Source organism: Microbacterium azadirachtae, assembly GCF_000956505.1.
Lineage (GTDB): Bacteria > Actinomycetota > Actinomycetes > Actinomycetales > Microbacteriaceae > Microbacterium > Microbacterium azadirachtae_A.
Window position 1 is genome coordinate 1 of sequence record NZ_JYIX01000030.1, and the last position, 56211, is coordinate 56211.

Genomic DNA, 56211 nt, shown 5'->3' on the forward strand with positions numbered 1-56211 from the left:
GATCGCGCCCGCGCCGCCGATGCCGCCCGCGCCGAGCATTCACCGCGAGCAGCCCATCGCGCCGCCGCCTGCGGCGAGCGCTCCGCCCGTAGCGCCGGCGGTCCCGGAAGCATCCGCGCCGGCCGACGCCAAGCCCGCGCCGACCGAGGCGGAGATGGCGCGCGCCCGCCAGATCCTCGACACCGTGTCGACGGCGTACTCCGCCCGCATGGTCGGGCAGGAGCGCCTGCGCACCAGCCTGCTGCTCGCGCTCATGGCCGGCGGGCACATCCTGCTGGAGTCGGTGCCGGGTCTCGCGAAGACCACGGCTGCGAGCACCCTCGCCGACACGGTCAAGGCCGACTTCAAGCGCATCCAGTGCACGCCCGACCTGCTGCCGAGCGACATCACCGGCACGCAGATCTACGACGCGGCGAGCGGCACGTTCCGCACCGTGCTGGGCCCCGTGCACGCCAACTTCGTGCTGCTCGACGAGATCAACCGCTCGAGCGCCAAGACCCAGTCCGCGATGCTCGAGGCGATGCAGGAGCGGCAGACGACGATCGGCGGCGAGATCCACCGGGTGCCGCGCCCCTTCCTCGTGATCGCGACGCAGAACCCGATCGAGCAGGAGGGTACGTACGAGCTGCCCGAGGCGCAGATGGACCGCTTCCTGCTCAAGGAGATCGTCGAGTATCCGAGCCCGGCCGACGAACTCGAGGTGCTCGCGCGCATCGACTCCGGCGCACTGGATCCCGATCGGCACGCCACCACGACGATCTCGCTCGCCGACGTCGAACAGCTGCAGGACATCTCCTCGCGCGTCTACGTCGACCCCGCGATCCGCAATTACATCGTCTCCCTCGTCTACGTCACGCGAAACCCGGTGCCGTACATCGGCGAGACGCTCGGCGGCTACATCAAGTACGGATCCAGCCCGCGCGGATCCATCGCTTTTCTGGCGGCCTCGCGCGCGCTTGCGCTGCTCGCCGGGCGCTCGTACGTGATCCCCGAGGACGTGCGGAACCTCCGCCACCTGGTGCTCCGCCACCGCGTGCTGCTGACGTTCGAGGCCGAGGCCGAGAACGTCCGCAGCGAAGACGTCATCGACGCCGTGTTCGGCGCCGTGCCGACCCCCTGACCCCTCGACAGGTTCAGGGACCGGAGGACACCATGGCCAGCCTGCTGACGCCGGTGAAGGGCAAGCTCTTCATCGACTCGACGCGCAAGTCGACGCACGCGCTCGACGGCGCGTACGCGTCGCTGCTGCGCGGGCACAGCCTCGACTTCGACGACCTGCGCGCCTACGAGTACGGCGACCAGATCCGCGACATCGACTGGAAGGCGACGGCCCGGCTCGGCTCCCCCGTGGTGCGACGCTCGCTCGCGACCCGCATGCACACGGTGCTGTTCGCGGTCGACACCGGTCTCGCGATGACCGCGCTCGCGCACGACGAGAAGCCGAAGAAGGATCTCGCGATTCTCTCCGTCGGCGTGCTGGGACTGCTGGCGCTGCGGCACGGCGACGACTTCTGCCTGGTCAGCGGTGATTCCGCCGGCGTCCGCAGGCGTGAGATCGGCCGCAGCGAGGCAGCCCTGGAGCACACCCTGCGCACGATCGACCGCGCGGTCGACGCCGCCTCCGCCCCGAGCGACCGCGACGCGCTGCTGTCGTACATCGCGCGCACGATCGCTCGGCGGATGATCGTCATCGTGATCACCGACGACGCCCCCGTCACCGACGAGACCGAGCGGCTGCTGCGGCGGCTGCGCGTGCAGCACGACGTGCTGTGGATCACGCTGCGCGACGCCGAACCCGTGCTGGAATCCCGGCCCTCCGGCGCCGGGGCGAAAGCCCGCCGCGACGTCGCCACGCGCTGGGCGGTCCCCGAATTCCTGCAGGGCGACCCGGAGCTCGCCGCCGAGCTGCACGCGGCGGACGCGGCGGACGTCGCGCACACCGAGGCGCTGCTGCGGCGGTTGGAGATCACCCACGTCCCCCTCGCCGAGCAGGACGAGGCGGTCGGCGCGCTCCTGCGGATGCTGGATGCGAGGTCGCATGTCCGGCACGGATGAGCTGTACCCGCCTGCGCAGTACGGCTGGGGCTGGATCCTGCTCGCGATCGGGGTGCTGGCCCTGATCGCCGGACTCGCCTGGCTCGTCGTCATGCTGACCCGGCCCCGCCGTGCGATCGCCTTCGCCGCACCGGCCTTTGTACCGGGTCCCCCCACCGACGTCGCGACGGTGCTTCGCGAGGAGTACCTCGGCACGATCGCGCAGATCGAGGCGGACTACCGCGCCGGCCTTACCGACGCCCGCCGCGCCAACCTCGACCTCAGCCGCGTGGTGCGCGGCTTCGTGAACGAGTACAGCGGCATCGAGGCGCCCGTGCTCGCGCTCGACGACCTCGTGCGCATGGGCGTGCACCCCTCCCTCATCGACGCGATCGGCCGCAACTACTACCCGAGCATCTTCCGGCGTGCCGCCCCGGTCGACCCGCTCGTCGGCGCCGACGCCGCGCGGACGGTGGTGACCACGTGGTACTAGCCAGCATCTGGATCCTCCTCGCCGTCGTCGGCGCCGTGCTTCTCGCGATCGCGCTCGGAGTGCTGCTCGGCCTGCGCCGCCGGGGCTCCGGATCCGCGACGAGCGGCGCGCCGATCGCGCGCGCCGAGCGGATCCGATCGCTGCCGGCGTTCCAGCGCGCGGTGCGCCGGCGCCAGGCGGCACTCGCGGGCGTCGTCGCCCTCGGCGTGCTCGCGGCCGTGCTGGGCGGCGTGGTGGCGGCGCGTCCGATCGCGCAGAAGACGATCCAGCCGGTGTCCACGAATCGCGACATCATGCTGTGCCTGGACGTCTCCGGATCCATGACCGACGTCGACAAGGAGATCGTCTCGATCTTCGACAAGCTCGCCGACGGCTTCAAGGGCGAGCGCGTCGGGCTCACGATCTTCAACAGCTCCGCGGTGCAGGTCTTCCCCCTCACCGACGACTACGCCTTCATCCAGGAGCACCTGAGCAGCCTCATGAAGGGCCTCGACTACTCGACCGACATCCCGGAGCAGTGGGTCGGCACGATGAACGGGGTCGGCGCCTCGCTCATCGGCGACGGCCTCGCCTCGTGCGCCCTGCGCTTCGATCATGCCGACGAGCAGCGCGCCCGCTCGATCATCCTCGCAACGGACAACGAGCTGAACGGATCCCCGATCGTCACGCTGCAGGAGGCCGCAGACTACGCGGCGTCGAAGAAGATCCGGCTCTACACGATCAACCCGGTCGACGGCATCGACCAGCCCGACAGCAAGACCCTCGCCGATGCGGCCGCGGCGACGGGCGGCAAGGCCTACGCGCTGCGGGAGACGACGACGGTCGGCGACATCATCGCCCAGGTGCAGAAGCAGGAGGCGACCCAGCTCAAGGGGCAGGCCACCGTCATCTGGGCCGATGTGCCGCAGCTCTGGATCGCGGCGCTCATCGTCGTCGCACTCGGCTTCGTCGTCCTGCTGTGGAGGGTGCGCCTGTGATCCTCCAGCCCGTCCTCGCACCGCTCCTGGTGATCCTGATCGTGCTGCCCGTGCTGGGCGCCGCGGTCTGGATGCTCGTGGGCGCTGCGCGCCGCGGCCCATCCGCAGGATCCTCCGGCGCCGGACCCGTGATCTGGGCGCTGCGCGTCGTGCTCGTGCTCGCGTGCGGTGTGCTGCTGCTGCGCCCCGGCGTGCCGGGAGGGCACGTGCGCACCCTCGCCTCCGCGACCGACGTGGTGATCGCGATCGACACCACCGCGAGCATGGTCGCCGAGGATTGGAACGCAGGCGCCTCGACGAAGGGCGGAACCGCCGATCAGCGCATGGCCGGTGTCCGCGAGGACGTGCGCCGCATCGCCGAGACCTACCCCGGGGCCCGGTTCGCGCTCATCACGTTCGACGCGAACGCAGTGCTGCGGCTCCCGCTGACCACCGATACGGGCGCGCTCGTCTCGGCCGTCGAGGTGCTGCAGCCCGAGGTGACCCGGCAGTCCAAGGGCAGCTCGATCGGCATCGCGAACGCGCTGCTCACGCAGACCCTGCAGAACGCGCAGAAGGCTTCGCCGGACCGGGCGCGGATGGTGTTCTACCTGGGCGACGGCGAGCAGACGGTCTCCACCGAGCCGGAGCCGTTCGACAGCGCGAAGAAGCTGATCTCCGGGGGCGGGGTGCTCGGCTACGGCACCGATGAGGGCGGCCCGATGCGCGAGACGACCGGTGCGGTCGGCCCTTCGACAGGCTCGGGGACCGGTTCCGCAGGCGCCGGGCAGTACATCCAGTACCAGGGCTCCGACGCCCTCAGCCGCATCGACGAGAAGAACCTGCAGCGGATCGCGGCAGAGCTCGGCGTGACCTATGAGCACCGCACGACCGACGCGAAGATCACGCTGCCGCCCGCCCCGAAATCGACCACGGCGTATCGCGAGGACGATCCGCTCACCCAGCCCACGGATCTGAGCTGGATCGTGGCGCTCGTGATCGTCGCGCTGCTGTGCGCAGAGATCGCCCGCGCGACGATGCTGATCGTGCGGATGCGCGGGCTCTCGGTGCGGCCGACCTCTTCGGGAGGTGACGTATGACGGTCATCGACAACCCCCGCCTCGGGCCGTTGAGCGAGGACGCCGCCGCCGCGCACGCGCTGCTCGCCGCGAACCGGCGCCGCCGCGTCGTGCGCCGGTGGATCGCGTGGGGCTCGCTGCCGCTGCTGCTCGTCGCCGCGCTCTTCGTCGGCAAGGTCGTGAGCCTGTACGCCTTCGCCTACCAGTCGATCGTCTCGTACGTCGCGGGCGACTACACCGGATCCGTGAGCGCTGCCGAGGGCCTGAATCCGGCGAACTGGTTCGAGCCGTACAAGGCTCCGTTCGACCAGGGCGTGGGCCTCGCCGAGTCCGGAAAGCTCGCGGCCGGGCAGAAGAAGTTCGAGGAGTCGCTGAAGCTCGCGCACGGGCTCGAGGTCTGCGCCGTGCGATTCAACCTGGCCCTGGTGCTCGAGCGCGAGGGCGATGCGGCCGCCGACGCGCAGCAGCACGCCACCGCGCTCGAGTTCTACGCGCAGGCGCTGCAGGTGAATGCGGACCGGCCGAAGGAGTGCGACAGCGCCCAGGCGCAGGAGCAGTCTCCGGATCCGCAGCGCGACATGAGCCAGTCGAACAAGGACCAGCAGGACCGGCTGCAGCAGAAGCAGCAGGACCAGCAACAGCAGCAGCAGAACCCCGATCCGCAGCAGCAGGATCCGCAGAACCCGCAGCCGAAGCCCGATCAGGGCAAGCTGGACGAGCTGCAGCAGAAGTTGCAGCAGGGGGAGCGGGACCGCCAGCAGAACCAGCAGAGCGACCAGGGAGACGGCGGCAGCAGCGGGACGGACAAGCCATGGTAGAGCGCAACGATCCGCCCCGGTACGTGTCGGATTCCGCCGGCGCCCCTCCCGTCCCGCCGCCCGGCGGCTACCGCGGTGCGCGCCGCGCCCTGCTAGGAACGGCGGTCCCGCTCGCGCCCTCGGTCGCCCCGGCGGGGCCGTCGAGCGCCCTTCGACAGGCTCAGGGACCGGCCGCGGACGACCGAGACGAAACGCGGCGACCTGGCGAACCCACCCCGCTCCCGACCAGGAAGAGCCCGCTCGGCTGGATCGCCCTGTGCGCCGCGATCGGGTTCGCGGTGCTCATGGTGATCCTGCTCGCGATCGGCGCCGCCGACGCGTTCTTCGGGGCGACCATGCTCGTGCTGCAGCTCGTGGTGCTGGGCCTCGCGATCGCCGCGCTGGCGACGAAGGCCGGGCGCGTGCTGGGCGCCGTCGCGCTCACGATCGCGCTCGTCCTGAACGTCGGGACGATGGGAGCCCTGAGCGCGATCCGCGTCGCCGCGACCGGATCCTACGACGGGCACAAGACCGACAAGCAGAAGCTCTGGGAGGCCTACCCGGGGATCAAGGACCAGGATCCGAGCCGGTATCTGCACCAGCAGTCCCTCGAGCAGCTGCAGCTGCTGGCCGACGAGACCATGGCGGATGTGCGAGCTCGACTGACCGCCGCCTACGGCCTGCAGTGGGTGAAGTCCGCCGACGCGCAGGAGCGTCCGGAGCGCAACGGCTACGGCGGCGAGTCGATGCTGGTGCGGTTCACCTCCGGCACCTGGGCGACGACGACGCCGGTGACGGGGTACGCGCACAAGCTCGAGGTCATGCAGACCATCGAGTCGGTCATCACGCAGCACGGCTGGCGGGGCATGGTCGCGTTCAACGACCCTGGCAGCGGCGTGGATCCCGCGATGATCTCGAAGATGTACGGAGGCGCCACCCCGGAATCCCAGGTGGACTGGGAGTGGTTCAGCGACGCCCAGCCGGATCCCGGCTGGTTCTACGCCGACATCACCGACCTCGCGAACGACACGACCGGCGAGTACCGCACCTCGCGGGAGCAGACCGCGCAGCGCACGGGCGAACCGCTCGAGGGCCTGCGGCTCACGGTCGTCGGGCGCTACCTGCTGAGCGAGAAGAAGGTCGACGACTTCACCAAGGCGCTGACCCGCTACCCCTGAACCTGAGACGACGTCTCAGCGAGGGGCTTCGGATCCCTCGGCGCCGCCGCCGGGATCCGCGGGCGTGACGTGCAGCCGGCCGATCGCCCGCAGCACCACCTGGAGCCGGTCGCGCACGCTCCACTTGACCATGACCCGGCCGAGGTGGGTCTTCACCGTCCCCTCGGAGACGTGCAGCGCCGCCGCGATCTCACGGTTGGTCATCCCCGTGCTCAGCAGCCGGACGATGTCGCGCTCGCGAGGTGCGAGCGATTCCGCGTCCTGCAGGTGCGCGGCTGCCCGGTCGACCGGGCAGCGGGCGACGTGTGCCACGAGCAGATCCATCATTCCCCGGGAGACGAAGATGCGTCCGCCCGCGACCTCGGTGACGGCGGTGACGAATTCGTCGGCATCGGCGTCGCGCCCGACGATCCCACGGACGCCGGCATCGAGCAGGGCGGGAACGACGTCGAAGCTCTCACTCGTCGTGAGGACGATGACCGGGGCCTTCCGCCCTCCCGACGTGAACGCGGCGATCGGGCCGGGATCGAGCGGCCCCGCGCCGGAGAGGTCGTAGACGACTGCGGAGGGTCGATCCGGGTTCCCTGCGGTGACGTCCTCGAACGACTTCGCCGCCGAGACGTCGAACACGCCCTTCTCGCACAGGAGCGTCGAGAGCGCTGCGGCGAGCAGGGTGTCCGCCGACACGATCGTCACGCACGGCGCCGCCATCGGCCCCTCCGAGAGCGCGCCCGCAACGGTCCCCCCTTGTTTCTGGACACCGGTCACTAATACCCCCTCGACTACTGTAGCGTGTGCCGTCTGATATATTGCGGGTCTCCTGTCCCCTCTTCGGGGGACAACCGGATCCGTGGCCGAACGGCCCGCTCTCACGTCGCGTTCAGGACGTCGCGGCGCGCGAGTTCCCGCAGGGCCGCACCGTCTCCGACCGGGATGACGAGTCCGACGACGTGCCCGAGCGCGACGAGGGTCGTGAGGATCACCAGCGCCGGGGCCTGGGCGAAGAGGAACCACAGGGGCAGCGCGGCGACGACCGGGGCCAAGGATCCCGCGACGATGACGGCGGCGTCGCGCGCCCTCGCGCCGGCCAGGCGGACGAGCCGGCAGGATGCCCCTCGCACCACCAGGACCGCGGGCGCCCGCCGGCCGATCAGGATCCGGTACGCGAGGACGTGCCCGAGCTCGTGCACGAGCACCGAACCGAGCAGCACGAGCCCCATGATCGACACGGCGGCCAGCCCCAGATACCCGGTCGCGATGCCGATCACGAGAGCGCCGCCGAGGGCTCCGAGGAGCAGGCCCATCCCCGCCCCGAAGTGCCGCAGACTCGCGAGAGCCGCCGCGACGATGCCCGCAGGAAGACCTTTCGCCCCCGTCGTGAACCATGGCGGCATCCGCCACGACCGCGTGCCGACGGAGACGAGCAGCTCGTCGCTGCACAGCCCGGAGGACGCAGCCTCGGGTGAGGACGCCTCCACGCGCAGCCCGAGCTCCGGGCACTCCAGACGCCCGTCCACGAGGAGGACTCCCGGACGGCGGACCCGGCGGATCCTATGCACGACCGGGCTCGCGGGAGGCATGGCGTGCGGCGACCACGGCGAACAGCCCGGCGAAGACGATCGCGACCGCCACGAACAGCAGTCGGTCGGTCCCCGGCGCCGCACTCCTGGTGGCCCAGCCGATCGCCAGCGTCGAGGACATGTAGAGCAGTGCCAGCAGGAACCCGCCCACCGTGGCCGAGAGCGGCTGATCCTCACTGTAGGGAACGACAGCGCCGCAGAGCAGCGCCGTCACGAGCCCGAGCAGGCAGCGCAGCAGCACATCGGGCAGCTGTGCGACAGGGATCAGCCCGATCGCCAGGACCGCGATCAGCACCGGCAGGGCGAGGAAGGATCCCGCGATCGCCGCGGCGAGCGCCTTCGGCCACCGCCACGGCGCGCCGGACCCCGCGGCGAGGGTCGGCACCCAGTGCACCGCCATGGTCCGGCCCACGGATTGCACGGCCAGCACGAAGGGCAGCACCGGAAGGGCACCGGCCAGCGCGGGCACGATCAGCATGGCCGCCGGCACCTGCCGGAGGGCGGCGACCGCGGCCACGCCCAGCGGAAGCAGCAGAGCCGTGACGAGGAACTGCGGATTCCGGACGGCGACGAGGAGTTCGACCCACAGCCGACCGAACCACGGGTTTCTCGCGAGCGGGCGGGATCCGCGCAGCAGGGGCGCACCCGCGCGCGTTCCCTCGGGGCTGCGCTGACGGGAGCCGACCCAGAGCACGAGTGCGGCGAGCAGCATCCAGCCGGAAGCCACGGCCGCGGATCCGGCATCGAACGAGACCGCCGCTCGGGCGAAGATCCGTGAGGGCAGGAGCTCGCCCGGGGACCATCCCGCGGCGCCGGTGGACGGCGGCGCGAGGATGTCCGGCGCGGTCGCGCCGAGCACCGCGGCGATCGAGAGCACGCCCGCGAACGTCGAGGCGTAGGTTGCGGGCAGCCGAACCCCCGCGCGACCCGCGGTCTGCAGCAGCGAGAACAGCCCGACCGTCAGCAGGAGCACGGCCATCAGGAGAAGTGCGTAGGCGAAGAGCCCGAGCACGATCCCGCCCGCGCCGGGACTCGTGCGCACGATCACCACGACCGAGGTGCTGGTGAGGGCCGCGCTGTACAGCAGGCCGGCGCCGAGCACCGGCGCGAGCTGGCCGATCCTGGCCTCTGCACGGCTGACGGGGAGCAGATCCAGGAGGTTCTGCAGCGCCGTGCGCGCGGGCGCCGACACGCACAGCACCACGGCCACCAGCCCCGCGGTCAGCGCGGCCGCGGCGAAGGATGTGCGCACCAGGGAGGACCGGAGTTCCTCAGGCACCTCCGCCGTCAACTGCTGCCCGGCGACCACGGCGAGCGCGAGCCCGAACAGGGCGGCGACGACACCGCCGAGCGCCGCCCCGATCCGCACCGCGCGCGTGGTGGTCCCGAGGAGTCTCGCGACCTCCCTCGTCCACAGCACGAGCGAGGCTGCGCCGACCGCGGCGATGCGGCGGAGGCCGTTCATCCGGCCGCCGTCACTCGGCGACGCGGGCTCGACGCGGGCGATGCCCGACGAGCATTCGCACGATGACGTACACGACCGCGATGGCGGCGCCCGCGACGATCATCCCGACGGCATCCGGCACGAAGTTCAGAGCCACGGCGCCGTTCTCGGTCGACCTCCAGATGCGGATGATCCCGGGGATCACGACGTCCCTGTTGGTGAAGAACGCCATCACCAGGGCGCCGACGAGGGCGAAGAAGACGGTGCACACGCCGATGGTGCCGCCGGCGAGACAGTGCAGGAGGAATCGGATACCCATGGTCATGGGGGCCTCTCGTTCGAAATGGATGTCAGGTGAAGATCGTGGCGATCCGCTCGGCCCGTCGTTCGGCGTCGTCCCGGCGGCCGGTGACGTGCAGGAAGAGGTCCTCGAGCGAGTGGCAGGCTGGCGCGTCCGCGATCAGGCGGGCGGGCGATCCGCTCGCGACGATCCGACCGCGATCGATGATGGTGACCTCGTCGCAGTCCCGTTCCGCGCGGATCATGTCGTGTGTGGCGACGAGCACGGCGCGTCCCCCTCGCGCGTAGGCGAGGAGGAGGCGCCGCACCGCCGCGGCCGCGTCGGGATCGAGACCGCGGAACGGCTCGTCGAGCAGGAGCAGGGAGGGCTCGTGCATGACGGCCGCGATGAGCTGCAGCTTGCGCTGCATCCCATGGGAGTACTCCGCGACCGCGGACGGGAGATCGGCGTCGATCCCCAGCGCCTCGGCGAGCGCGAGGGCACGTCCCTCGTCGTCCCTGCCGCGCATCGCATCGTGGAAGCGGAGGTACTCGCGCCCGGTCAGCACGCCGGGGAGCGGAAGATCGTCCGGCGCGAACCCCAGTTCGCGCCGGCTCCTCTTGTCGCCGACATCGACCCCGGCGATGCGGACGCTTCCCCGGCTGGGCGACACGAGGCCGGCGACGATGTGGAGGGCGGTGGTCTTGCCGGAGCCGTTCGGGCCGAGCACACCGTGGATGCGCCCCGACGGCAGCGTGAACGACACGTCGTGGAGCACGGTCTTCGCCCCATAGCTCTTCGTGAGCGCCTGCGCGCTCAGCACCACCATCCCCATCGTCTGCACCGTCGCCCTAGGAGTGGCAGTACATCTTCCAGGTGCCGCCCCTCTCCCAGGCGGGCATGTCCACGGCCGGCCAGCCGCCCTGGCTCCGGCAGTAGATGAACCACGCGGTGAAGAGCCCGAGGGCGATCACCACGGCGATGGCAATCGCGATGATCCACCAGAAGCCGTCCTGACGGACCGTCAGCGAATCGCTGATCCGCTCCCGGCCCCTCTCGATCGCGCTGGCCAGGTTGTTCTGCATCGACACGGTCGCAGCTGTCAAAGACATGCGGCCTCCTTCTCTCGTACGTGCTCGGATCCCTGACCGGTCGGATCCGATCCGGGAGTGCTCCGATGCTAGGAAGGGGCGCGATGCGGGCGCGTCTGCCTTTCGTCTCGACCTGGCGCACCGTTCGCCCACGTCCTGCGCGACCACCATCCAGGCCCCACCGGCCCTCTGGGGCCGGGCGGACGCGCCGACCGTCTCCGCACGCTCTTCTGCTGGGGCGGGCGCGCCGATATCTTCGAGGAATGCACACGTCTCTGCCGGAGCAGACCCTGACCCGCCCCGCCCGTTTCGCGATCGGCACGAGGACGTGGTCGATCGTGCGCCTCGTCGGAGCGCTCGCGATCCTCGCCGCGGTCGCGCATCAGCTCATCGTGACCCTGGGCATCGCACTGCAGGCGACCACCCCGTACGGCTCGCACGTACCCACGGTCGTCGCGAACTTCCTCAGCTTCTTCACGGTCGAGTCGAACGTGCTGTCGGCCGTTGCCCTGATCCTCGCCGCGATCTGGGGGCTGCGCATCGCCCCCTCCGCGACGGGATCTGGGGACGACGCGGTCGAGCCGCGCGGGCTGGCGATCCTGCTCGCCTGCACCTCGACCTACATGATCGTCACGGGCATCGTCTACAACACGCTGCTGCGCGGCATCGAGCTGCCGCAGGGCTCCACGGTGGCGTGGGCGAACGAGATGATGCACGTCGTCGGTCCGCTCATCCTGCTCGCGGACGTGCTGCTCGCGCCTCGCCGGCGCTGCCTCGGCTGGGGAGTGATGGGCGCCATCGCCGCATTCCCGATCGTCTGGGCCGTGTACACGCTGATCCGCGCGAACCTCGTGATCAGCCCTCGCACGGGCGAGACCGGCTGGTACCCCTACCCGTTCCTGGATCCCCGACTCGTCCCCGGCGAGTACCTCGGCGTCGCCGGCTACATCGTCGGGATCGCCGTTGCGATCCTCGTCGTGGGCGCGGGTGTGATCTGGGTCTCCCGCAAGCGCGGGAGCTGAGTGCAGCCGCACGGACCGGATCAGGATTCCCCCGCCATTCCAATGGTATTCTGATGGCATGAAGGCGACCATGGACAAGGCGGGACGGATCGTGATCCCTGCCGCGCTGCGCGAGCGGCTCGGCATGGTTCCCGGCCCCGTGGACTTGATCATCGACGGAGGGGGCATCCGGATCGAGATCGAGACTCATGACAACGTCATCGAGAAGGACGGCCGACTCGTCATCACGGGCGGACCCGCTCTGACGGCCGACGACATCAGAGAACTCCGCCTTGCCGACCAGCGCTGACCTCCTCCTCGACACCAGCGCCGCACTCGCCGTGCTTCGCGACGCGAGCCCCACACATGACACGGTCTTCGCACTCACTCAGGGGATGAGACTGGGCCTGTCGGGCCATGCCCTGTTCGAGACCTTTTCGGTACTGACCCGCCTTCCCGGAGACAATCGACTCAGCGCCCCATACGCCTCGCAAGTGATCGCTCGAGAGTTTCCCGCCTCCGTGGCGCTTCCTGCGGGCGAAGCCTTGGACGCGCTCGCGCTGTTCAGCGACGGCGGCATCGCCGGCGGGGCCGTTTATGACGGCCTGGTCGGTCTCGCCGCCAAGGCCGCAGGAATCACTCTCCTCTCCTGCGACCGCCGGGCAGTGCCGACCTACGCCGCCCTTGGCGTGGACGTGCGCCTGATCTGAGCGGATCCAGGCTGTCAAAGCCGACCTCCACCCCGTCGAAACCCGCGAAACGCCGCCGATAGACTGGATCCCATGTCCAAGGTCCTCCAGTCCCTGCCCGTCGGCGAGCGCGTCGGCATCGCCTTCTCGGGAGGTCTCGACACCTCCGTGGCCGTCGCGTGGATGCGCGACAAGGGTGCTGTGCCCTACACCTATACCGGCGACCTCGGTCAGCCCGACGAGGACGACATCGCGTCGATCCCCGGGCGCGCGCTCGAGTACGGTGCCGAGGACTCGCGCCTCATCGACTGCAAGACCGCGCTCGTCGAGGAGGGCTTCGTCGCCCTGTCCTGCGGCGCGTTCCACATCCGCTCTGGCGGCAAGACCTACTTCAACACGACGCCGATCGGCCGCGCCGTCACGGGCACGCTGCTGGTGCGCGCCATGAAGGAGGACGGCGTCGACATCTGGGGCGACGGCTCCACCTACAAGGGCAACGACATCGAGCGGTTCTACCGCTACGGCCTGCTGGCCAACCCGCGCCTGCGGATCTACAAGCCCTGGCTCGACGCCGACTTCGTCACCGAGCTCGGCGGCCGCCAGGAGATGAGCGAGTGGCTCGTCGCCCACGGCTTCCCCTACCGCGACTCCGCCGAGAAGGCGTACTCGACCGACGCCAACATCTGGGGCGCCACGCACGAGGCGAAGACCCTCGAGCACCTGGACGTGTCGCTCGAGACGGTCGATCCGATCATGGGCGTGAAGTACTGGGATCCCTCCGTCGCGATCGAGTCCGAGGACGTCACGGTGACCTTCGCCGGCGGTCGCCCCGTCGCGCTCAATGGCGTGGAGTTCACGGATCCGGTGGAGCTCGTCTTCGAGGCGAACCGCATCGGCGGCCGGCACGGCCTGGGCATGAGCGACCAGATCGAGAACCGGATCATCGAGGCGAAGTCGCGCGGCATCTACGAGGCCCCCGGCATGGCGCTGCTCTTCATCGCCTACGAGCGCCTCGTCAACGGCATCCTCAACGAGGACACTCTCGCGACCTACCACGAGCAGGGCCGGCGCCTGGGGCGCCTCATGTACGAGGGCCGCTGGCTCGAGCCGCAGTCGCTCATGCTGCGCGAGTCCATCCAGCGCTGGGTCGGATCCACGATCTCGGGCACCGTCACGATCCGCCTGCGCCGCGGCGACGACTGGACGATCCTCGACACCGTCTCCCCCAACCTCTCGTACGGCCCGGAGAAGCTGTCCATGGAGCGCGTCGGCGACGCCGCATTCGGTCCGGTCGACCGGATCGGCCAGCTCACGATGCGCAACCTCGACATCGCCGACTCCCGTGCGCGCCTCGAGCAGTACGCGGGCTTGGGCCTCGTCGGCGGTGCGACGGGCGAGCTCGTCGGCCGCGTGACGGCGGGCGAGTCCGGCGAGATCGCGGCCGCGGTCGAGGGTACGACCCTCGCCGACACCGAGGAGGCCCTGGCCGACGCGGTGGACGCGGCGAGCGAGGGCGCCGCGTTCGACTCCGGTACGGACTGAGCGCGGAGGGCGCATCAGCCCTCGCCGAATGGATCCGAAAGAGAAGCAAAAAGCTTATCTTTACCAAAAATCAGTGATAAGCTTTTGCCCATGATCGCCGTGATCCTCGATATCGTCGGCTCCCGCAGCCTCGACGACCGCTCGGACGCCCAGCACGCACTCGATGACGCGATCGCGCGCGTCGAGGCCGACAGGCCTCTCGCCGCAAGCCCGCTCCGACCCACCGTGGGAGACGAGCAGCAGGGCCTCTACCCCACGCTCGACAGTGCGCTCGCAGCGCTGACCCTGCTACGGCTCGCGCTGCCGGAGGGGATCGACTGCCGCTTCGGCGTGGGCATCGGCCCCGTCGAGGAGATACCCACTGCCACGGGAGGCCTGCCGGAGGGGCCGGGCTGGTGGGCGGCGCGGGCTGCGATCGAGCACACGCACGCCCTCCAGCGCCGCACCGTGCCCGGCGCGCGCACCTGGGTGATCGCACACGAGGCCGAGCCCGAGGCGACGCACCTCCTCGCCCGCCAGGCCAACATCGCGCTGCTGACCCGCGACCAGCTCATCACCGACATGAGCCCCCGCACCCGGCGGCTCACCTACGGCCGCCACCTGGGTGTCATGCAGCGCGAGCTCGCCGCCGCGGAGGGCGTCACCCAGCCCGCGGTCTCGCAGGCACTCGCCTCATCCGGGGCGGGCGCCGTGCTCGAGGGCCTCCGGCTGCTCCTGACCTGAGCCGCCCGCCTCAGGAACCGCGTGTCTCTTCGCGTTCGCCATCCCGGAACGCTCCTGGCGTGGTTCCGGTGCGGTGGCGGAAGTACTTCGAGAAGTTCGCGGCATCGTCGAAGCCGAGCCGTGCGGCGATCGCGGCGACCGCAATCTGTTCATGAGCCAGGAGGCGTTTCGCCTCGAGGATCACGCGACGGTCGATGAGACCCTTCGCGCTGGTTCCCGCGTGCGCCCGCGCGAGCCGGTTGAGCGTGCGCTCCGAATAGCCGAGGCGCCGCGCATACCAGGCCGTCGTGCGATGCTCCGCGAAGCCGCGCTCGACCTCGTCGAAGAACCAGTGGAACGCCTCGGGCGGCTCCGCCTCCGGCACGGCGCGAGTCGTGGTCGTACCGGCGAGGGCGAGCAACGCCGCTGCGAGCGTGTGCCTCGCGGCGTGGGTCAGCGCCTGCGGGGCGATCGCCGGGGTGCCAGGAGGTTCCGTCGCGAGGGCGGTGAGACCTGCGAGCAGGACGGCGAACGCCCCGCCCCCGGTCGTCGCGCCCGGCCAGTGGTTCTGGGAGAACCCGCCGAGGGATCGGAGCAGCGCGACGGTCTCCGGGGGGAGGGCGATGGGGCTGAACATGACGACGGCCCCTTCGAGCAGACGCATGTCCCCCCAGAGCTGCACCTGCCCGAGATGCACCCAGAGGACGTCGCCGGCGGAGAGCGCGTATCGGGCGAAATCGACTTCGTGCGTGCTTTCGCCTCGGTCGATCGCGAGCAGCAGTTCGAAATCGGGTCGTTGCAGGGCGGCGAACTCGGCAAGCCCCGCACGGGTACGGATCCGGTCGATCGTGGTCACCTCGATCGACGAGCGCTGCGCATCCGCAGGGCTGTATGGGATCCGCCTCACCCCCGATGTCCGAAATTCACCACGTTCTGTCCCGGTTGGACCGTGTTCTCCGCCCACCATGAGCATAGTTTTACACCAACGAGGGTGACAGGTCCCAGACATTCACCGTCACCCGTCCTCCACTCGAAGAGAAAGTTCCGCAGAGAAACGACATGACCGAGCTCACCATCACCGTCCTGGACGCACCGGCGTCGTCCCTGCACAAGACGAGCGTGCTCGTCACCGGAGAGGCCGAGGCGGTACTCGTCGACGCGGGGTTCACTCGCGCCGATGGGCACCGGATCACCGCGGCGATCCTCGACGCCGGCAAGACTCTGACCACCGTTCTCGTGACCGGCGGCGATCCCGACTTCTACTTCGGCGCCGAGGTCATCGCTGACGCGTTCCCCGAGGCCCGGTTCCTCGCTCCGAGCGACGTGATCGAGCACATCCGGCACAGCTACGAGGGCAAGCTGCAGGCCTGGGCGCACCTGGGTGCGAACCTGCCCACCCGGCTCGTCGAGCTGACCGCGTTCGACGGCGGCGAGATCGCCATCGACGATCGCAGCATCGAGCTGCGCAGCGCCGGCGACGACCTCGGCGATCGCCGCTGGTTCGTCTACGACGCCGCGCAGCGCGCGATCTTCGGCGGGATCCTGCTGTTCGAAGGCCTGCACGTGTGGACCGCCGACACCGGAACCTCCGAAGCCCGCAGCCTCTGGCTCCGTGCGCTCGACGCGTTCGAGTCGCTGGATCCGACCTTCGTCGTCGCCGGTCACCGCGTCGCGGATGCGCCGACCGACCGCACCGCGATCGAGTACACCCGCGCGTACCTGAAGCGCTTCGAGGACGTCATCGCCGCGTCCGTCGACGCGGCAGCAGCCGAGCAGACACTGCTCTCCGAGTACCCCGAAGCCGGGTTGCAGATCGCCGCGTCGCTCGGCACCAAGGTCGCGAAGGGAGAGATGTCATGGGGCTGAACGAGTCGACCGAACCCGCGGACGTCGTCCGCAGGCAGTACCTCGCGTCGGCCGCGGGTGATCTCGCGGCCCTGCGGGCGACGCTTGCTCCCGACGTGGAGTGGACCGAGATGGCGGGCTTCCCGCTCGCCGGTACCTACCGCACTCCGCAAGGCGTCACCGCGAATGTGATGGAGGTGCTGGGACGGGACTGGACGGGCTGGACCGCGCACGACGACACCTACGTCGTCGACGGAGAGAACGTCGTCGTGCTGGCCCGCTACACGGCCCGCAACGACGCGACCGGCAAGGACCTGAACGTGCGGGTGGCTCACCACTTCGTGGTGCGGGGCGGACTGATCGTGCGCTTCGAGCAGTTCGTCGACACCGCCCTCGTCCGCGACGCGATGGGCTGAGCCTCAGCCGTCTCCCGCGTGGAGGGCGTCTCGTCGCTCTCCACGCCGCATCCGCCACACTCAGCTAACTTGCACACTCGTGTGCAGGTTAGGCGTACACTGGTCCGGTGACAGACACCCCCGCACCCCGCCGCCAGCGCAGGGACGCCGCCGAGAACCGGGCCGGCATCCTCGCCGCGGCCTCGCAGACCCTGGCCGTGGATCCGCACGCCTCCGTCGACCAGATCGCCCGCGCCGCCGGACTCAGCCGCCGCGCCCTGTATGGCCACTTCGACGACCGCACCGCGCTCGTGCACGCCCTCATCTCCGCCGGCGCCGCGCGCTTCAACGCCGTCGCACAGCGGGTGGACGACGCCGACAGCCGCATCGCGCTCGCGCGCCTCACCGCAGACCTCTGGCGCGAGGCGGCGCACGTGCAGGTGGCCGCGGCGATCGCGCTCGACGAGGCGCACGTCGAGGAGACCGCCGCAGCCCTCGCACCCCTGCGACGCGTGCTCGCGGCGCTCGTCCGCCGCGGCCAGGAGGATGACGAACTCCGCCAGGACATGGCCGCACCGACTCTCGCCCGCCTCATCGAGGAGAGCGCCCGCACGGTCGTCACCCGCACCGACGCCTCCTCCCCCGTCGCGGGGGACATCGCCGTGCGCGCCGTGCTCAGCATCGCGGGGCTCGGCTGGCGCGAGATCGACACGTTGATCGGCGCGCACCCCGAACTCTCAGCGGCCGGTACGCCGGATACGCTTGCCACGATTCCCGCCGAGGAGGGCCGCGCATGAGGATCGCCGTGCACGACGTCAACAAGGGCAAGAAGGGCCACGCGCTGCCCACCACATCGCTCGAGATCGAGACGGGCCACGCCCGGTTCGTGCTCGCCGAGACCGAACTGCGGCCCACCGTGCTGGGCCTCATCGCCACCGGCCGCATGCGCCCCGATACGGGCGAGGTCACGATCGATGGCACGCGCAACGACCGCGACCTGCGCCGCCGCATGGCGCTCGTCGACGCGCCGGAGGTCAGCGACCCGCACCCGGGCGTGACGCTCGCCGCGGTCGTGGGCGAGGAGCTCATGTTCGCCGGCCTCCCCGCGACCCCGCTGCACGCCCGGCGCTGGCTCGAGCAGATCGGGTTCGCCGAGCTCGCCGCGCAGCCGATCGGAACGATCAAGCCGTCCGTGCGCGTACGCGTCATGGCCGAGCTCGCGGTGCTGCGCGACGACGTGGAGGGGTTCGTGCTGGTCTCCCCCGACCGGCACGGCGGGCGCCCGGAGGGCTGGTGGCGCATCGCCACGGAGTTCGCCGAACGCGGCTTCGCGGTGCTCGTGATCGTCGGCGGATCCGCGGCCGCGGTCATCGAGCGGCTCCCGGAGGCGCTCCAGACCAGCTACCCGTCCAACGCCACGGTGCCGGTGCGCCCCCTCGCCGACGTGACCGGATCCACCACCGTGAGGGACGCGGATCCGGTCCCCGAACCGGAGCCGGCCCCTGAGCTGGAGCCGGTTCTTGAGCCGGAGCCGGAAGAGCACCGCGTTTCGTCTCAGGCGCCTGCGGCGTCTTCGCTCAACGACCACGAGGAAGACGATCCGGTCGCTGAGCCGGATCCGGTCGCTGAGCCTGTCGAAGCGCCCGCCCCCGAAGACACCGACACCGAAGACACCGAGACCGAGAACGGAGCCGCGCGATGAAGATCCCCGCGATGATCGGCGCCGAACTGCGCCGCCTGACCGCGAGCCCCATGGCCGTGATCGCCCTGATCGCCCTCATGGCCGTGCCGATCCTGTACGGCGGGCTCTACCTGTGGGCGAACCAGGATCCCTACGGCAAATTCAACGAGGTGCCCGTCGGTCTCGTCGTCGAGGACACCGGTGCGACCTCGAACGGCACGACGACGAACTACGGCGAGAAGGTCGCCGACAACCTCGTCGAGGGCAAGGCGTTCGACTGGAACCGGATGAGCGCGGGCGCCGCGCGTTCCGCACTCAAGAACGGCGACGTCGACTTCACGGTGACGATCCCGAAGACGTTCTCCGAGGCGCTGCTGTCCGCCTCGGGCACGACCCCGAAGCAGGCGAGGATCGAGCTCGAGACCAACGACGCGAACAACTACCTCGCGTCGTCGATCGGATCCGGCGCGGTCGAGAAGATCCGCAGATCCGTCGCCGAGATGGTCGGTCAGGAGGCCGCGGACAAGCTGCTCACCGGGCTCAGCGACGTCCGCGGCAAGCTCGGGGAGGCGGCCGATGGCGCGTCCCAGCTGTACGACGGCGCGAACACCGCCGTCTCGGGCAGCGGCCAACTCGCCGACGGCACGTCCCAGTTGGCCGACGGCGCCTCGCAGCTCGCCGGTGGCACCGCGCAGATCGCGGACGGCTCGCAGCAGCTCGCCGCCGGCGCGGCGACCCTCGCGAACGGCGCCCAGCAGGTGAGCGCCGGCAACCAGCAGATCGCGCAGTACGCGAATGAGGCCGGGTCCCTCGTGCAGCAGGCGACGAACGCGCTCCCGCAGGCCCGCAGCGACATCGCCGCCGCGCTCGCGGACCGCGGCATGTCGCAGGCCGACATCGACGCGGTCCTGGCGGAGCTGGATCCGCTCGGTGACAAGCTGCGCAGCGGCAACGACACCGTGCAGGGCGCGGTCGGCAAGATCGACCAGCTCGCCGACGGCAGCGCTCAGGTCGCGTCCGGCAGCGCCACGCTCGCCGACAAGTCGCAGCAGCTCGCGGACGGCGCGCAGACCGCCGCGACGGGGGCCGCGGCCCTGAGCACCGGTGCGGCCACCGCCCGCGACGGCGCCAAGAGCCTGCACGACGGCCTCGGAACGCTCAGCACGGGCATCGGCACGCTGCGCGACGGCCTGAAGTCCGGCGTCGACGCGATCCCCTCGTCCACCCCCGAGCTGCGCGAGCAGCAGGCGAAGACGATCGCGAACCCGGTCGACGTGTCCAGCGACAAGGTCGCCGCCGCCAAGGACTACGGTCAGGGCCTCGCGCCGTTCTTCGCGGCGCTGGCCGGGTGGATCGGCATCTACGCGCTGTTCCTCATCATCAAGCCGATCTCCCGCCGCGCGGTCACGGCGCTGCACTCGCCGATCCGGATCACCCTCGCCGGCTGGCTCACCCCCGCGGCGTTCGGCGCCGTGCAGATGGTGGGCCTGCTCGGCGTGCTCGCCTGGGCGCTCGGGTTCACGTTCCAGAACGGGTGGGGTGCGCTCGGCATCATGGTGCTCGCCTCGGCCACTTATGCCGCGATCATCCTCGCGCTGAACGTCTGGCTGGGATCCGTGGGGCAGTTCGTGGGTCTCGTGCTCATGGTGCTGCAGCTCGTGACCGCGGGCGGAACGTTCCCGTGGCAGACCCTGCCGGCGCCGCTCGCCGCGCTGCATCACGTACTGCCGATGGGTTACGTGGTCGACGCGATGCGACAGCTCATGTACGGCGGCCAGGTGGGCAGGGCGCTGACCGACCTCGCCGTGCTGGGGATCTGGATGGTCGGCTCGCTGCTGATCGCGATGATCGGCGTGACGAGGATGACGCACAAGCGCACCCTGCGCGACCTGCAGCCCAGCCTGATCGGCTGACGCGCGGCGCGCCTCTTTCCGAGTCGTCCCCGTCAGCGGAGCCTATGGCGTGCGCTGACGGGGACGACTCGGCAAGTAGGGGAGCTACAGGGGGGCGCGGGCGGCGGTGCACGAGCCCGGCGGCTGCGGCCGCGCTGCGCGCTAGGATGCGAGGACGTCTCGCGGTGCTGCGACCCGATCCTTCCGACCGTGAGACTCCGTCTCACCCGAAGGAGCAGCGATGTCGTCAGCCGCACCCGCCGTCAAGCCCCGGCGCCGCGCCGGGCGGATCATCGGCCGTGTCGCGTTCGGCGTGATTGCGGGGATCGTGGTCCTCGCCACGGCGGCCGCCCTGTTCCTGGTGTGGACCGTGCAGCGCTCCTTCCCGCAGGCCTCAGGAGAGCTCGCGCTCAAGGGGCTGCAGGCGCAGGTGACGGTCCAGCGCGACGACCGCGGGATCCCGACGGTCACCGCCGACAACAGCCATGACCTGTTCTTCGCTCAGGGCTTCGTGCACGCCCAGGACCGGTTCTGGGAGATGGACTTCCGCCGGCACGTGACGAGCGGCAGGGTCGCCGAACTGTTCGGATCCTCCCAGGTCGCCACCGACGAGTTCCTGCGCACGCTGGACTGGCACGGCATCGCCGAGAAGGAGGTCGCGGCGATGGATCCGGCCACCCGCGGCTACTACGAGGCCTACTCCGAAGGCGTGAACGCCTACCTCGCCGACCACAAGGGTGCCGAGGCATCGTTCGAGTATGCCGTGGTCGGCATGAACAACCCCGGCTACACGATCGAGCCGTGGACGCCGGCCGACTCCGTCGCATGGCTCAAGGCGATGGCCTGGGATCTGCGCGGCAACATCGAGGACGAGACGACGCGCGCGCTGCTCGCCCCCACCGTCGACGCCTCCACCATGAACGAGATCTACCCGGCGTACCCGTTCGACCAGCACCCCGTGATCGTGCCGACGATCACCCCCGTGGAGCAGGTCGGAAGCGATGCGGCGAGCGCGACGGACGCGACGGGCTCCGACGCGGCTCCGACGGGGAACGCACCCGCACCCGGCTCGACGCCGAGCGCTGCGCCGGCGGCCTCGCCTATGCCGAGCACCTCCGCGACGGCGAGCGCCCCGGGGTCGGTGCGCTGGACGACCGCCGGCAGCACCCTGGAGGCCGTGCAGACGCTGCTCGGCGATCCGGGCGAGGGGATCGGATCCAACTCCTGGGTGGTCTCTGGGTCCCGCACGGCGAGCGGGAAGCCGCTGCTCGCGAACGACCCGCACCTGGGCGCGGCGCTGCCCTCGGTCTGGTACCAGATGCAGCTGCGCTGCCGCACGGTGAGCGCCGCCTGCCCGTTCGACGTGAGCGGGTTCTCGTTCTCCGGGCTGCCGAGCATCGTGATCGGGCACAACGCCGACATCGCCTGGGGCTTCACGAACCTCACCACCGACGTGACCGACCTGTACGTCGAGAAGATCGATGGCGACGCGTACTGGCGGGACGGCGTGCGCGTCCCGCTGCAGTCCCGCACGGAGACGGTCAAGGTCGCCGGCGGGGACGACATCACCCTCACGATCCGCTCGACCGTGCACGGGCCGATCGTGTCGGGTCTCACCGATGACTTCACCGCCCTCGCGAAGACCCCGATCGTGGGTCGCGCCGACGCGGGTTCGCCCGGCGGTGAGGCCGGCGTCGCGCCCGATGCCACCGTCGACGCCCTTCCCGGTCAGTACGCCGTGAGCCTGCGCTGGACGGCGCTGGATCCCGGCACCACCTCGACCGCCATCTTCGCGATGAACACGGCGAAGGACTTCGCCGACTTCCGGCACGCGGCATCCCTGTTCGACGTCCCGGCGCAGAACCTCATCTACGCCGACCAGAAGGGCAACATCGGCTACCAGACGCCCGGCCGTCTGCCGATCCGCGGCGCCGGCAACGGCTACTTCCCGCAGGCGGGCTGGACGAGCACCTCCGACTGGACCGGATACATCCCCTTCGAGAAGCTCCCCGTCTCCTACAACCCGGACGAGGGCTACATCGTGACCGCGAACAACGCGATCGTCCCGGACAGCTATCCGTACTTCCTCTCCAAGGACTGGGACTACGGCTACCGTGCCGCCCGGATCGCCGAGCTCATCGAGCGCACCGCGAAGCAGCATGCGCTCACCGCTCAGGACATGCGCAACATCCAGTTCGACCAGCAGAGCTGGATCGGCAAGCAGCTCGCCGCCGAGATGCAGGAGCTCCCGCCCTCGAAGGACGCCGGCGTGCGCTCGGCCGTGGGACTCCTCAAGTCCTGGGACGCGCAGGCCTCGACCGATTCCCCCGCCGCGGCCTACGCGAATGTGCTCTGGCAGCACCTCGCGCTGAACCTGTTCGCGAACCGCGAGCATCCGCTGCCGATGGACGGGCAGGGACGCCTGTTCACGATCGTGGGCCCCATGCTCGAGAACCCGGACGACCCGCTGTGGACCAACGCGAAGATCGGCGTCACGGGCCGGGACGAGATGCTGGCGCTGTCGGCGAAGCAGGCCTACGACGAGCTCGCGAAGGCGCAGGGGTCGGATCCGAGTCGGTGGAGCTGGGGCGATCTGCACGCGATCACGCTCACCCACCAGACGCTCGGCAAGAGCGGCATCGCGCCGATCGAGTGGCTGTTCAACCGCGGGCCGTATCCGGTCGGCGGCGGATCCTCACTCGTCGATGCCACCGGCTGGACGCTCGGCGGCTCCTACGCGACGACCACGGTGCCGTCGATGCGGATGGTGGTCGACCTCTCCGACTTCGACGCCTCCACCTGGAACCACCTCAGCGGAGCGAGCGGCCACGCCTTCAGCCCGCACTACACGGACCAGACCGAGAACTGGTCGAAGGGCCTGCAGTCCCCCTGGCCGTTCTCGCAGAAAGCCGTCACCGCCGCCACGGTCGACACCCTGATGCTGAAACCCCCCACGAGTTGACCACCTCTTTCCGGGTCGTCCCCGTCAGCGGAGCCTATGGCGTGCGCTGACGGGGACGACTCGGATAGTAGGGGAGCCACAGGGGGGCGAGGGCGCCGCTCATGGCCGGATGTGGTGGAGTGGTTCGGTGAGCGAACCCGACCTGACCCCAGCCCTTGGCGGAACCGTCACGGCGTTCACCGTCGGATCCGCGACGCTGATCGCGGAGCGCGTGGGATCCGGATCCGAAGTGTTCCTGCTGCTGCACGGGCTCGGCATGGGGCGCAGCGTGTTCGTCGAGCTGGCTCGACGACTCGACGGCATCGTCGTGGCCGTGGACCTCCCGGGCTTCGGCGCGGCACCGGAGCCCGATGTCCCGCTCACCATGCCCGAGCACGCCGACCTCGTCGCGGCGCACCTGGCGGCCGAAGGCCTGCCGGCGGTCACCGTCGTCGGGCACTCGATGGGGAGCCAGGTCGCGGCCGAGCTGGCCGTCCGCCACCCGGACAGGGTCCGCGCCGTGGTGCTCGCCGCGCCCACCGTCGATGCCGGCGCCCGGCGCGTGGCGCGGCAGGCGCTGCGGTTCCTGCACGACACCGCCTCGATCGACCCGCGCGTGGTGCTCCGCGGCGTGCGCGAGTACCTCCGCGCCGGCCCGCAGCTCGTCCGCAAGATCCGCGCCACGGTCGCCCACCGCCCCGAGGACCTCTACCCGCGGATCGCCGCGCCGACCCTCGTGCTGCGCGGCTCGCGGGATCCGGTGTGCCCCGCGGTCTGGACCCGCGCCGTCGCGGAGGCGATCCCGCGGGCGGAGTTCGCGGAGATCCCCGGCTGCGGGCACGAGACGATGATCCGCGACGCCGACCCGGCCGCGGCCCGCATCGCGGACTTCCTCTCCCGCACCTGACGCCGGATCCCGCACCTGACGCCGGATCCCGCACCTGTCCCAGTCGCCCGCCCCCGGGGGATCCGCTTCCATCTCCGAGTCGTCCCCGTGAGCGGAGCCCATGGCGTGCGCTGACGGGGACGACTCGGAGGTAGGAGGGAGGAGGGAGGAGGGAGGAGGTCAGGCCTGCGGGGCTTGCTGCCGCGCCGCGCGGAATGCGATCGCGGCAACGCCCAGCGCGGATCCGAGGAACACCACGGCGAGGATCGCCCAGCCCGCGAAACCGAGGGCGATCGCCGTCCCGTTAACGAGGAGCGGCGCGACGAGCGAGCCGATCGAGAACGTCATCCCGAAGACGCCCTGATAGGCGCCCGCGCGCACGGGATCGGCCAGCTCGAAGCTCAGGCCCCAACCGCCGGCCTGCGACAGGATCTCGGCGAAGGTGTGCGCGACGAGCGCGATCAGCAGCACCGCGATCGCCGCCACGACAGGGAGACCCGCGGCCGAGGCGTAGACGAGACAGGCTCCCGCCATGAGCACGCCCGCGATCAGCGAGACCTTGCCCGCGACGCGCAGGTCGTGCGTGTTCCGCGAGAACCGCACCTGGAAGAGCACCACCAGCACGGTGTTCGCGATCAGCAGCACCGAGACCGTGGCGTCGGGCGCCGTGGTGGCGTGGGCGATCCACAGCGGAACGCCGACCTCGGCGACGCCGAACTGCATGCCGAAAGCGGCCGAGAACAGGGTGAGCAGCAGATAGCGCGGATCGCGCCAGGGTGAACGGGCGCGCCAGTCGCGGCGCAGCTCCCGCTCGGCGGCGGCCGTCGCCGCGGCGTTCACGGATCCGGTTTCGGTCGTGATCGTCTCGGCGACCCGCCGGGCGGCGTCGACGGAGGAGGGCAGACGCAGCAGCGGGATCGCGCCGACGGCGCAGATCACGCCGGCGATCACGATCACGATCCGGTACGCCAAGGGGGTTCCGATCGCCAGCGCGATCGCGGCGATCCCGGATCCTGCCGCGATCGAGAGGTTCGTCACGGTGCGCAGCACGGCCCTGGCGTGCACGCGGTTCTCGCCGGTGAAGCCGCGTGCGATCACCGCCGAACGGGACGACTGCGCCAGGGCGTCGAGGAACCCGCTCGCGACGGCGAGGACGATCGCGGTCGCGAACGAGCCGACGAACGCGTAGGCGACGAGGAGGAGCCCGGCCGCGACCTCGAACGCGAACGACAGGCGCCGCGCGCTCCACCGGTCGGCGAGCCACCCGCCGAGGAACGAGGCGAGGATGCTGCTGCCACTCGCCGCGGCCAGCACGATCGCGGCCTGGCCGCCGTCGAGTCCGACGATCCGGATGAAGTAGAGCACCGTGATCGTCAGGAACACGCCGCGCCCGATGCGCGCGACGGTCGTCGCGGTGACCAACGCGCGAAGAACCGGGTCATCGAGCGCACCGATGATGCGGCCGACCGGACCGGAGCGGCGCATCGTCTGGGTGCCCGCCGGATCCGAAGTCATAGGGTTCGATCCTAGGACGTGCGGAGGAGCCCCGCGCGGCGGTACCGCCCCCGCGAGCCGCGCCTCCTATCCGAGTCGTCCCCGCGAGCGGAGCCTCTGGCGTGCGCTGACGGGGACGACCCGGAGATGGGATCGCCGGGCCGGGGGTCGCCGGGCAGGAGGCCAGACCGGCCGGGTCGCCGGGCCGGGGTCACCGGCCGGGAGGGAAACGGGCCGGCCTCGCTCTACGCTGGGGTCGTGCAAGGGGCGACGGTCGAGGGCGTGCGGATCGCGTGGGCGCGCACGGCGCCCGATGATCGGCGCGAGACCGGCCGCGCGCTCATCCGGGCGCTGGCCGCCGAACTGGCCCCGGGAGCGGACCCGCGGATCGAGCAGCGCTGCCCGGTCTGCGGCGGCCCGCACGGACGGCCGCTGCTGCCGCACGCACTACTGCTCGCGAGCGCCGCGTACGCGGATCCCTGGGTCGTCGTCGCCGTCGCCCGTGAGCAGGATGCGGAAGCGGTCGGCATCGACGTGGAGCTCGAGGGATCCGCGCCGGAGCTCTCCCTCCTGTTCGCGCCGGGGGATCCGCCTGACCTCCGCGGCTGGACCGCGATCGAAGCGGCGCTCAAGGCCGATGGGCGCGGCCTGCTGGTCCCTCCCGACCAGGTGCGCCTCTCCCCTGACGGGTACGCGACGGTGCCAGACGGCGGCGAGTTCCGGATCCTCCCGATCGCCGCCGCGCCCGGCACGATCGTCAGCCTCGCGCTGCGGCGTCCGCGCCCAAGCCCGCCGCCCACGCATCGACCGTGATCACGTCGGCCTGACGCGGGAACACCTTCTCGAGCAGCACCCTGTGCACCTCGGGATCCTGATCCGCACACGCGTCCGCCAGGACGGTGAGCCCGAAGTCGTGGTCGGCGGCGTGGCGGACCGTGCTCAGCAGGACCCCGCTCGTCGAGACGCCGGCGAGCACGAGATCGGTCGCGTCGAGTCCGCGCAGCACGACGTCGAGGTCGGAGGCGAACGCGCCGTACCGCCGCTTGACGACCACGGGCTCCCCCGGAAGCGGGGCGAGTTCGGCGACGATCTGCGTGGCCTCGGCGTCCTCCCCCATGTACGGGGCTGTGGGCGACTGGGCGATCGCGCCGAAGGCCTTGTTGCGCACGGCCGCCTCGGGGAAGCCCTCGCGGAACGCGACGCGGACGAAGACGACGGGGATCCCCGCGGCGCGCGCGGCGAGGAGCGCCCGCTGCGCGTTCACGATCACGTCGGAACCGCCCTCGGCGTAGCGTCCGGCGATGCCGTTCTGGAAGTCCATGAGCAGGAGTGCGGTGGTCATCGCCACGCCCTTTCGAATATTAGACAGGTATGACTGTGCAGTTTAGGCTGTCGATATGCCGGAGACCTCGCCCACGACCGATGCATCCGCTGTGAGTGCGCGGCAGACCGCGCTCGACCTCCGCACGGTTGTCGCGCGCCTGCTCCGCCAGTTCCGCGAGGCCGGCGCCGACGAGACGATCACCCCGTCGCAGGCATCAGCCCTGGCCCGGCTCGGCAAGGGCGGCGTCTCGACCGTGAGCGCCCTCGCGACGGCGGAACGGGTGCGACCGCAGTCCATGGCCGCGACCGTCGACGCGATCGAGGCGCTCGGTCTCGTCACCCGCAGCCCCGACCCGGGAGACGGGCGCCGGCAGATCATCGAGCTCACGGATGCCGGACGCGCCAGGATCGAGGGCCAGAAAGACGCGGCCGCGACCTGGCTCGAGCACGCCCTGGACGCGCTCGACGAGGACGAGCTGCGCGCGATCTCCACCGCGACCGGACTCCTGGAGCGGATGCTGCCGTGATCCGGATGCCCTCGGCGCCGATCGGCGGCCCCGCGCCCGCCGGCCGCTTCGATCGGCGGCTGCTCGCCCCGATGATGGTGGGCTCGATCCTCAACCCGATCAACACGGCCATCATCGCCGTGGCGCTCACCCCGATCGGCCTCGCGCTCGGCGCCCCGGCCCGCGAGACGGTGTGGCTCGTGTCGAGCCTCTACCTGGCCACCGCGATCGGACAGCCGCTGGTCGGCCGCCTCGTCGACATCTTCGGCGTGCGATCCCTCTTCCTGCTCGGCGCGGTGCTCGTGACCGCCGCCGGTGCGATCGGGCTGTTCGCACCGGAGAACCGAGACAGCATCTGGTGGCTCGTGGCGGCGCGCGTCATCCTCGGCCTCGGCACCTGCGCGGGCTATCCGGCGGCGATGCACATGATCCGCGCGGAGGGGGACCGCACCGGCCTCGCGTCACCGGCCGGGATCCTGACCCTGCTCAGCGTCACGACCCAGACCATCGCCGTGATCGCGCCCGCGCTCGGCGGCGTGCTCGTGGGCGCCTGGGGCTGGCGCGCCACCTTCGCCGTGAACGTACCCCTCGGGCTCGCCACACTCCTGCTCGGCGCCCTCTTCCTGCCCCGACGGACAGGACTCGAGCCCGAGGTGGAGGACCGGCCGCGGATCGACGGGATCGGGATCCTCCTCTTCGCCGTCACGATGCTCACCCTGCTCGTCTTCCTGCAGAACATCGCCCCGGCCCTGATCTGGCTGCTCGTCGTCGCCCTCGCAGCCGGAGTCGTCTTCGTGTGGTGGGAGCGCCGGATTCCCGATCCCTTCATCGACGTGCGAGTGCTCTCCGGCAACCGGCCGCTGCTGCTCAGCTACGTGCGATCGCTGCTGACCGCGACCATCTCGTACACGTTCGTCTACGGCTTCACCCAGTGGCTCGAGGACGGCCGCGGCCTCAGCCCGACGATCGCCGGCCTCGTGCTGCTGCCGGTGTTCGCGGCCGGCATCGCGGTCGCGCTCGCGTTCGGACGCCGGCCCGAGGTCGTCGGCAAACTGCTGGTCGGATCCGCCGCGCAGCTCGTCGCCGGGATCCTCGTGCTGTTCATGACGGGCTCGTCGCCGATCTGGTTCCTGGTGCTGGCGATGCTCGTGCTCGGCATCCCGCAGGGCCTCAACAACCTCGCGATCCAGAACTCGCTGTACTTCCAGGCCGAGCCCGCGCGGATCGCCTCCTCGGCAGGCCTGTTGCGCACCTTCTTCTACCTGGGCGCGATCGTCTCGTCCGTGATCTACGGCAACGTCTACGGCGCCAGGGCGACCACGGAGGGACTGCACGTCCTGGGCTGGGTCGTGGTCGGGATCGCCGCGATGTTCCTCCTCATCACGGTGTTCGACCGGTCGCTCGCGCGGATCGGGCGGGAGGACCCGCCGGCGAAGGACTGACGCCCGACGCGACCCGGATCCCGGCGGCGCCTCACAGGCGGTCAGGGCAGGCGGGTGATGCGGCCCCGACGGAGCCGCGCGGTCGCGGCCCGGTCGATGCTCACTCTGACCTGGCCGACCCCATCGATCGCCGCCCAGAACAGGAACGGCAGGAAGACGGCGCGGATCAGCATCGCCCACCCGGCCTTCGCGAGTCCGACCGGGCTCCCGTCCCTCATCCGCACCACCTGGGTCCCGGTCAGCAGTCCGCCCAGGGCGCGGCCGTCGCGAAAGGCGCAGCCGTAGCCGAACGGCAGCACGACGATCAGCGCGAGTCCGATGACGACGGCGCCGACCGCACGGTCGGGGTCGTCGGATGCCGCGCCGTAGATGATCGCCACGGCGACCGCGACGGCATAAAGGAGGACGCTGTCGACCAGCCAGGCCAGGAATGCTCCCGACATGGTCGAGTCGACGTAGAGCGTGCCGTCCTCGAAGGCGCGGACCCGCTTCGCCACAGCGGTGCCGAGTTCTGAGGCGAGCCCCGCACGGACGTCGGCCAGCGCAGCTCTGCGGTCGGCGGGGGCGATCGCCCCGGGCCTCGGCATGTCCTCCGTCATCGGGTCCCGTCCACGGCTCTCGGGTTCACGTTCAGGGCCTGAGTCACCGGCGCCGGCTCCACCGCGGCGCCCGCTGCCGCCTCGGGCAGCGGCGGCAGCGCCTCGGCGTCGAGCCAGGCGTCGAAGAACGCCTCGAGCCGGCGACCGGCGACGGAGGCGGCGAGCGTGCGGAAGTCCTCGGTCGTCGCCGTGGCGCCCGCGTGGCGTGAGGTCCACGTCCGGAGGATCTGGAAGAACGCATCCTCGCCCACCGTCAGCCGCAGTGCGTGCAGGACGAGCGCGCCGCGCTTGTAGACGCGGTCGTCGAACATGACTTCAGGACCCGGATCCGAGAGCACGAGGTCCTGCGGCTCCGCCGCGAGCGCGGTCCAGTGCCCGAGCGCCTTCGCATGCGCGCTGTGCCCGCCGCTGCGCTCGGACCAGATCCACTCCGCGTAGCAGGCGAAGCCCTCGTTCAGCCAGATGTCCCGCCACCGTGCCAGGCCCACGCTGTTGCCGAACCACTGGTGCGCGAGCTCGTGCGCGATGAGGCGCTCGAGGCTGCCCCGCCCGTCGATGTGGTTCGCGCCGAAGACGCCCATCCCCTGCGCCTCGAGTGGGATCTCCAGGTCGTCGGCGGTCACCACGAGCCGGTAGGAGGGCAGCGGATACGGTCCGAACGCCTCCGCGAAAACGGCCATCATCTGCGGCAGCGGAGCCAGGTCCGCGTCCACGCGGGCGGTCAGTCCCGCCGGATGCAGCACCTGACCCTCGACCCCGGAGAGGTCCATGCCCCGAGAGACATATTTCCCGATCTGCACGGTCGCGAGATAGCTGGGCGTCGGGATGGTGCGCTCGAAGATCCAGGTCGTGCGACCGCCCTTGGTCGTCGTGGACACCGGCTCCGCGGCGGCGACCGCATATCCGGGGTCGGTCGTGATCGAGAGGCGGTAGGTCGCCTTGTCGGAGGGGTGGTCGTTGCAGGGGAACCACGACGGTGCGCCGATGGGCTGCGAGGCCACGATCGCGCCGTCCTCCAGCTCCTCCCAGCCGAGCGTGCCCCAGCGGGTGCGCCGCGGACGGGGTGCCCCGCCATAGGAGATCGTGAGTTCGAACGGATCCCCCGCCGCGAGCTCGCGCCCGAGCGCGACCTTGACCTTGCGGTCGGTCTGCGTGAAGCCGATGCGCCCGCCGAGGTCGCTGCGCACCTTGGTCGCGCGGAGCCCTGCGAGATCCAGCGAGATCGCCCTGGTCGCCTCGGCGGCACGCCCGCGCACGACGGCGACGCCGTCCAGCCGGTTCGTGCCGAGCCGGTAGTCAATCGTCAGGTCGTAGTGCTCGACGCGGTAGCGGCGATCTCCGGAATGCGGGGTGTAGTCGTCGGGGCTCACGGTTCCATGCTCACAGATCCTGGCGCACTCGATGCGCCGCACTCGCTGCGGGCCTTCGCGCTCACTCCGCCGCCTGGTAGCTGCGCACCTTCACCACGCGCCAGGGGCCGATCGGGTTTCCGCTCCAGCGGCTGCCGACCGGCACGCCCTCGCCCCGCATGACGAGCGAGGCAGGTCCGACCGTCGCATCGGATCCGATCGTGGCGGCGGGCAGGATCACGCTGTGCGGGCCGAGGGTCGCTCCGGCCTCGAGCGTGACCGTGTCGATGCTCATCACGCGGTCGTGGAAGAGGTGCGTCTGCAGCACGCAGCCGCGGTTGACCGTCGCGCCGTCGCCGAGCGTGACCAGATCCGGCTCCGGCAGCCAGTAGCTGTCGGTCCAGACGCCCTTGCCGATCGTCGCGCCGAGCGAACGCAGCCACACGGCGAGCGCAGGCGTGCCCGCCGCGGCGTTCGCGAACCACGGGGCCGCCATCATCTCGGTGAACGTGTCGGCGACCTCGGTGCGCCACACGAAGCTCGACCAGAGCGGGTGCTCCCCCGGACGGATCGGCCCGACGAACGCCCACTTCGCGGCGGTCGCGAACGCGGCCGCGACTGCTCCGGCGGCCAGCAGGACGAAGCCGGAGAGCACCACGGTCCACGCCAGCCCGATGCCCGTGGCCAGCGCGGCGAGCGTCAGCAGGACGGCCAGCCCGAGTGCGCAGGAGAGGATGACCGGCACGATGCGGCACAGCTCCCACAGGCCGCGGGCGATCCGCAACGCCGTGCGGGGGCGGTAGGTGCGCTCGAGGTCCGACTCGTTCACCACCCGGCGCAGACGCACCGGAGGGGATCCGAGCCAGGAGGATCCTGCCTTCGCCTTGTCCGGCGCCACCGAGAGCACGGCGACGAGGCCGTCCTTGGGCACCTTGTGCCCGGCGCCCGCCATGCCGGAGTTGCCGAGGAACGCGCGCTTGCCGATGCGTGCCGCGGCCAGGCGCATCCATCCTCCGCCGAGCTCGTAGGACGCGACCATCGTGTCATCGGCGAGGAAGGCGCCGTCGTCGATCGTCGTCATCGAGGGGATCAGCAGCACCGTGGAGATCTCCACCTCCTTGCCGACCTTCGCCCCGAGAAGGCGCAGCCAGGTGGGGGTGAACAGGCTCGCGTAGAGCGGGAAGAGCAGCGTGCGGGCGGAGTCGAGCAGGCGCTCCGTGGTCCAGGCCTGCCACGCGATCCGGCCGCGGACGGGGTGGATCCCCTCGCGCAGTCCGATCGACAGCAGCCGCGTCGCCGCCACGACGAGCACGGCGAACACGAGCCCTGTGACGAGCACGGACGGCACGAGCCAGATCGCCAGTCCCGGGATCGCGGCGGCGAGCGATGTGGCCCCGCGCGCACCCTGCACGAGCACGAGCGCGCCGAGCGCGAAGGCGAGGACGGGCAGGAGACCGAGACCCATGCTCGATGCGGCATATGCCCACAGCCAGCGCCGGGGGGCCGGCGGACGCTCCGGCGCGAGCGGGGCGGATTTGCCGCCGACGCGCACCGCCGGGGATCCTGCCCAGCGCTGCCCGGCGCGCACGCGGCCGAACACGGCGGATCCGGGAGCCACCTCGGCGGCACGGCCGATGCGCGTGCCGGGCGCGAGCGTGCTGCGCGCCCCGACCACCGCGCCCGCGCCGATGCGTATTCCGCCGACGCGCACGGTGTCGCCGTCGATCCAGTATCCGGAGAGGTCGACCTCCGGCTCGATCGCGGCGCCGGCCCCGATGTCGAGCATGCCGGTCACCGGCGGCAGCGTGTGCAGGTCGACGTCGGGGCCGATCTTCGCCCCGAGCGCCCTGGCGTAGTAGCTCACCCAGGGCGCGCCCGCGAAGCCGACGGGATCGATCTGGTGGCTGACCTGCTCGGCGAGCCAGAGCCGCAGGTGCACTCCGCCGCCGCGGGGATAGTCGCCGGCGCGGACCCCGGCGAGCAGGATGCGCGCGGCGACCGCGGCGATGGCCATCCGTCCGAACGGCGTCGCGAAGACCACGAGCCCCACGATCAGCAGCCACAGCGGCGCGGTGGGCAGCCAGTCGAAGCCCGGCACGAGGTGCAGGATCGCGCTGCCGGTGAGCAGCCACAGCACCCACCTGACACCGCCGAGGACGAACAGCGGCACCCCCAGGATCGTCTGGATCCACTGCATGCGCCGCGGCGTGGGCCGGGACTCGTGGAAGTCTCCGGGCTCCGGCTCCTCGTCTCCCGCCTCGGCCTCGACGGCGTCGGCCATCCGTCGCAGGCGCGGCAGGTCGTACACATCGGCCATCGTGAACTCGGGGGCTCGGGACCGGATCCGGCTCACCAGCTGCGCGGCCGCGAGGGATCCGCCGCCGAGCTGGAAGAAGTCGGCGTCCTCGTCGAGCGGTCGCGTGCCGAGCACGGCGAACCACTGCTCCGCGAGCCAGGCCGCGGTGCCGGTCAGCGTGGAGTCGTCGGCGTCCGGATCCGTCAGCGGCCAGGGCAGCGCCGCCTTGTCGACCTTGCCCGAGGTGCGCACGGGCAGGTCATCCATGATCGCGAGGAGCGGGATGAGCGGGGCGGGGAGGGTCTCGGCGAGCTCCGCCCGCGCGGTCTGCCGGTCGAAGCCCTCGGTCGGCACCACATAGCCGACGAGCAACGGGATCCCGCCCTCGCTGCGCTGCACGACGACCGTCGCCGCGGTGACCGCGGTGAGGTTCTGCAGCGCGGCCTCGACCTCGCCGAGCTCGATGCGCCGGCCGCCGATCTTGACCTGGTCGTCGGCGCGCCCCTGGAACACGAGGCCCGCCTCCTCGTAGCGCACGAGATCGCCGGAGCGGTAGGCGCGGTCCCAGCCCAGGGATGCCATCGGCGCGTACTTCTCCGCGTCCTTGGCGGGGTCGAGGTACCGCGCGAGCCCGACGCCCCCGATCACGAGCTCGCCGACCTCGCCCTCGGCGACACGATTCCCCTCGCCGTCCACGACCGCGAGGTCCCAGCCGTCCAGCGGCAGGCCGATCCGAACCGGCTCCCCCGCGCGCAGCGCCTCGCCGTTCATCTCGGCCGCGCAGGCGACGACCGTGGCCTCGGTGGGGCCGTAGGTGTTCCAGACCTCGCGGTCCTCGCCCACCAGCCGCGCGGCGAGCTCGGGCGGCAGCGCCTCGCCGCCGAAGATGAGCAGCCGCAGGTTCTCGATCGCGTCCTGCGGCCAGAGCGCGGCGAGCGTCGGCACGGTCGACACCGCGGTGATGCCGTGCCCGAGCAGCCAGGGCCCGAGGTCCTCCCCCGAGCGCACGAGCGCGCGCGGCGCCGGCACGAGGCAGGCGCCGTAGCGCCAGGCCAGCCACATCTCCTCGCACGATGCGTCGAAGGCGACGGAGAGCCCCGCCAGCACCCGGTCGCCGGGCCCGAGCGGCGCATCCTGCAGGAAGAGATTCGCCTCGGCGTCGACGAACGCCGCCGCGGAGCGGTGTGTCACGGCGACGCCCTTGGGCACCCCGGTCGAGCCGGAGGTGAAGATGATCCAGGCGTCGTCCAGCGGCATCGGATGCGGCACGGTCGTGATCGAGACCGAGCTCGGATGCGGATCCTCCCCGTCGAACAGCCCGGATCCGGCCCGCTCCCCCGCGGCGGTCCCGGGCACCCCTGTTGCCCCTGTTGCCCCTGTTGCCCCAGTTGCCCCAGTTGCCGGGGCCACCCGGGCCGTTTCGGGGCGCGTTCCGTCCTTTTGGGGCGCGCCCTGCCCGGATTCGGTGTCGGGATGCGCCCCAAACGGGGAATCTGCGCCCCGAAACACCCCTCCGGCGCCGATCACGCCGCGCACCTTCGCCTCGCCGAAGACCAGGTCGGCCCGCTCCTGCGGGTCGTCCGCGTCGACCGGGACGTATGCCGCCCCCGCCGCGAGCGTGCCGAGGATCGCGAGGTAGAGCTCGCGCCCGCCCGAGGGCATCCTGATGCCGACCCTGTCACCGCGCATGACCCCGTGCTCGCGCAGCCGGGCGGCCGTACGCCAGACCTGGGCCAGCAGCTCCCCGTAGCTGAGTGCGCCCGCCGCGTCCTCGATCGCAGAGGCGTCGGGGTGCCGGCGCGCAGTGTCGACGAGGATGTCGATCAGCGTGCGCGGCGTCGCGGCGAGCGCGGCGCGGTCGAGGATGTCTTGCATGGGTTCCGTTCGAGCTGCTGTCACGCCGGGGCGCGTGCGCGCTCAGGGTACCGCGGGCCGGGAAACAGCAGGTGAAGCGTCGCTCCCCGGCGACGCTTCACGTCATCCGGCCCGGATCCGCTTCCGCACCCTCGCCGGATCCGATGACAAGAATTCGACGAGAACAACTCGAGAATGACGAGGCCGAGGTGCCAAGATGCTGTTGACGCAGCGTCATTCCGGGGTTGACCCGACCCCGCCACGGGTGCGCTGGTGCCGCCCTCCATGTCCGGAGCGGCGGTGTGGTGCGCCTCGGCGGGGAGGCCGTCCGGGGAGGTGTCATGACCGAGGTCCGAAGCGATGCGGAGCTTCTCCGCGACGTGCGCGCCGGCGATCGCGGCGCCTACGACCTGCTCTGGCGTCGGCACTATGGAGCGGGGATCCGCCTCGCAGGACGACTGGCGCCGTCACGCGCCGAAGATCTCGTGTCCGAGTCCTTCCTCGCCATCTACCAGCAGGTGACCACGACGCCGAACGGCCCGACCTTCGCGTTCCGCTCCTACCTGAAGGCCGTGATCCGCAACACCGCGATCCGCTGGCACAAGGATGCCCAGCGCCTCATCGACTCGGACGACGTCGACGACGTCGAGCACCGGGACGCCCTGAGCTACGCGGAGCAGGAGTCGGAGTCCACCGACGTCCTCGCCGCCTTCCAGGAGCTGCCGGAGCGCTGGCAGCGCGTGCTCTGGCTGGCCGAGGTCGCGGACGCGAGCAGATCGGACATCGCCCGCGAGCTGCGGATCAGGCCCAACGCGGTCTCGGCTCTGCAGCGCCGCGCGCGCTCGGGACTGAAGTTCCAGTGGCTGAGCCGGCAGATCCCCGTCGCGCTGCGCGAAGAGACCTCCCATGTCGCGCGCCTACTGCCCCAGTACCTCACGGAGCCCCGCAACGTCATGCTCGCCGCAGAGGTCGGCGCGCACACCTCGGACTGCGCAGACTGCCGCGAGCTGCTGGGCAGCCTGCGCGGGGGCGCCGCGCGGCTCCAGGGCACGACGCTGGCCGTCCTGCTCGGCTCCGCGGGGCTCTCGGTTCCGGCTGCCGCGTCGATGACCTCGGGGACGGCGGCCGCAGCCGCGGTCGTCTCCGCCGGCATCGGCGCCTCGGGCTGGTTCTTCGTCGGCGGCGGACTGATCGTCGCGGGATCCCTCGCTCTCGCCCCGCTGATGATCGTGGCGCCGGCCCTCCCCGTCCCCGCGCCGACTTCGGCACCCGCAGCCATCGCTGGACCCCTCCCCGACCTGACGCTCCCCCTGCTCGGACTCCCGAAGACGGGCCTCGATGAGGCCGTCGACACGGCGCCCATCCCGATCGGATCGGTCGAGCTCGGCCGGTGGATCACAGACCCGACGATCACCCCGATCGAGGTTCTCACCGACCCGGTCGCCCAGTACATCCCGCCGAAACCGCAGCCCGCGGATCCCGGCGTCCCCGGGCCCGGAGATCCCGGATCCGGTACCGGAGGGACGCCGGGCCTCGACCCCGGCGTCACCACCCCGACGGATATCGCGGCCTACGTCGCCCCGATGATCACCGGACGGACCGCCCCGGGCAACGCCGTCGCGATCGACTTCGCCGCCCAGCGATACGCGGTCGACGTCGCCCCCGATGGATCCTGGACCTTCGACACCCGCCCGCTGGCATTCGATCCCGGGACCTACGACTACTCCGTCTGGGCGTTCACGCCCACGGAACAGTCCCTCGCGACCACGGGGACCCTCACGCTGCAGACACCGACGGTGCAGGGGTTCGAGCAGCTCGCCGGGCCGATGCCCCTCGACGAGGCGCGCACCACCGGGCTCGTGATCTCGATCACCGGACCGGCGAACGGCACGGTCTGGGTGTCGACCCCCACGACCGACGCGACCGTCACGCTGGACGACACCGGTCACGCGGTCCGGCGGATCAGGATGCTCGCCGACGGGTGGTACCCGTTCGGCTTCTCGGTCATCGATGCCGACTGGTACTCCGGGCCGGCCTTCGCGGCCAACGTCGACGTCCTCGACCCCAGCCGGGGCCCGGACTGGCCGCGCGGCGGCGGAGGCGTGTTCGAGATCGTCGACCCCTGAGCTCGGCGGCGGGGATCCGGCCGTCCCGAACGCCGGATCAGCCCGCGCCGGGCGGGGTGCGCTTCGAGTCGGCGAGCTCGTCGACCACGAGGGAGCGCTCGTCGATCGTGCCGTTGCGGTAGGCCTGGCGGCCGACCATGTGCGCGGACAGCGGGGCGGTCGCGAACTGCATGAGCACGATGGGAGCCACGAGCAGCAGCCCCAGCGCGACGCCGATCACGGACCGCTGCGAGAGCGCGATCGCCAGGCAGATCAGCAGCAGCCCGAGGACCTGCGGCTTGGTGGCGGCATGCAGCCGGTTCGGCACATCGCGCAGGCGCAGCAGGCCGATCGCGGCGATGAGGCACAGCAGCGCGCCGATCAGCACGAGCACCCAGACCGCGGTGTCGACGACGACATCGGGGATCCTCAGCTCGAAGACGTTCATCGCGCTCCCCCGACCCTTGGGGTGCGGCGGGCGAAGGCCCGGTTCCTGGTGACGGCGTTCATGATGGCGTGTTGTCCCTCCGCGCGACGTAGCGGGCGACCGAGATGGATCCGAACACGCCGACCGCGGCGACGACGATCAGCACCGGCAGCGTGCGGGTGTGGTGGTTGATCGCCATGTCGGCGCCGAGCACGCACATGACCTCGGTGAGGAGCACGTCGGCGGCCACCGCCCGGTCCAGGATCGATGGCCCGATGACGATGCGGATCACGGCCAGTACGGCGGCGACCGCGAACACGATCATGATGACGAGCAGCAGCGGGTTCATCGGCGACCCTCCTCGGATCCCTGTGCCGGGCCGGATCCCTTCGGCCGGTGCGGCTTCGGCGAGCTCCCGGCCACCGTACCCCCGAGGCGGTCCTCCTCGGCGCGTTCGTCGGCACGCAGCCGCGCCGCCTGCGCGGGCGAGCCGAGTGCGCGCACGATGCGGCGCTCCCAGCGGAGCACCCCGGCGCGCTGCCGCTCCACGTCCTCGAGAGACCGCACGCCGATCACGTGCAGGTACAGGGTGCGGGTATCGCGCTCTGCCTCGACCACGAGGGACCCGGGGATGAGCGACGACGTCACCGCGACGTGCGTCATGACGAGATCGTCGGCGTAGCGCAGCGGCACGGCGATGATCGCGGCTCCCGGTGCGCGCCGGGGGTTCAGCACCTGCACGGCGACGCTGAGCGAGCCGTGCACGACGGCCGCCAGGAACTGCACCACCAGCAGCGCCGCCCACCACAGGTTGATCCGCCCGGAGAGCTCGATCGTGGGCAGCCGGAACACGCGCGTCACGAACAGCGCCACCGCGATGCCGGTCACGGCAGAGAGCACCGTGAACTGGCCCCAGAGCAGCATCCACAGCACCACGAGCCAGAGCAGGAACGGCAGCTGCAGGCCGATCTCGCGCCAGAGTCCGCGCCTCGCCTCGGTGCTCATGATGAGGCCTCATCCCCGTCGAGCATGTCGAGGTGCACAGGCTGCAGCAGGTTCGCGCCGATCCGCTCGCAGAGCCCGTAGATCGGGCCCGCGAACACGGTCAGCGCAAGGGTGACGGCGACCATGCCGCCGGTCGCGAAGGTCATGATGGTCGGGATCCGGCGCCGCTCCTGCTGCTCGTCATCGGCCGCCGGCGCGCTGCCGAGATGGGCGATGCGCTCGTTCTCCTGCTCCTCCGGCGTCTCGTCCTTGTCGCGCCAGAACGCGAGGTTCCACGCGCGCATGAGGGCGTAGAGCGTGAGCAGGGAGGTGAGCACGCCTCCGACGATGAGCACCCAGATCAGGGGCGTCGCCACCTGCGCCGCCGCCTGGAACAGCGCGAACTTGCCGATGAAGCCCGAGAACGGCGGCAGTCCGCCGAGGTTGATCGCGGGCACGAAGTACAGCACCGCGATGAGCGGCGCGGCCTTCATGAGCCCGCGCACCTTGAGGATCGACGTGCTGCCGGCCCGGCGCTCGACGAGCCCCACCGCGAGGAACAGCGTGGTCTGCACGATGATGTGGTGCACGATGTAGTACACCGTGGCGCCGATTGCGGCAGGCGTCGCGATCGCCAGGCCGAACACCATGTAGCCGACATGGCTCACCAGCGTGAACGACAGGATCCTCTTCAGCTCCGCCTGCGCGACCGCGCCGAGTATGCCGATCACCATCGTCGCGAGCGCCACGATCATGAGCACCGTGTTGATGCTCGACACGTTGAACAGCTGGGTCTCGGTGCGGATCAGCGCGTACACGCCGACCTTCGTCAGCAGGCCGGCGAAAACCGCCGTGACCGGTGCGGGCGCCGTCGGATACGAGTCCGGCAGCCAGAACGACATCGGGAACACGGCCGCCTTGATGCCGAACGCGACCACGAGCATGAGGTGCAGCACGAGCTGCGTACTGGGCGGGATCTCGCCGATGCGCTCCGCGATCTGGGCCATGTTCACGGTGCCGAGAGCGGCGTAGATGAGCGCGATCGCGACGAGGAACAGCACAGAGGACACGAGCGAGACGACGATGTAGACCGCGCCGGTGCGGATGCGCGACTCGGTGCTCCCCAGCGTGATGAGCACGTAGGACGCGACCAGCAGGATCTCGAAACCGACGTAGAGGTTGAACAGGTCGCCCGCGATGAACGCGTTGAAGATGCCCGCGGCCAGGATCAGGTAGGACGGGTTGAAGATCGAGATCGGGGTCTCCTCGGCCCCGTCCGCCGCGCCCTGGCCCACCGAGAAGAGCAGGACCGCGACCAGCACGATGCTCGACACGAGCACGAGCAGGGCGGCGAGCCGGTCGACGTAGAGCACGATGCCGAACGGGGCGGGCCAGCCGCCCACCATGACGGCGATCGGCTTGGTCTGGTCCACCACCACGAGGAGGGTCGCGGCGATCACCGAGACCGCGGCGAGCGTGGCGACCGTGACGATGACCTGCACGCGCGTGTTGCGGCCGAACACGAGCGTGATCGCCGCGCCCAGCAAGGGGAGGGCGACGAGCAGGGGGACGAGGGCGTTCATCGCGGCTCCTCCCCCGGGTTGCGGTCGTCGTCTGTCTCGGTCGGGCGCGCTCCCCCGGGGTCGTCGAGCGAGGACGCCGAAGGCGACCGGGACGAAACGCCGTCCGCCGAAGCGGGCCGTGGATCCGGCCGGTCGACGGGGGCGTCATCGACGAGGCCGTCCAGATCCTTCGCATGCAGCACGCGGATCGGGGAGGTCGCGACGCCCACGAAGTCCGTCGTGGCGTCCTCGTCCTCGAGATCGACCTCGTCGTCCATGAGGTCTTCCTCGATCTCCGTGCGCTCGCGCAGGGCGATGTCCGTCTCGTCGTCCTCGACCGTGTCCGCCTTGCCCAGCTGCCAGGAGCGGTAGATGAGCGCGAGCAGGAAGGCGGAGACGGCGAACGTGATCACGATCGCGGTGAGGGTGAGCGCCTGTGGCAGCGGATCGCTCACGTCGCCGTCGGTGCCGTAGAACGGTGCGCGTCCCGGCCGGCCCATCACGATGAGCAGCAGCAGGTTCACGGCATTGCCGAGCAGCAGGAAGCCGATCAGCACACGGGTCAGGCTGCGCTCGAGCATCGCGTACACGCCGCAGCCGAAGAGCACCGCCATGACGATGATCAGCACGAGGGAGACGTCCATCAGATGTCCACCCCCCGCGCGCGCATCTCGAGCGTCTGCCGGTCGACCTCGGCGCCGAGGCTGCGCAGCACGTCGAGCACGAGCCCGATCACGACGAGGTAGACGCCGATGTCGAAGAAGGTCGAACTGACGAACTCGATGTGTCCGACCACGGGGATCTCGGCTTCCCACACGGCGCTGGAGAGGGGTGCGAGCCCGAAGAACAGCGGCACCACGGCTGCGCCGACGGCGAGGATGAGCCCCGCCCCCAGCAGGCGCCCGGCATCCGTGGGTGCCGCGGCGCCGAGCTCCCAGCGCCCGCCCGCGATGTAGCGCATGACCAGGGCCATGCCCGCGACGAGGCCGCCGGCGAAGCCGCCGCCCGGAGCGTTGTGGCCCGCGAAGAGCAGGTAGATCGACACGACGATGATCGTGTGGAACAGGATCCGCACGATCACCTCGAGCAGGATCGAGCGATTCTCGGGCTTGACGTTGCCTCCGCCGACGAGCCAGGCGCGCGGGGCCGTGTCGCCGGCCGTCTGCACGCGCACGCCCTCGGTCGTCTCGACGAGCGGCCGGCGGCGCGCTGTGCGCGGCCCCTCCGGCAGCGCCCTCGTGGCGGAGAGCCGGTCGGCGCGATGCGTGACGAACACGAGCGAGGCGACGCCCGTGGCCGCGAGCACGAGCACGGACAGCTCCCCCATCGTGTCCCAGCCGCGCAGGTCGACCAGCGCCACGTTCACGACGTTCTTGCCGTGCCCCAGCTCGTAGGCCAGCTTCGGGAAGGCTGCGGAGATGGGATCCGCAACGCGGGATCCCGTGGCGACGATCGCCACGCACGCCATCATCACGCCCGCGGCGATGCCGAGGATCGCGCGCGGCACCCGGCCGACAGAGGCGTTGTGCTCCCCCATCCGCGCCGGCAGCCGCCGGAGCACCAGGGCGAAGGTGACGAGGGTCACGGTCTCGACGAGGATCTGCGTGAGCGCGAGGTCAGGAGCGCCGCTCGTGCCGAACAGCACGACCATGCCGAGACCCGTGACGGAGACCAGCACGACGCCGGTGTAGCGCTTCTGCGCCCGGATCGCGAGCAGTCCCGCGAAGATCATGATCGGCGCGACCACGAGCTGCACCGGCGTGTGCCAGGCGCTCAACTGCGCGTTCGCGGGTCCGCCGGCGATGAGCGCGGTGGCTTCGGCGGCGATCACGACGACGAAGATCGTGCCCACGTAGACCGGCAGAGATCCGCGCTGCGTGAGCGACGTCGTGACCACGGAAAGGCGGTCGACGCTGCGCATCGCGAGGTAGTACGCATCCTGGGCGGTGAACGGCAGCAGGCGCGGACGGCGGCCCCAGCCGAGGCGGCGCGTGAGCGGGAACAGGGCGAGGCCGAGCAGCACCGCCCCGAGCGACAGGAACAGGGCGGGGGCGAGCCCGTGCCAGAGCGCGAGGTACCCGGGATCCAGGGCCGACCCGTCGTAGCCGGGGGCCTTCGCGTCGTCCGCGAAGCCGTAGAGCACCACAGTGACGGCCGAGGCGAGCGGGCCGAGGACGAGCGTGGCGAAGGCGAGGATCACCGGCGACACCAGGAAGCCGAAGGGCGGCGAGGGCCATTCCGTGTCGGGCATATATGCGCCCGCCGCATCCTTCTTCCGCCAGAAGGCGCCCCAGAGGAACCTTGCTCCGTATGCCGCGGTGAGAATGGATCCGAGGATCACGCCCGCGAGGGCGACGATCCCCCAGGGGGATCCGCGCTGGGACTCATCGAAGAGAGCCGCGAGCGTGGACTCCTTCGCCGCGAATCCGATCGTCGGGGGGATCCCCATCATGGATCCGACCGCGAGGAATCCGGAGATCGCGAGCAGCGGGGCCTGACGCCCGACGCCGCTGATCTCGTTGACGTCACGGGTGGAGAGCTGGCGGTCGATGACGCCGACGATGAGGAACAGCGACGACTTGAACAGGGCGTGGCTGATCACGAGGGCGAGCCCGGCGAGCATCGCATCCGGGGTGCCGTAGCCCAGCACGACGGTGAAGAAGCCGAGCTGGCTCACGGTGCCGAACGCGAGGATGCGCTTGAGGTCGGTCTCGCGCAGCGCCTGCACGCCGCCAAGCAGCATCGTGAACACGCCCAGCGTGATCGTGATCGGACGCCACGGCCCCGAGAGGGCGAACACGGGGGCGAACCGCGCGATGAGGTAGATGCCCGCCTTCACCATGGCCGCGGCGTGCAGGTAGGCGCTCACGGGCGTCGGCGCCGCCATGGCGCCAGGCAGCCAGAAGTGGAACGGGAAGATCGCGGACTTGCTGAGCGCACCGACCAGCAGCAGCACGATCGCGGCGTCGACCAACGGCCCCGTCGGCGCGAGCTCCAGGATCCGCGACATGCTCGAGGTGCCGGCATCGACGGCCAGGAAGACCACGCCGATGAACATCGCCAGTCCGCCGAGCGTGGTCACCAGCAGCGCCTGCAGCGCCGCACGACGGCTTGCACCGCGGCGGTGATAGTGCCCGATCAGCAGGTAGGAGAGGATGCTGGTCAGCTCCCAGAACATGACCAGCAGCACGAGATCGTCGGTGGTCACCAGGCCGTACATCGCACCGGCGAAGGCCAGCAGCACGGCGGCGAACTGCCCGATGCCCTCTTTCGACCCGCGGAAGTACCACCGGCAGTAGAGCAGCACGAGCGCGCCGACGCCGGTGACGATGAGGGCGAGCAGCCAGCTCAGCTCGTCGAGCCGGAAGGAGAGCGACAGCCCGAGTTGCGGGATCCAGTCGATCGACTCGCGCGGGACGAGGGCGGGATCCCCGGATCCGGCCAGCACCTGCGGCGTGAGCACCACCAGGTGTACGAAGGCAGCCGCCGGGACGAGCGCCGCGACGGCGAACGCGCGTGCTCCGATCCAGGAGACCAGCAGCGGCAGCAGCAGAGACGCGAGGGCGAACACAGCGAGGAGTGTCAGCACGGCGGTCTCCTCTGGCTCGTCGGTCTCTGCGTGCTCAACGCGTGAGCGTGCAAGTCGACACAGGCGGGCGGGTTCGGATCCAGTTTACGTGCCGGGACCGGCATCCTCCGCCGCGAACGTCACGAAAGCGGCTGCCGGACGGGGGCCGGCCCCGTCGTCGTGCCCTCGCGGAAGGTGCACGTGAAGCGGATCGAGGCGGCCTGCTCCCCCGCCAGCATCCGTGCGACGGCGTCGCCCGCGGCGCGCCCCTTCTCGACCGCGGGCTGCACGGCGGTCGTGAGCACGTGCTCGCCCAGGCCATCCACCGCGATGCCGTCGAAGCCCGCCACGCTGACGTCCTCCGGCACGCGCAGGCCCGCCTCCTCCGCGGCGCGGATCACACCGGCGGCGAGGAGGTCGCTCTGCGCGATGACAGCCGTGGGACGAGTCAGCGGATCCGCGAACAGCATGCGCCCCGCGATGAGACCCTCGTCGATGAGGCTGCTGGCGGCGGACACGACGCGCGCATCGGGGAACACGGACAGGGTGCCTTCCAGGCGTGCGCTCGTGACGGGGGTCGTGATGGACGCTATGCGCTCGGGCGTCGCATCGCCGCGCACCTTCGCGCCGTCGAAGGGCAGCGTCACCACAGCGATGTCCCGGTGACCGAGCGCGCGCACATGGTGCGCGATCTGCGCCGCGGCCTCGCCGTTGTCGAGCTCCATCCGAGGCACGTCGTCACCGGCGTCCCCCTCGATCACCACGACGGGCAGGCCCCGGCTTCGTACGGCCTGCAGTGTTTCGCGCATGCGTCCGCTGCAGCCGATCAGCACCGCGGCGTCGATGGGGGCCGTGGCGAGGGTCGGCGCGTCCGACCCTGCCTCGGGATCGTCCCGCAGCAGGAGCACCCCCGCGCCGAGTTCGGCGAGGCCGTCGGTGAGGCCGTCCATGGTCGCGGTCTTGATCGGGTCCAGGAAGGCCGTCCGCAGGTGCTCCTCGAGCGCGACGGCGACGATGCCGCTGCGCCCCCGCCGCAGCGAGGCGGCACGAGGATCGGGGCCGGTGTAGCCGAGCCCTGCCGCGACGGCGAGCACGCGCTCCCTGGTGGCGTCCGCGACGGGCGCCTTCCCGCTGAACACGACCGATGCCGTGGACGGGCTCACCCCCGCCGCGCGCGCCACATCTGCGATCGTGGCACGGCGCCGCACGGCCGAAGGATCCGGATCCGAGCTCATGTCTCGACAATAACATCGTGGGGAACACACGGATCGAATCGATTCGATACACTGTGCGGATGGACACCGCCCTCACCCGCTCCCAGTTCGTGCGCTGGCGCGCAGCGATCTTCGCGATCTTCCTCGCCAGCGGTCTGTCCATCGCCACCTGGGCCTCGCGCGTGCCGGATATCAAGGCCGCGCTGCACATCGAGAACGGCCAGATGGGCCTCCTGCTGCTGGGCATGGGGGTCTCGTCGATCATCGGCATCTCGACGAGCCCGGCGGTCATGGCGCGCACCGGAGCGCGCCTCGGCATGCTCGTCACGATGCTGAGCTTCGCCGTCGGCGTGGGCCTCGTGGGCCTCGGCACCAACGTGCTCGGGTCCGTCCCCGTGGTGGTCGCGGGGCTCGTGCTGTTCGGCCTCGGCAACGGATCGCTCGACGTCATGATGAACGTCGAGGCGACCGCGATCGAGCAGCAGATGGGAAAGACGATCCTGCCGGTGTTCCACGCCTTCTTCAGCTTCGGCACGGTGATCGGCGCGGGGATCGGCGCGCTCCTGGTGCACCTCGGGCTGAACGTCGCCGCGCACACCCTGCTCATCGCCGTGATCATCGCGGTGCTCGCGGTCGCCTGCTGGATCAATGTGCCGAACCGCGAGGCGACGCTCGACCCGCAGCCCGCGGAGAAGCCGCACTGGCGCGAGCGCATGCACGTCGCGCTCGAGGCCTGGCGCGAGCCGCGCACCTACTTCCTCGGCATCGTGATGCTGGGCATGTCGTTCGCCGAGGGCGGCGCGAACGACTGGCTCGCGCTCGGCGTCTCGGAGGACCACCAGGCCGGCCCCGCCCTTGGTGCCGCAGCCCTGGCGACGTTCTCCGTCGCGATGACCGTCGTGCGGCTGTTCGGCGGCCCGCTCGTCGACCGCTTCGGCCGCGTCATCGTGCTGCGCGTGCTCGCGATCACCGCCGCCGCCGGCATCCTGCTGTTCATCCTCGCGCCGAGCACGCCGCTGGTGTTCGCCGGTGCGGCGCTGTGGGGGATCGGGGCCTCGCTCGGCTTCCCCCTGGGCATGTCCGCCGCCGCCGACGATCCGGCCAAGGCCGCCGCCCGGGTGAGCGCGGCCGCGACGATCGGCTACATCGCCTTCCTCGGCGGCCCGCCCGTCCTCGGCTTCATCAGCGACCACATCGGCCTGCTCAACACGCTCTACGTCCTCGTCGTGCTGGCGGCGCTCTCCGGCTTGTTCTCGGGGGCGGCCCACCCGCTCCGGGAGGAGGAGAAGGTCAGCGCCGGCTGAGTAGCGCTGCGCGCACGGCGCACCGCGGCGATCAGCGCTGGCGGACGATCGCGGCCGCGTGTGAGCGGCTGCGTGCGCCGAGCTTCGCGAGCACGTTGGACACGTGCGTCTTCACGGTGGTCACCGAGATGCCCAGGTGGTCCGCGAGCTGCGCATTGGACCAGCCGCGAAGGATCCCGTCCAGCACGTCCTGCTCGCGAGCGGTGAACGCGCCGCCCACCGGGGCCGCGCCGGGGGCGGCGACCTGCTCCCGGTCGGATCTGGCGCCGGCGCGCGCTGCGGCGAGCGCACGACGGGTCACCCTCGGATCGAGCACGCCTCCCCCTGCGGCGACCGCGCGGATCGCCTCGACGAGCGTCGCCGCGTCGGCGGTCTTCAGCAGGAAGCCTGCGGCGCCGGCGAGGATCGCCCCGTCCACGAGGTCGTCCTCGTCGAAGCTCGTGAGCACAAGGACGTCGGCCAGAGCTTCGTCCACGATCTCCCTGGTGGCCGAGATCCCGTCACGGCCGGGCATCCTGAGATCCATCAGCACGACGTCGGGGCGCAGCGCTCTGGCGTTCCGCACCGCCACCTCACCATCAGAGGCCTCGCCGACCACGTCGATCCCATGCGCCTCGAGCATGATCCGCAGCGCGCTGCGGATCGCCCCGTGATCGTCGGCGAGGAGCACCCGCGGCACCGGCCCGGTCACGGCGCCGCTCCTCGGGGCAGCTCGGCGCGCACCGACCAGCCGTCGCCCTCCGGACCGGCGGAGAACTCGCCACCCAGGGCGCGCACGCACTCGGCGAGCACCGCGAGACCCGTGCCGGATCCGGCGAGCGCCGGGCCGGACGCGCCCCGTCCGCCGTGGGAGTCGATCCGGATCAGAAGCCGATCCGCCCCGTTCGAGAGCCGAACCCGCACCTCGGCTCCGACCGCGTGACGCGCCCCGTTGGCCAGGGCCTCGCGCACGACACGGGCCGCCGTCTGGTCGACGAGCGCGGGGAGCGTGCCGGCCCGCCCGCCGGTCGTCCGCTCATCCGTCCGCTCGTCGGCGATGCGCACGGTGAGGCCCGCCCGCTCCGCCGCGCGCGCGAGCTCCGGGATGTCGGCAAGCCTCGGCGCCGGTGCAGGGGCGTCGCCGCCGTCGCGCAGCACCGCGATCATGGAGCGCAGCGCCGCGTGGGCATCGAGGCTCGCATCGCGCACGGCGCGCAGCGCCGCACGATCCCGCGTCTCGTCCGGGGGAGTGGACAGTGCCGCCTCCGACCGGATCGCCATCGCCGACACGTGTCCTGCGACGAGGTCGTGCAGTTCCCTCGCCATGGTCTCTCGTTCATCGCGCACGGCTTCCCGCGCCGCGTCCGTCGCCCTCCGCCGCTCGAGCGCGGCGACCTCCTCCGCCCGGCCGACGGCGACCGCCCACCAGTAGTCGGTGCCGAGGAGGGTGGCGATCTGCAGAGTCACGAGCATCGCGACGCGGACGTCGGAGGTGCGCAGCAGAGCGAAGACGAGGAATCCGCCGGCCACGATCACGAGCGCCACCGCGACTCCGCGGCGCGCGCGAGCCGTGGCGCGGTGGACGGCGTGCCAGAGCACATCCAGCAGCACGACGAGGGATCCGAGACCTCCCACGGTCGCCGCGTCGCCGGCGAACAGCGCCGCCACCACCGGGAGCGCGAGGAGGGGAGGGATCCGGTCCCGGAGCGCGATGAGGACGCAGCCGGGCAGCGCGAACGCGAGCGCCCACCACGGCGAGATCGGGGAGGGCGTGACCCGGAACAGGTCCCAGAGCCCGGCGAAGCCGAAGGCGGACGCGGCCACGCTGAGCAGCGCGGTGCCCACGGCGTCGACGATCGGCCTGGGTATCACGTCGAGCACCCGGGGGAGGAGCGAAGGAGGACGCGGCACGGCGACGCGATCGAGCGTGCGCAGGCTGTCCATCGCCCTATCGAACCACGCGATGCTCCACGGACGTATCGGCCGAAAGGAGGAACGGCGCCGGCGGCACTCCGTCCTTCGCCCGATCCGCGATGGTCCGGCGGACGGGAGCCTGGGAGCATGGACCTCTCACCGGAAGCGCCGCTCGCGCTCACCCTCGCCGTCCTCGCACTCCTCGACGGGCTGAGCGTGGGCACCCTGCTCATCCCGGTCTTCCTGCTGCTGCCTGCCGGTCGTGTGAGGGTGAAGCGGATCCTCCTCTACCTGGGCACGATCACCCTCTTCTATCTTCTGGTCGGGCTGCTGTTCCTCTGGGGTCTCGTGAACGTCGTCGACGTCGCCGCCGACTTCTTCTCGTCCGAAGCCGGGCGGATCCTGCGCTTCGTGGTCGGAGCGGCCCTCCTCGTGGGCTCCTTCCTCGTCCCCAGTGCGAAGAAGAAGGAGGCCGTGCTGGTCGGCGGCGGCTCGCCGGACATGGTGCGGGAAGCCGCGGATCCGCTCGCTGCCGGCGTTCCCGATGCGGCGGAGCCCGTCCGGGGCCGGATCGCACGCTGGCGCGACCGGCTCCTCGACCCGGCGACTCCGCCGCTCGTCGTGGTCGGCCTCGCGATCGCCGCGGGCCTGGTCGAGGTCGCGACGATGCTGCCGTACATCGTCGCGATGACGATGCTCGCGGATGCCGGCATCGGCATCCCGCTCCGCGTCGCCGCGCTCGCGGGCTATTGCCTGCTCATGATCGCGCCCGCGCTCCTGCTGCTCCTTCTGCGCGTGCTCGCCGCCCGGGCCGTCGAGGGGCCGCTGCGGCGCCTCGGCGCCTGGCTCAGCCGTACCGGCGCGGAGAACACGGCGTGGATCGTCGGGATCGTCGGATTCCTCATCGCGCGGGGCGCCGCCGCCGAGCTCGGCCTCTTCTCCGGCATCGGCACCCTCTTCGGAACCGGCGGGAGCTGAGCCGCGGCCCGGCGGGCTAGGCTCTTCGGGTGCGTCTCGTCATCGCCCGCTGCGCCGTGGACTACTCCGGCCGGCTCAACGCCCACCTGCCCCTCGCCACGCGTCTGCTCGTGCACAAGGGGGACGGCAGCCTGCTCGTGCACTCCGACGGCGGCAGCTACAAGCCGCTGAACTGGATGAGCCCGCCCTGCCGCCTCGAACCCGAGGAGCCGGGGGAGGAGGAGGCATCCGCGGGCGTCACCGAGGTGTGGCGGGTCACGCATCAGAAGACCGGTGACGCGCTGCGCGTGCAGATCTACGAGATCCTGCACGACTCGGCCCACGAGCTGGGGATCGACCCCGGCCTGCAGAAGGACGGCGTCGAGGCGGATCTGCAGCGCCTGCTCGCCGAGCAAGTGGATCGGATCTCCGAGGGCGCGACCCTGGTGCGCCGCGAGTATCCGACTGCGATCGGGCCGGTGGACCTCATGGTGCGCGACGCGGACGGCGCCGCGATCGCCGTCGAGATCAAGCGTCGCGGCGACATCGACGGCGTGGAGCAGCTCACCCGCTATCTCGAGCTGCTCGGCCGGGATCCGCATCTCGCTCCCGTGCAGGGCGTGTTCGCCGCCCAGGAGATCAAGCCCCAGGCGCGCGTGCTCGCCGAGGACAGGGGAATCCGCTGCCTAGTACTCGACTACGAGGACATGAAGGGCATCGAGTCCGGCATCCCGCGGCTGTTCTGAACCCGTATCTCCGAGAGGCATGAACATGGCCGCATCCCCTTACACCTGCGTCCTCTGGGACGTCGACGGCACGATCGCCGACGCCTCGGCGGGGATCCTGCCGCGCCTCGTCGAGGTGTACGCCGCGTTCGGCCTGCCGGAGCCCGCGCAGAGCGAGTTGTCCCGCTGGATCGGCCCGCCGATGTTCGAGTCGTTCCGCGACCTGGCCGGCCTGTCCGAGGAGGACGCGCACCTCGCGGTGCGGAAGTACCGGGAACTGGCCATGCGCGACGGCTACGCCGCGAGCGTGCGGATCTATCCCGGCGTCGCCGAGGCCCTGCAGACGGTCAAGGCGGCGGGCATCCCGCAGGCCACCGCGAGCTCGAAGCCCGAGAACCAGGTGCTCGCGATCCTCGAGCACTACGGCCTGATCGACGACTTCGTCATCGTCGCCGGAGCGCTGCCCGACGCATCCGGCCTGCACGACGGCAAGGAGGCGGTCCTCCGCCGCGCCCTGCACCGGCTCACCGAGGCGGGCGTCGACGTCAGCCGCCCCGTCCTGATCGGCGACCGCCTGCACGACATCGAGGGCGCGGCTCCCCTGGGCGTGCCCGTGATCTTCGTCACCTGGGGCTTCGGCGAGCCGGGGGAGTCCGCCGGCGCCATCGCCGAGGTCGCGACCCCCGACGAGCTGCTGCGGATCCTGCTGCCGCAGGGCTGACCTCTGCGGCACACGCGGCCGCTCCGCCGTGAGAAACCGCTTCTGACGCGAGACATCACGTCTGGCGTGGTGTCTCGTGCGGGATCTGGTTTCTCGCGCGCGCACGAGCCGCCCGCACAAAAGGAGACTCCCCCGGTGCCGAGGCACCGGGGGAGTCAGAAGTCCGTGTCGCTCAGAGCGGACGGATGTTCTCGGCCTGCAGGCCCTTGGGGCCCTGCGCCACATCGAACTCGACGCGCTGGTTCTCGTCGAGCGAGCGGTAGCCGGAGGATGCAATGGCGGAGTAGTGCGCGAACACGTCAGCTCCACCGTCGTCGGGGGAGATGAAGCCGAAGCCCTTCTCCGAGTTGAACCACTTAACCGTGCCCTGAGTCATGTACTGCCTTCTTGCTTGGGCTTACGCCGGCGCAGACGCGTCGACGATGCTAACGCTATCCGAGTCGACCCGCATAGCAACACCCCGGATCACAAGGTGACGAAAATGTTGCAAGCCGCGCGACGGGCGGGATCCGCTCCCGGAGCGGCCGGAGCGACGGAGGCCGCGGCGCGCACGTCCGAGAAATGGAGCGGGTCCCCACCGCGGGGGGAGCGATGGGGACCCAGGACGACCGGAGGGTGCGTCTGAAATCAGCATAACCCATGTTCGGGAGTTCTGTCCCCCAAAAGGGGGACAAAATGTCGACGACGGGCGTATCATCTCAGTACATCGGAATACTGGGGACGAAGCGGCCCCCCCGGGGGATCCATTGGGGACTGGATGCGCCGAGGGGGCCATTGCACGCACTGGCCGCCGGTCTCTGGGGAAGACCTTCCGCCCTCGCTGGGGACGTCGGGCGGGAGCAGCCGTCTTCACGTGCGCGCGGTCAACACTAGGCGAGGCCGCGCGCCCCTGTCCAGGATGCACAGGCGCGCCGATCGGAAAACGCTCTCAATCGGTCAGAGAGCGCCATTCCTCCGCGAGAAGCCCGTAGTTCATGCCATCCATCCACTCTCCGCTGCGGTGCAGCGCGGTGCGGCGGCTGTGCTCCTCGCGCCGCATGCCCAGGCGCTCCATCATGCGCCACGACGGCTCGTTCGCCGCGAAGCAGCCGGCGCTGACACGGCGCAGCCCGAGTTCGGTGAAGCAGGCGGCCATCACCGCGCGCACCGCCTCGGTCGCGTACCCGCGCCCCTGCTGCGCAGGATCCATGGCCCAGCCCAGCTCCGCCTGCACGCCCTCGGCCTGCGGGCGTACCTCCGCCTGCGACCACGCGTCTTCGACGCGCAGCATGATGTCGCCGATCACGCCGACGCCCGGAAGCTCCACGAGCAGGGTGAGCGCGAGACGCTCCGGATCCGCGAAGTGCGCGCGGAACCCCTCGGCATCGGCGGGCGCCGTGGTGAGCCACTGGTGCACCTCGTCGAGGCGGCGGTAGCGCCACACCGCGTCGGAGTCGGCCGACGTGCTCGCACGCACGATGAGCCGCTCTGTACGCAGCGGGAGGGCGATCCGGTCGAACGCGGGGGAGGTCATGCCTCCAGGCTAGAGTCCGGATCCGACATCCGGGCGCCGCGCACCTGGACGAGTCCGTCCAGCGCCTGCAGCAGGCGGGTGGCGCCGGGCCGGTCCGGCGTGGTGCGCGTGTGGACCAGCACGTTCATCGCGGCGAGCACGAGGGACACCGCGCGCACGGCCTCGTCGTGATCGGAGGCACGGCGCTCGGCGAGCTCGATGAGCTGCTCCCGCACGGACCCCATCCACTGCGAGAACGCGGGCAGCAGTTCGGGCCGCCGGATGAGCAGCTGCTTGATGCGCTGGCGGTCCATCCCCTCGTCCATCGAGGAGCCGACCACTTCGCAGAGCGCGGGCACGAGCTCACCACGGGCGCGCAGGAATCGCGCCACGACCTCGCCGCCGGCGCCCGACTCCGGCAGCTTCAGAGCGGCGGCGGCCTTGGACGGGAAGTAGTTGAAGAAGGTGCGCGGCGAGACGTCGACGGCCTCGCAGATCTGCTCGATCGTGGTGCCGTCCAGCCCCTGCTCCTCGACCAGACGCAGGGCGGCCTCGTGCAGAGCCTGACGGGTCTGCTGCTTCTTGCGCTCTCGCCGGCCCTCGCCGGCGGTGTTCGCGATGCTCATCTTCTTCTCCTCGTACGCGAAGCCGGGACGGGACGTGCCCGCCCCGGCTGCATCGCTCAGGCGCTCTGGACCCTGATCGTACCGGTCTCGCTGACGCCGGCCTCGTCGGCCTGCTCCTGCAGGGCCGAGCGGGTGCGCAGCGGCGGCGCCTTGAAGAACCAGCTCAGCACGAAGGCGAGCATCAGCACGCCGAAGCCGACCCAGTAGATGATGTCGATCGCCTGCGTGAAGCCGACCATGAACGGCTTCGTGAGCGCCGGGTCCGCCCCGTTCAGGAACGAGGTGTCGCTGATCGTAGAGTTGGATCCGGACGAGCCGCCTGACGTCGACACCTTGGCGAGCTGCTTGCTCATCCCGGGCGCGATCGTGTCCACCCAGTGCTCGCGCTGCGCCTTGTCCGACCAGTCCACAACGACGCGACCGTTCACGACAGTGGCCTTCGCAGCGGCGGCGACGGCCTTCAGCGCCGCGGCTTCGGCGTCGGGCAGGGCCTCGGCGACCTTCTGATCGATCGCCGTCTGCGCGGCCGCGGCCGGGAGCTGCCCGGAAGCGACCGCCTGGTTCACACCCGCCGTGACGGCGTCGGTCACCTTCTTGTCGGCAACGGCCTTGGCCTCGGTCGTGCCCTTGTCGAGCTGCGCCTGGATCTGCTTCTGCGCCGGCCCGATCACCGGCTCCCAGAGCTGCTTCACGACGGCCTTGTTCTCGGTCTTGCCCGCGACGCCGGGATCGAGTGCGGCGTTCAGGCCCGCGGTCAACGTCGCCTGGGGCGCCATGCCGTGCACGATGTTCAGCGGAAGCAGCGTGAACAGGATCGAGAGCATGATCGCCGTCCCCAGCGTTCCACCGATCTGGCGGAAGAAGGTCGCGGCGCTCGTGGCGACGCCCATGTCGGGCGCGGCGACCGCGTTCTGGCTCGCCATGGTGAGCGATTGCATGAGCTGGCCGAGCCCGAGGCCCACCACGAACATGCCGATCATCATGAACCACACCGGGGTGCTGGACGAGACGAACGTGAGCAGCAGGAATCCGAGGGCGGTGCACAGCGTGCCCAGGCGCGGGAAGATACCGTACTTCCCGGTCCGCGCCGTGATCTGACCGGCGGCCATGGACGACGTCATGAGGCCGACGACCATCGGCAGCATCGCGAAGCCCGACTCGGTGGGGGTGAGGCCCGCGACGATCTGCATGTAGAGCGGGATCGTCATCATCGCGCCGAACATGCCGAAGCCCACGAGCACACCGATGACGGTCGCCATAGAGAAGGTGTTGGAGTGGAACAGGCGGATCGGGATGATCGCGTCGTCCTTCATCGCGATCTCGATGAGCACGAAGGCGATCGCACCCAGGCCGCCGATCACGTAGCAGGCGATCGCGGCGAACGAGGACCAGCCCCACTCGCGGCCCTGCTCGGCGACGAGCAGCAGCGGCACGAGCGCCACGATCACGGCCGTCGCGCCCCACCAGTCGATGCGCGGATTCTTGTGCGTGCCGACCTTCGGCAGGTGCAGGAACGCGATCACCATCGCGAGCGCGATGAGGCCGATCGGCAGGTTGATGAGGAACACCCAGCGCCATCCGGAGATCCAGAGGATCTCGTGCGCGCCGGCGAACAGGCCGCCGACCAGCGGGCCGATCAGCGAGGAGATGCCGAACACCGCGAAGAAGTACCCCTGGTACTTGGCACGCTCGCGAGGGGCGAGGATGTCGGCCATGATCGCGAGCGGGAGCGACATCAGCGCGCCGGCGCCGATGCCCTGGAAGGCGCGGAAGCCCGCGAGCATCAGCATGGACGTCGAGAACGTCGAGAGCACGGATCCGAGGATGAACACCGTGATGCCGAAGATGAACAGCGGCCGGCGACCGAAGATGTCGCTGAGCTTGCCGTAGATCGGCACCGAGATCGTCGAGGTGATCAGATACGCGGTGGTGACCCAGGCCTGCTGATCGAGGCCGTGCAGGTCGTCGCCGATCGTGCGGATCGCGGTGCCCACGATCGTCTGGTCGAGCGACGAGAGGAACATGCCGGCCATCAGGCCGTATATGACGAGCAGGATCTGCCTGTGCGTCATGATCGGGGCGTTCTGCTTGCGCTCCGTGCGCGTCGCCCCTGTGGTTGCTGTCGCGGTGGACATGGAGTCCCTTCAAATGAATCGAGGACGCCGTCGCCCGTCGTCGACACCCGTCGCTTCGAGCGCCGACGTTGGCGGCAAGAATGTTGCAGCCATGCAAGATTACACGAAAGGAAAGGTTGCGCAAACGCAGATTCACTATGAGGTTGCTGGATCCTGCGCGGCGGACGAGATGGATTCCGCAGCTTCGGAGGGTCCGCGAGGAGCCTTTTCCATCCCTCCGGCCGGATCACCGTCGCGGCGAGATGGATATCGTCGCCCGACATGCGCCGCTAAGAGCGTTTTCCGCCTTCAGCGCGCCCGCCGGGGAGCCCCGAATCCCGCACTCCGGCAGGGAGGCGACCGCCGTCAGCCCGCGTCGCGCAGCCGCACGTTCCGGGCGGCCACGAGGTCTTCCACGCCCTCGAGCAGGCGAGCGGCACCGGGCCGCTCGCCGCCCGCGGTGCCGTCGTGCACGATCACGCTGAGCGCCGCCATCGTGAGGGCGACCGCGGCCATGGCGTCCGCATCGTCGGCGCGCTCGCGGACGAGCGCGTAATACTGCTCGCGGATGCCGCCCATCCACTGCGCGAAGGCGGGCATGAGCTCGGGGCGGCGCACGACCAGCGCCTTCATGCGCTTGCGCTGCTGCGCGTCGTCCATCGAGGCGCCGATGAGCGCGCAGAGCGCGGGCACGAGCTCGCCCTGGGCGGCGCGGAACGCGTCGGCGCCCTCGGGGGGGATCCCGGTGTCGGGCAGGTCGAGGGCGGCGGCGGCCTTGGAGGGGAAGTAGTTGAAGAAGGTGCGCGGCGATACGTCCACGGCCTCGCAGATCTGCTCGACCGTGGTGCCGTCGAGGCCCTTCTCATCGACCAGGCGCAGCGCGGCCTCATGCAGCGCCTGCCGGGTCTGCTGCTTCTTGCGCTCGCGCCGGCCGCAGTTCTCCGCGTGCGGATCCGCCGCGGTCAGCTCCTCTGTGTTCGTCATCTCGCTCTCCTCGAGAGTCGGGGCGGGTCTCCCCGCCCCGACTCCGCTCAGGCCTTGTGGGTCCTGATGCTTCCGGTCTCGGTCATTCCCACCTTGTCCGCCTGCTCCTGCAGTGCGGATCGGGCGCGCAGCGGCGGCACCTTGAAGAACCAGGTCAGCACGAACG

Annotated in this window: 54 protein-coding genes (1 of these 54 only partly in view); 27 read left to right on the top strand and 27 right to left on the bottom strand. The window is 70.9% G+C overall.

Features of this window, described 5'->3' with window-relative positions; all coding sequences use genetic code 11:
- Positions 1-154: 154 nt before the first annotated feature.
- From RS86_RS05640 to RS86_RS05670, 7 genes are read left to right on the top strand one after another with little or no spacing between them, the layout of a single operon-like run.
- Positions 155-1120, top strand: coding sequence for an AAA family ATPase (locus RS86_RS05640; RefSeq protein WP_045271362.1), 966 nt, complete (start codon positions 155-157; stop codon positions 1118-1120).
- Between the two features lie 32 nt (positions 1121-1152).
- Complete coding sequence (locus RS86_RS05645) at positions 1153-2055, top strand: DUF58 domain-containing protein (RefSeq protein ID WP_045271257.1); 903 nt, start codon at positions 1153-1155, stop codon at positions 2053-2055.
- Positions 2039-2527 carry a hypothetical protein gene (locus RS86_RS05650; RefSeq protein ID WP_045271258.1) on the top strand — a complete coding sequence of 163 codons (489 nt, stop codon included), beginning with the start codon at positions 2039-2041 and terminating at the stop codon, positions 2525-2527. Before RS86_RS05645 ends, RS86_RS05650 begins: the two co-directional genes overlap by 17 nt.
- On the top strand, positions 2518-3504 hold the full coding sequence (locus tag RS86_RS05655; RefSeq protein WP_235281633.1) for a vWA domain-containing protein: 987 nt from the start codon (positions 2518-2520) through the stop codon (positions 3502-3504). Before RS86_RS05650 ends, RS86_RS05655 begins: the two co-directional genes overlap by 10 nt.
- Positions 3501-4583 (top strand): vWA domain-containing protein, encoded by a 1083-nt coding sequence (locus RS86_RS05660; protein ID WP_045271259.1) that lies wholly within the window; start codon positions 3501-3503, stop codon positions 4581-4583. Before RS86_RS05655 ends, RS86_RS05660 begins: the two co-directional genes overlap by 4 nt.
- Positions 4580-5380 (top strand): hypothetical protein, encoded by an 801-nt coding sequence (locus RS86_RS05665; RefSeq protein WP_045271260.1) that lies wholly within the window; start codon positions 4580-4582, stop codon positions 5378-5380. Before RS86_RS05660 ends, RS86_RS05665 begins: the two co-directional genes overlap by 4 nt.
- The gene (locus RS86_RS05670; protein WP_045271261.1) at positions 5374-6537 is read left to right on the top strand and encodes a hypothetical protein; all 1164 of its coding nucleotides are present in this window, start codon (positions 5374-5376) and stop codon (positions 6535-6537) included. The genes RS86_RS05665 and RS86_RS05670 overlap by 7 nt, the downstream gene beginning before the upstream one ends.
- A gap of 15 nt (positions 6538-6552) precedes the next feature.
- On the opposite strand, the gene RS86_RS20315 is transcribed toward RS86_RS05670, so the two are convergent.
- The 6 genes from RS86_RS20315 to RS86_RS05700 all read right to left on the bottom strand — a co-directional run bounded on the left by RS86_RS20315 (position 6553) and on the right by RS86_RS05700 (position 10953).
- Entirely contained in the window at positions 6553-7233 is a 681-nt protein-coding gene (locus RS86_RS20315) for a response regulator transcription factor (RefSeq protein ID WP_152642093.1), read from the bottom strand.
- Positions 7234-7406: 173 nt separating this feature from the next.
- Positions 7407-8054: a hypothetical protein gene (locus RS86_RS20320; RefSeq protein WP_045271262.1), complete on the bottom strand. Its 648-nt coding sequence runs from the start codon at positions 8052-8054 to the stop codon at positions 7407-7409.
- 34 nt (positions 8055-8088) lie between these two features.
- A complete protein-coding gene (locus RS86_RS05685; RefSeq protein ID WP_045271263.1) occupies positions 8089-9582 on the bottom strand; it encodes a hypothetical protein in 1494 nt (497 codons plus the stop codon).
- 10 nt (positions 9583-9592) lie between these two features.
- On the bottom strand, positions 9593-9886 hold the full coding sequence (locus tag RS86_RS05690) for a hypothetical protein (RefSeq protein WP_045271264.1): 294 nt from the start codon (positions 9884-9886) through the stop codon (positions 9593-9595).
- A gap of 25 nt (positions 9887-9911) precedes the next feature.
- The gene (locus RS86_RS05695; RefSeq protein WP_045271265.1) at positions 9912-10670 is read right to left on the bottom strand and encodes an ABC transporter ATP-binding protein; all 759 of its coding nucleotides are present in this window, start codon (positions 10668-10670) and stop codon (positions 9912-9914) included.
- A 22-nt stretch (positions 10671-10692) separates the two neighbouring features.
- On the bottom strand, positions 10693-10953 hold the full coding sequence (locus RS86_RS05700; protein WP_045271266.1) for a hypothetical protein: 261 nt from the start codon (positions 10951-10953) through the stop codon (positions 10693-10695).
- A gap of 242 nt (positions 10954-11195) precedes the next feature.
- Here RS86_RS05700 and RS86_RS05705 point away from each other — a divergent pair, with 242 nt between their 5' ends.
- The 5 genes from RS86_RS05705 to RS86_RS05725 all read left to right on the top strand — a co-directional run bounded on the left by RS86_RS05705 (position 11196) and on the right by RS86_RS05725 (position 14887).
- Positions 11196-11954, top strand: coding sequence for a Pr6Pr family membrane protein (locus RS86_RS05705; RefSeq protein WP_200892753.1), 759 nt, complete (start codon positions 11196-11198; stop codon positions 11952-11954).
- Between the two features lie 58 nt (positions 11955-12012).
- On the top strand, positions 12013-12243 hold the full coding sequence (locus RS86_RS05710) for an AbrB/MazE/SpoVT family DNA-binding domain-containing protein (protein WP_235281634.1): 231 nt from the start codon (positions 12013-12015) through the stop codon (positions 12241-12243).
- On the top strand, positions 12227-12643 hold the full coding sequence (locus RS86_RS05715; protein ID WP_045271267.1) for a PIN domain-containing protein: 417 nt from the start codon (positions 12227-12229) through the stop codon (positions 12641-12643). The genes RS86_RS05710 and RS86_RS05715 overlap by 17 nt, the downstream gene beginning before the upstream one ends.
- Positions 12644-12715: 72 nt before the next feature.
- Entirely contained in the window at positions 12716-14164 is a 1449-nt protein-coding gene (gene argG / locus RS86_RS05720; protein WP_045271268.1) for an argininosuccinate synthase, read from the top strand.
- Between the two features lie 90 nt (positions 14165-14254).
- A complete protein-coding gene (locus RS86_RS05725; protein WP_045271269.1) occupies positions 14255-14887 on the top strand; it encodes a SatD family protein in 633 nt (210 codons plus the stop codon).
- A 10-nt stretch (positions 14888-14897) separates the two neighbouring features.
- Here RS86_RS05725 and RS86_RS05730 read toward each other — a convergent pair whose 3' ends face one another.
- On the bottom strand, positions 14898-15773 hold the full coding sequence (locus RS86_RS05730) for a helix-turn-helix domain-containing protein (protein WP_045271270.1): 876 nt from the start codon (positions 15771-15773) through the stop codon (positions 14898-14900).
- Between the two features lie 152 nt (positions 15774-15925).
- On the opposite strand from RS86_RS05730, the gene RS86_RS05735 reads away from it, so the two are divergent.
- From RS86_RS05735 to RS86_RS05765, 7 genes are all read left to right on the top strand, one after another.
- Positions 15926-16732, top strand: a complete 807-nt coding sequence (locus RS86_RS05735) for an MBL fold metallo-hydrolase (RefSeq protein WP_045271271.1) — start codon at positions 15926-15928, stop codon at positions 16730-16732.
- The gene (locus RS86_RS05740) at positions 16723-17127 is read left to right on the top strand and encodes a nuclear transport factor 2 family protein (protein WP_045271272.1); all 405 of its coding nucleotides are present in this window, start codon (positions 16723-16725) and stop codon (positions 17125-17127) included. The genes RS86_RS05735 and RS86_RS05740 overlap by 10 nt, the downstream gene beginning before the upstream one ends.
- A 107-nt stretch (positions 17128-17234) precedes the next feature.
- A complete protein-coding gene (locus RS86_RS05745) occupies positions 17235-17903 on the top strand; it encodes a TetR/AcrR family transcriptional regulator (RefSeq protein ID WP_045271273.1) in 669 nt (222 codons plus the stop codon).
- Positions 17900-18808: a hypothetical protein gene (locus RS86_RS20750; protein ID WP_200892754.1), complete on the top strand. Its 909-nt coding sequence runs from the start codon at positions 17900-17902 to the stop codon at positions 18806-18808. The genes RS86_RS05745 and RS86_RS20750 overlap by 4 nt, the downstream gene beginning before the upstream one ends.
- Positions 18805-20700 carry a YhgE/Pip domain-containing protein gene (locus RS86_RS05755; protein ID WP_045271274.1) on the top strand — a complete coding sequence of 632 codons (1896 nt, stop codon included), beginning with the start codon at positions 18805-18807 and terminating at the stop codon, positions 20698-20700. The genes RS86_RS20750 and RS86_RS05755 overlap by 4 nt, the downstream gene beginning before the upstream one ends.
- 220 nt (positions 20701-20920) lie before the next feature.
- Positions 20921-23641, top strand: a complete 2721-nt coding sequence (locus RS86_RS05760) for a penicillin acylase family protein (protein WP_045271275.1) — start codon at positions 20921-20923, stop codon at positions 23639-23641.
- A 127-nt stretch (positions 23642-23768) separates the two neighbouring features.
- Complete coding sequence (locus RS86_RS05765; RefSeq protein WP_235281639.1) at positions 23769-24527, top strand: alpha/beta fold hydrolase; 759 nt, start codon at positions 23769-23771, stop codon at positions 24525-24527.
- 159 nt (positions 24528-24686) lie between these two features.
- Here the strand turns inward: RS86_RS05765 and RS86_RS05770 are convergent, their stop codons facing one another.
- The gene (locus tag RS86_RS05770) at positions 24687-26021 is read right to left on the bottom strand and encodes an MFS transporter (protein WP_082076600.1); all 1335 of its coding nucleotides are present in this window, start codon (positions 26019-26021) and stop codon (positions 24687-24689) included.
- A 237-nt stretch (positions 26022-26258) separates the two neighbouring features.
- On the opposite strand from RS86_RS05770, the gene RS86_RS05775 reads away from it, so the two are divergent.
- A complete protein-coding gene (locus RS86_RS05775) occupies positions 26259-26813 on the top strand; it encodes a hypothetical protein (RefSeq protein ID WP_052680099.1) in 555 nt (184 codons plus the stop codon).
- On the opposite strand, the gene RS86_RS05780 is transcribed toward RS86_RS05775, so the two are convergent.
- Entirely contained in the window at positions 26758-27342 is a 585-nt protein-coding gene (locus RS86_RS05780; protein WP_045271370.1) for a cysteine hydrolase family protein, read from the bottom strand. The two genes, RS86_RS05775 and RS86_RS05780, sit on opposite strands and share 56 nt — an antisense overlap.
- 55 nt (positions 27343-27397) lie before the next feature.
- On the opposite strand from RS86_RS05780, the gene RS86_RS05785 reads away from it, so the two are divergent.
- Together RS86_RS05785 and RS86_RS05790 are read left to right on the top strand one after the other, a co-directional pair.
- Complete coding sequence (locus RS86_RS05785) at positions 27398-27850, top strand: MarR family winged helix-turn-helix transcriptional regulator (protein ID WP_235281644.1); 453 nt, start codon at positions 27398-27400, stop codon at positions 27848-27850.
- 5 nt (positions 27851-27855) lie between these two features.
- Entirely contained in the window at positions 27856-29271 is a 1416-nt protein-coding gene (locus RS86_RS05790) for an MFS transporter (protein WP_045271372.1), read from the top strand.
- Between the two features lie 41 nt (positions 29272-29312).
- Here RS86_RS05790 and RS86_RS05795 read toward each other — a convergent pair whose 3' ends face one another.
- The 3 genes from RS86_RS05795 to RS86_RS05805 all read right to left on the bottom strand — a co-directional run bounded on the left by RS86_RS05795 (position 29313) and on the right by RS86_RS05805 (position 35390).
- The gene (locus RS86_RS05795) at positions 29313-29870 is read right to left on the bottom strand and encodes an RDD family protein (RefSeq protein WP_152642095.1); all 558 of its coding nucleotides are present in this window, start codon (positions 29868-29870) and stop codon (positions 29313-29315) included.
- Positions 29867-31240 (bottom strand): M1 family metallopeptidase, encoded by a 1374-nt coding sequence (locus RS86_RS05800; protein ID WP_082076601.1) that lies wholly within the window; start codon positions 31238-31240, stop codon positions 29867-29869. The genes RS86_RS05795 and RS86_RS05800 overlap by 4 nt, the downstream gene beginning before the upstream one ends.
- 61 nt (positions 31241-31301) lie before the next feature.
- Entirely contained in the window at positions 31302-35390 is a 4089-nt protein-coding gene (locus tag RS86_RS05805) for a Pls/PosA family non-ribosomal peptide synthetase (protein ID WP_045271277.1), read from the bottom strand.
- 320 nt (positions 35391-35710) lie between these two features.
- On the opposite strand from RS86_RS05805, the gene RS86_RS05810 reads away from it, so the two are divergent.
- Positions 35711-37495 (top strand): sigma-70 family RNA polymerase sigma factor, encoded by a 1785-nt coding sequence (locus tag RS86_RS05810; RefSeq protein ID WP_152642096.1) that lies wholly within the window; start codon positions 35711-35713, stop codon positions 37493-37495.
- Positions 37496-37532: 37 nt separating this feature from the next.
- Here RS86_RS05810 and mnhG read toward each other — a convergent pair whose 3' ends face one another.
- The 7 genes from mnhG to RS86_RS05845 all read right to left on the bottom strand — a co-directional run bounded on the left by mnhG (position 37533) and on the right by RS86_RS05845 (position 45250).
- A complete protein-coding gene (mnhG, locus tag RS86_RS05815) occupies positions 37533-37922 on the bottom strand; it encodes a monovalent cation/H(+) antiporter subunit G (RefSeq protein WP_045271279.1) in 390 nt (129 codons plus the stop codon).
- A 58-nt stretch (positions 37923-37980) separates the two neighbouring features.
- A complete protein-coding gene (locus RS86_RS05820; RefSeq protein ID WP_045271280.1) occupies positions 37981-38250 on the bottom strand; it encodes a monovalent cation/H+ antiporter complex subunit F in 270 nt (89 codons plus the stop codon).
- On the bottom strand, positions 38247-38906 hold the full coding sequence (locus tag RS86_RS05825; RefSeq protein ID WP_082076602.1) for a Na+/H+ antiporter subunit E: 660 nt from the start codon (positions 38904-38906) through the stop codon (positions 38247-38249). The genes RS86_RS05820 and RS86_RS05825 overlap by 4 nt, the downstream gene beginning before the upstream one ends.
- Positions 38903-40468 carry a Na+/H+ antiporter subunit D gene (locus tag RS86_RS05830; protein WP_045271281.1) on the bottom strand — a complete coding sequence of 522 codons (1566 nt, stop codon included), beginning with the start codon at positions 40466-40468 and terminating at the stop codon, positions 38903-38905. Before RS86_RS05830 ends, RS86_RS05825 begins: the two co-directional genes overlap by 4 nt.
- A complete protein-coding gene (locus tag RS86_RS05835) occupies positions 40465-41091 on the bottom strand; it encodes a Na(+)/H(+) antiporter subunit C (protein ID WP_082076603.1) in 627 nt (208 codons plus the stop codon). The genes RS86_RS05830 and RS86_RS05835 overlap by 4 nt, the downstream gene beginning before the upstream one ends.
- Positions 41091-44036, bottom strand: coding sequence for a Na+/H+ antiporter subunit A (locus RS86_RS05840; RefSeq protein WP_045271282.1), 2946 nt, complete (start codon positions 44034-44036; stop codon positions 41091-41093). The genes RS86_RS05835 and RS86_RS05840 overlap by 1 nt, the downstream gene beginning before the upstream one ends.
- Before the next feature lie 119 nt (positions 44037-44155).
- Positions 44156-45250: a LacI family DNA-binding transcriptional regulator gene (locus RS86_RS05845; RefSeq protein WP_045271283.1), complete on the bottom strand. Its 1095-nt coding sequence runs from the start codon at positions 45248-45250 to the stop codon at positions 44156-44158.
- 59 nt (positions 45251-45309) lie between these two features.
- On the opposite strand from RS86_RS05845, the gene RS86_RS05850 reads away from it, so the two are divergent.
- Positions 45310-46533 carry an MFS transporter gene (locus RS86_RS05850; protein WP_045271284.1) on the top strand — a complete coding sequence of 408 codons (1224 nt, stop codon included), beginning with the start codon at positions 45310-45312 and terminating at the stop codon, positions 46531-46533.
- Between the two features lie 31 nt (positions 46534-46564).
- Here the strand turns inward: RS86_RS05850 and RS86_RS05855 are convergent, their stop codons facing one another.
- Both RS86_RS05855 and RS86_RS05860 read right to left on the bottom strand, forming a co-directional pair.
- Positions 46565-47224 carry a response regulator transcription factor gene (locus RS86_RS05855; protein WP_235281647.1) on the bottom strand — a complete coding sequence of 220 codons (660 nt, stop codon included), beginning with the start codon at positions 47222-47224 and terminating at the stop codon, positions 46565-46567.
- On the bottom strand, positions 47221-48456 hold the full coding sequence (locus RS86_RS05860) for a sensor histidine kinase (protein WP_045271285.1): 1236 nt from the start codon (positions 48454-48456) through the stop codon (positions 47221-47223). Before RS86_RS05860 ends, RS86_RS05855 begins: the two co-directional genes overlap by 4 nt.
- A 117-nt stretch (positions 48457-48573) precedes the next feature.
- Between RS86_RS05860 and RS86_RS05865 the strand changes: the two genes are divergently transcribed.
- Genes RS86_RS05865 through RS86_RS05875 form a run of 3 tightly spaced genes read left to right on the top strand, consistent with a single transcriptional unit; the run spans position 48574 to position 50829 of the window.
- Positions 48574-49404, top strand: coding sequence for a GAP family protein (locus RS86_RS05865; RefSeq protein ID WP_045271286.1), 831 nt, complete (start codon positions 48574-48576; stop codon positions 49402-49404).
- Positions 49405-49433: 29 nt separating this feature from the next.
- Positions 49434-50129 carry an endonuclease NucS gene (gene nucS / locus RS86_RS05870; protein WP_045271287.1) on the top strand — a complete coding sequence of 232 codons (696 nt, stop codon included), beginning with the start codon at positions 49434-49436 and terminating at the stop codon, positions 50127-50129.
- 25 nt (positions 50130-50154) lie between these two features.
- Positions 50155-50829 carry an HAD hydrolase-like protein gene (locus RS86_RS05875; RefSeq protein ID WP_045271378.1) on the top strand — a complete coding sequence of 225 codons (675 nt, stop codon included), beginning with the start codon at positions 50155-50157 and terminating at the stop codon, positions 50827-50829.
- A gap of 172 nt (positions 50830-51001) precedes the next feature.
- Here RS86_RS05875 and RS86_RS05880 read toward each other — a convergent pair whose 3' ends face one another.
- From RS86_RS05880 to RS86_RS05905, 6 genes are all read right to left on the bottom strand, one after another.
- Positions 51002-51205: a cold-shock protein gene (locus tag RS86_RS05880; protein ID WP_045250254.1), complete on the bottom strand. Its 204-nt coding sequence runs from the start codon at positions 51203-51205 to the stop codon at positions 51002-51004.
- 552 nt (positions 51206-51757) lie between these two features.
- Complete coding sequence (locus tag RS86_RS05885) at positions 51758-52342, bottom strand: GNAT family N-acetyltransferase (RefSeq protein ID WP_045271288.1); 585 nt, start codon at positions 52340-52342, stop codon at positions 51758-51760.
- Positions 52339-52947, bottom strand: coding sequence for a TetR/AcrR family transcriptional regulator (locus RS86_RS20755; RefSeq protein WP_052680100.1), 609 nt, complete (start codon positions 52945-52947; stop codon positions 52339-52341). The genes RS86_RS05885 and RS86_RS20755 overlap by 4 nt, the downstream gene beginning before the upstream one ends.
- A 56-nt stretch (positions 52948-53003) precedes the next feature.
- Positions 53004-55082, bottom strand: a complete 2079-nt coding sequence (locus RS86_RS05895) for an MDR family MFS transporter (protein ID WP_235281649.1) — start codon at positions 55080-55082, stop codon at positions 53004-53006.
- A gap of 345 nt (positions 55083-55427) precedes the next feature.
- A complete protein-coding gene (locus RS86_RS20760) occupies positions 55428-56045 on the bottom strand; it encodes a TetR/AcrR family transcriptional regulator (RefSeq protein ID WP_052680101.1) in 618 nt (205 codons plus the stop codon).
- A 47-nt stretch (positions 56046-56092) separates the two neighbouring features.
- Positions 56093-56211, bottom strand: the end of a protein-coding gene (locus RS86_RS05905; RefSeq protein ID WP_419177694.1) for a DHA2 family efflux MFS transporter permease subunit. Its footprint extends 1990 nt past the window's final position; 119 of the gene's 2109 nt are visible here — the last part of the coding sequence; its start codon lies off the right edge, out of view — the gene reads right to left on this strand; it ends in the stop codon at positions 56093-56095.

What these genes read in the sequence shown, in the direction of transcription:
- RS86_RS05640 (WP_045271362.1), top strand. Translation starts at nt 155, where the DNA reads ATGGCGCGCGCCCGCCAGATCCTCGACACCGTGTCGACGGCGTACTCC.
- RS86_RS05645 (WP_045271257.1), top strand. Translation starts at nt 1,153, where the DNA reads ATGGCCAGCCTGCTGACGCCGGTGAAGGGCAAGCTCTTCATCGACTCG.
- RS86_RS05650 (WP_045271258.1), top strand. Translation starts at nt 2,039, where the DNA reads ATGTCCGGCACGGATGAGCTGTACCCGCCTGCGCAGTACGGCTGGGGC.
- RS86_RS05665 (WP_045271260.1), top strand. Translation starts at nt 4,580, where the DNA reads ATGACGGTCATCGACAACCCCCGCCTCGGGCCGTTGAGCGAGGACGCC.
- RS86_RS05670 (WP_045271261.1), top strand. Translation starts at nt 5,374, where the DNA reads ATGGTAGAGCGCAACGATCCGCCCCGGTACGTGTCGGATTCCGCCGGC.
- RS86_RS05685 (WP_045271263.1), bottom strand. Translation starts at nt 9,582, where the DNA reads ATGAACGGCCTCCGCCGCATCGCCGCGGTCGGCGCAGCCTCGCTCGTG.
- RS86_RS05690 (WP_045271264.1), bottom strand. Translation starts at nt 9,886, where the DNA reads ATGACCATGGGTATCCGATTCCTCCTGCACTGTCTCGCCGGCGGCACC.
- RS86_RS05695 (WP_045271265.1), bottom strand. Translation starts at nt 10,670, where the DNA reads ATGGTGGTGCTGAGCGCGCAGGCGCTCACGAAGAGCTATGGGGCGAAG.
- RS86_RS05700 (WP_045271266.1), bottom strand. Translation starts at nt 10,953, where the DNA reads ATGTCTTTGACAGCTGCGACCGTGTCGATGCAGAACAACCTGGCCAGC.
- RS86_RS05705 (WP_200892753.1), top strand. Translation starts at nt 11,196, where the DNA reads ATGCACACGTCTCTGCCGGAGCAGACCCTGACCCGCCCCGCCCGTTTC.
- RS86_RS05710 (WP_235281634.1), top strand. Translation starts at nt 12,013, where the DNA reads ATGAAGGCGACCATGGACAAGGCGGGACGGATCGTGATCCCTGCCGCG.
- argG (WP_045271268.1), top strand. Translation starts at nt 12,716, where the DNA reads ATGTCCAAGGTCCTCCAGTCCCTGCCCGTCGGCGAGCGCGTCGGCATC.
- RS86_RS05725 (WP_045271269.1), top strand. Translation starts at nt 14,255, where the DNA reads ATGATCGCCGTGATCCTCGATATCGTCGGCTCCCGCAGCCTCGACGAC.
- RS86_RS05735 (WP_045271271.1), top strand. Translation starts at nt 15,926, where the DNA reads ATGACCGAGCTCACCATCACCGTCCTGGACGCACCGGCGTCGTCCCTG.
- RS86_RS05740 (WP_045271272.1), top strand. Translation starts at nt 16,723, where the DNA reads ATGGGGCTGAACGAGTCGACCGAACCCGCGGACGTCGTCCGCAGGCAG.
- RS86_RS20750 (WP_200892754.1), top strand. Translation starts at nt 17,900, where the DNA reads ATGAGGATCGCCGTGCACGACGTCAACAAGGGCAAGAAGGGCCACGCG.
- RS86_RS05755 (WP_045271274.1), top strand. Translation starts at nt 18,805, where the DNA reads ATGAAGATCCCCGCGATGATCGGCGCCGAACTGCGCCGCCTGACCGCG.
- RS86_RS05760 (WP_045271275.1), top strand. Translation starts at nt 20,921, where the DNA reads ATGTCGTCAGCCGCACCCGCCGTCAAGCCCCGGCGCCGCGCCGGGCGG.
- RS86_RS05770 (WP_082076600.1), bottom strand. Translation starts at nt 26,021, where the DNA reads ATGACTTCGGATCCGGCGGGCACCCAGACGATGCGCCGCTCCGGTCCG.
- RS86_RS05780 (WP_045271370.1), bottom strand. Translation starts at nt 27,342, where the DNA reads ATGACCACCGCACTCCTGCTCATGGACTTCCAGAACGGCATCGCCGGA.
- RS86_RS05785 (WP_235281644.1), top strand. Translation starts at nt 27,398, where the DNA reads ATGCCGGAGACCTCGCCCACGACCGATGCATCCGCTGTGAGTGCGCGG.
- RS86_RS05790 (WP_045271372.1), top strand. Translation starts at nt 27,856, where the DNA reads ATGCCCTCGGCGCCGATCGGCGGCCCCGCGCCCGCCGGCCGCTTCGAT.
- RS86_RS05795 (WP_152642095.1), bottom strand. Translation starts at nt 29,870, where the DNA reads ATGACGGAGGACATGCCGAGGCCCGGGGCGATCGCCCCCGCCGACCGC.
- RS86_RS05805 (WP_045271277.1), bottom strand. Translation starts at nt 35,390, where the DNA reads ATGCAAGACATCCTCGACCGCGCCGCGCTCGCCGCGACGCCGCGCACG.
- RS86_RS05810 (WP_152642096.1), top strand. Translation starts at nt 35,711, where the DNA reads ATGACCGAGGTCCGAAGCGATGCGGAGCTTCTCCGCGACGTGCGCGCC.
- mnhG (WP_045271279.1), bottom strand. Translation starts at nt 37,922, where the DNA reads ATGAACGTCTTCGAGCTGAGGATCCCCGATGTCGTCGTCGACACCGCG.
- RS86_RS05820 (WP_045271280.1), bottom strand. Translation starts at nt 38,250, where the DNA reads ATGAACCCGCTGCTGCTCGTCATCATGATCGTGTTCGCGGTCGCCGCC.
- RS86_RS05825 (WP_082076602.1), bottom strand. Translation starts at nt 38,906, where the DNA reads ATGAGCACCGAGGCGAGGCGCGGACTCTGGCGCGAGATCGGCCTGCAG.
- RS86_RS05830 (WP_045271281.1), bottom strand. Translation starts at nt 40,468, where the DNA reads ATGAACGCCCTCGTCCCCCTGCTCGTCGCCCTCCCCTTGCTGGGCGCG.
- RS86_RS05835 (WP_082076603.1), bottom strand. Translation starts at nt 41,091, where the DNA reads ATGGACGTCTCCCTCGTGCTGATCATCGTCATGGCGGTGCTCTTCGGC.
- RS86_RS05845 (WP_045271283.1), bottom strand. Translation starts at nt 45,250, where the DNA reads ATGAGCTCGGATCCGGATCCTTCGGCCGTGCGGCGCCGTGCCACGATC.
- RS86_RS05850 (WP_045271284.1), top strand. Translation starts at nt 45,310, where the DNA reads ATGGACACCGCCCTCACCCGCTCCCAGTTCGTGCGCTGGCGCGCAGCG.
- RS86_RS05860 (WP_045271285.1), bottom strand. Translation starts at nt 48,456, where the DNA reads ATGGACAGCCTGCGCACGCTCGATCGCGTCGCCGTGCCGCGTCCTCCT.
- RS86_RS05865 (WP_045271286.1), top strand. Translation starts at nt 48,574, where the DNA reads ATGGACCTCTCACCGGAAGCGCCGCTCGCGCTCACCCTCGCCGTCCTC.
- RS86_RS05875 (WP_045271378.1), top strand. Translation starts at nt 50,155, where the DNA reads ATGGCCGCATCCCCTTACACCTGCGTCCTCTGGGACGTCGACGGCACG.
- RS86_RS05880 (WP_045250254.1), bottom strand. Translation starts at nt 51,205, where the DNA reads ATGACTCAGGGCACGGTTAAGTGGTTCAACTCGGAGAAGGGCTTCGGC.
- RS86_RS05885 (WP_045271288.1), bottom strand. Translation starts at nt 52,342, where the DNA reads ATGACCTCCCCCGCGTTCGACCGGATCGCCCTCCCGCTGCGTACAGAG.
- RS86_RS20755 (WP_052680100.1), bottom strand. Translation starts at nt 52,947, where the DNA reads ATGAGCATCGCGAACACCGCCGGCGAGGGCCGGCGAGAGCGCAAGAAG.
- RS86_RS05895 (WP_235281649.1), bottom strand. Translation starts at nt 55,082, where the DNA reads ATGTCCACCGCGACAGCAACCACAGGGGCGACGCGCACGGAGCGCAAG.
- RS86_RS20760 (WP_052680101.1), bottom strand. Translation starts at nt 56,045, where the DNA reads ATGACGAACACAGAGGAGCTGACCGCGGCGGATCCGCACGCGGAGAAC.